This is a genomic window from Providencia sp. PROV130, from assembly GCF_028482225.1.
Taxonomy (GTDB): Bacteria; Pseudomonadota; Gammaproteobacteria; order Enterobacterales; family Enterobacteriaceae; genus Providencia; species Providencia rettgeri.
Genome location: NZ_JAMPQC010000020.1, coordinates 1 through 57,671, shown reverse-complemented (window position 1 = coordinate 57,671; position 57,671 = coordinate 1). Strand labels below are relative to the sequence as shown.

The window sequence follows — 57,671 nt, the reverse complement described above, 5'->3', positions numbered from 1 at the left end:
GAATTGCGTCGTTTAGCTCGCGCTATTCCTAATATCAAAATTTTAACGCTCTGCGGTGGTGTCCCTTTTAGCGTACAACGCGACTCCCTTGCTCATGCAGCACATATCATTGTTGCTACACCGGGGCGCTTACTTGATCATCTAAATCGTGAAACCGTTCAACTTGATGCCTTGCAAACATTGGTTTTAGACGAAGCAGACCGCATGCTCGATATGGGTTTTATGCCAGATATTGAAACCATCATTGACTACGCACCAATTAATAGGCAAACATTATTATTTTCAGCCACTTGGCCAGATGAAATTGCACGAATTAGCCAGCAAATTCAAAATAACCCACAAGCCATTGAAATCAATAGTGTTGATGAACTTCCTGCGGTTGAGCAGCAATTTTATGAAGTTGCTCGTCACGAAAAAATTACATTATTACAAAAGCTCTTGAGCCGTGAACAGCCCGCTTCTTGTGTCGTTTTCTGTAATACTAAAAAAGATTGCCAAGCGGTTTATGATGCCTTAACTGCAAGCAAACAAAGTGTCCTAGTGCTTCATGGTGATATGGAACAGCGTGAACGTGACCAAACCCTTGTGCGTTTTGCTAATGGAAGTAGCCGTGTATTAGTCGCTACAGATGTCGCATCCCGCGGGTTAGATATTAAAGCCCTCGAAATGGTAATTAACTATGAATTATCATGGGATCCTGAAGTGCACGTTCACCGCATCGGTCGAACTGCACGTGCCGGTGAAAGCGGTTTAGCAATTAGTTTATGTGCACCAGAAGAAGCCCAGCGGGCCAATGCTCTAGAAGAAATGTTAAACATGAAGCTTAATTGGCAAGCCGAACCGACAGGTTTACGAGTCACTCCATTAGAAGCGACGATGGTGACCTTATGCCTTGATGGCGGTAAAAAAGCCAAAATACGTCCCGGCGACATTTTAGGTGCCTTGACCGGAGAAGTTGGCCTCAATGGCGACGATATTGGCAAGATTGTGATCCACCCGACCCATGCCTATGTGGCGCTCAAACGCGAGGTTGCCGAACATGCTCGCAAGCATTTACAGCAAGGGAAAATTAAAGGGAAATCCGTTAAGGCTAGGTTATTAAAATAATATGTGTGATTCGTGTTTCCTTCTGCACAGCGTTAGTACGCAAGGAAACACGATAATTTTCTTATGATGTGGCGTTATTCTCTTGCGGCAAAGCAGATTTAGGCAATCCAAAAATCTTATCAAATGCCCAATTAAAAAAGAAAGTATAAATTGGGATAAAAATAATTAAGGCGAAGTCGAGTATTAACGCCTGTAAAAGACTAATTGATAACCACCATGCAATTAAAGGAATTAAAAAAATCACTAACGTTAATTGAAATAATATAGCGTGTACAAACCGGCGCCTAAAGGTTCTAATGCGTGATTTTTGTTTTGATTCCCAATACTCAAATGCGGTATTAAAAATAAAGTTCCAGCTCACTGCAATAGTTGTTATGACTAAAGCTAATGGACCTGTTGTTTCTGCTGAATTACCCGAAAGAAAAGCCAATGCTAAAGCTGAAATTAGCCAGCCAATAACCTCATAAGCCGTTACAAAAATAATTTTACGTTTAATCCCCTGCATTTTCCCACCTCCAAAAATATCATTATCAACAAGGTGGTAAAATAAATATAATTCAATGATAATAAAAGTCAGCTTCTATCAATTTTATTGACAGGTCAATGATGCCATTTAATAGCGATAACCTAACGATTTTTCTCACCGTGTTAGATAAAGGCTCATTTTCTGCGGCAGCTAGGGCATTAAAACGTGTGCCATCAGCGGTCAGTATGGCAGTCGCTAATCTAGAAGCTGAACTGGGATTTGAACTATTTGATAGGCACACTAGAGAGCCTAAACCCACTGAAAAAGCACTGTCATTAGCCCCCTATGCACGACATATTGTCGCTAATTTATCGCAGCTCAATACTTTTTCTCTGGAATTGACACAAGGCGTTGAAAGCACTCTGACTATTGGTATTGCGGCAGGTATTAATGCCAATTTACTCTTTGACGCTCTACATATTTTAAGCCAGCGTTACCCTTTACTGCATATTGAGCTGATTACCGCGCCTCAAGATGATCTTTTACCCTTATTACATGAACAACAAATTCATCTCGCAATCGTCTTTGGTGGTTTAAATGTTAATTCCCAAGAGCAATTTCATTACATTGGCGAAGAATCAATTATTGCCACCATTTCGGCTAAACATCCCTCTTTGCAAAATAAAACGTCGCTCTATATCGAAGACCTTGTTGAAAGCCGCCAAATAATTATTGCGAGTCGTCAGCGTGAATTGAGTGATATCCGTATTCTAGTTTCTAGTAATTATTGGAAAACAGACAGTTTTTCTTTGGCTCTCGGTTTAGTCGAGAGTGGTATGGGATGGGGAAATTTTCCTTTATCACTTATTAAAGATAAATTGCACGATGGCTCACTAAAGCCCCTTGAATTTAAAAATACCCCAAATGGCTTCAAGCTGCCTATTCACGCAGTATGTTTGCAAGGTCATGCGCTTAAACGTGGCGCACAAGAATGTATTGAGTTGCTGAAAAATAAGGTAATTTAGACCTTCAGTTATCTATTTTCCCTATTTTTAATTCCATAAATTAAATTATTTTTGAACACATTAATTCTTTTAAATTATCAACGAAAACGTTTGCTTTTTATTTTGATGGCTATAAAATGCGTCGGATTTTTTTGGCCTGAAAAAAATAACTGGAGACAATCGTGCCTGACGATAAAAATTATAGCCATGGCCCCGTGCCCATATCTGCGCGGAAAGGCGGACTAGCATTAACCTTTGTGATGCTAGGTTTAACGTTCTTTTCCGCCAGTATGTGGACCGGAGGCGCTCTCGGTACCGGTCTTGATTTTCATGATTTCTTCCTCGCAGTTCTTATCGGTAATCTTCTTCTTGGTATCTACACCGCATTTCTTGGTTTTATTGGTTCTAAAACAGGCTTAACTACCCACCTTCTTGCTCGTTATTCCTTTGGTATTAAAGGCTCATGGCTCCCCTCATTCCTATTAGGTGGCACACAAGTCGGCTGGTTTGGCGTCGGTGTTGCGATGTTTGCCATTCCCGTTGGCAAAGCCACGGGTTGGGATGTCAACTGGTTGATTGGTATTTCAGGGGTCTTAATGACCGTTACGGTCTTTTTTGGCATTTCTGCTCTGACTATACTGTCAATCGTTGCAGTTCCTGCCATTGCGATACTCGGCAGTTATTCCGTCTACCTTGCTATCACTGATATGGGTGGAATGAGTGCATTGCAGTCTGTCGTCCCCACAAAACCTATCGATTTTAACCTTGCCTTAGCCATGGTAGTGGGGTCTTTTGTGAGTGCAGGAACATTAACAGCTGATTTTGTGCGTTTCGGGCGAAAACCTAAGATTGCGGTGCTTGTCGCCATTATTGCTTTTTTCCTTGGTAATTCATTGATGTTTATCTTTGGAGCCGCTGGCGCGGCATCATTAGGTATGGCAGACATCTCTGATGTGATGATTGCCCAAGGTTTATTATTACCCGCAATTATCGTTTTAGGCTTAAACATTTGGACAACTAATGATAACGCCCTATATGCGTCAGGTTTAGGGTTTGCCAATATCACCGGGTTATCCAGCAAAACCTTATCCATTGTCAATGGACTGGTCGGAACACTATGTGCGCTGTGGTTATATAATAATTTTGTTGGCTGGCTAACTTTCTTATCCGCGGCGATTCCCCCAATTGGCGGAATTATTATCGCAGACTACCTCATGTACCGTCACCGCTATGAAACCTTTGACCGCAGTAAAATGCGTGATGTCAACATCAGTGCATTAATCGCCGTTGCCGCTGGGGTTATCGCAGGTAACTGGTTACCAGGCATTGTTCCTGTCAATGCCGTACTGGGTGGTGCATTATGTTACGCTATCCTTAACCCATTATTAAATCGCCGCCATACTACTGATTCGGAGATGACCCGTGCTTAACCAAACTATCAAACATATCCATAATGTCCGTTTACCTGAACGTGATGGCCTGTGGCGTATCGATATCGACAATCAAAAAATTCAAGCCATTCTTCCACAACCTCAAGGTGAAGTATTACCAGACAGCTTAGATGGTGAAGGTGGATTAGTTACGGCTCCCTTCGTTGAGCCACATATTCACTTGGATACCACTCAAACCGCAGGGCAACCAAGCTGGAACCAATCAGGAACACTCTTTGAAGGCATCGAACGTTGGGCAGAGCGTAAAGCGATGCTCACCCACGATGATGTTAAAAACCGAGCGTGGCAAACCCTTAAATGGCAAATTGCCAATGGTATTCAACATGTTCGTACCCATGTGGATGTGTCAGATCCGACATTAACCGCACTGAAAGCGATGTTAGAGGTAAAACAAGAAATCGCACCTTGGGTTGATGTGCAAATTGTAGCTTTCCCGCAAGAAGGTATTTTGTCTTATCCAAATGGCGAAGCCCTGTTAGAGGAAGCGTTACGCCTCGGAGCCGACGTCGTTGGTGCTATTCCACATTTTGAATTTACTCGTGAGTATGGCGTGGAATCACTCCATAAAACATTTGCTTTAGCACAAAAATATGACCGCTTGATTGATGTCCACTGTGATGAAATTGATGATGAGCAATCTCGTTTTGTTGAAACAGTCGCAGCGTTAGCACATGCACAAGGGATGGGATCTCGCGTCACCGCAAGCCATACCACCGCAATGCATTCATACAATGGCGCTTATACTTCCCGTTTATTTCGCCTACTAAAAATGTCTGGAATTAACTTTGTCGCTAACCCACTAGTAAATATTCACTTACAAGGCCGCTTTGATACTTATCCAAAACGCCGTGGAATTACGCGAGTGAAAGAGATGCTAGCCGCGGATATTAATGTGTGCTTTGGTCACGACGATGTATTTGACCCATGGTACCCATTAGGTACCGCCAATATGTTGCAAGTACTGCATATGGGGTTACATGTCTGCCAATTAATGGGTTACCAGCAAATCAATGATGGGCTGAAACTGATTAGTGAATACAGCGCACGTACATTGAACTTGCAAGATTATGGTGTGAGTGAAGGAAACCGAGCTAGCTTATTGATTTTACCCGCAGAAAATGGCTTCGATGCTGTGCGTCGTCAAGTTCCTGTGCGTTATTCTATTCGTGATGGCCAAGTGATCGCCAATACCCAACCTGCGGTAACACAAATTCATTTAGAACAAACAGAAACAATCCGTTATGGATATTCTCCAAAAATCTAATCATTGAATTTTTATTCTTAAATGGCTCTCCATAATCATAGGTGAGCCATTTGCCTACGCCCCATCATTAATTTCAATAAAACCAGCCCAAAAAACCAATCTTAATCAGATAAAAAGCAACAAATAACGTATTTTTTCACACAAATGTCATTTCTATATACTAGACTTACTCCAATACTCATTGAAGAGCTTGAAAAGCTTTGATAAGCAAATAATTGTCTTATAAGAACTCTTTTTTTTGGTTATAAGTGCCATTTCTAAGTATTAAGTGCAATTTCTATTGAAATTCAATGTGAACGTTTTATATTTTTTATAGAGTTATCTGAAACTGGATTTGAGCTTTATTTATAGCAACAATAACGCTAATACACTGACTGTCGTGCAGCGGTGGTCAATATTCCTGTTTTGCTGTACCACGAATACGTCACAAATAAAGTTCTCTGAATCCCACTTTGATAAAAATTGGAGATCAGATGAGTACTGAACAAGTCGTTAACCAAAAAACCACTATCGACTCTTGGCAACGCATTGCTACTGAATTATTGAGTGAAGCTGGCATTAAAATTAATGGCTCCCGCCCTTTCGATATCCAGGTACACAACCACCATTTCTTTAAACGAGTGCTACAACATGGCTCAATAGGATTAGGTGAAAGTTATATGGATGGTTGGTGGGATTGCGAGCGTTTAGATATATTTTTCCAATATGTCTTACGCCATAAACTCGATAAAAAAATACCTCATAATTTCAGTGATACATTGAAAATTGCTGTCGCACGTGTACGCAATTTGCAAACCCTAAAACGTGCTCGAATTGTTGGAGAAGAGCATTACGACCTCGGAAATGACTTATTTTCTCTGATGCTCGATCCTTATATGCAATATTCTTGTGGCTACTGGAAAGGTTTAGAAGCGGTTCCTGAAAACCTTCCTCTCGCGCAAGAACAAAAATTAAATTTAATCTGCGAAAAACTGCAATTAAAACCCGGTATGCGATTACTTGATATCGGCTGTGGATGGGGTGGGCTCGCTGCTTATGCAGCAAAAAATTTTGGGGTTTCTGTTACAGGAGTCACTATTTCCGCTGAACAACAAAAATATGCTCAAGCTCGCTGCGCAGGCTTAGATGTTGATATTAAATTAGAAGATTATCGGAATCTCAACGACCAATTTGACCGTATTGTTTCTGTCGGTATGTTTGAGCATGTCGGCCCTAAAAATTATGCGACTTACTTTGATGTTATTCAACGCAACCTAAAAGCTAACGGTTTGTTTTTACTTCACACCATTGGTTCTAATCAAAATAAAGTGAATGTTGACCCATGGACTAATAAATATATTTTTCCAAACGGCTGCCTACCTTCTGTGCAAAATATTGGTGAAGCCAGCGAAGGCAAACTGGTCATGGAGGATTGGCATAATTTTGGTGCTGATTATGACCATACACTCATGGCATGGTATTCCCGCTTTCAAGCCGCTTGGCCTGAGCTCGAACATAATTATACACCTCGTTTCAAACGCATGTTTTCTTATTATTTAAATGCTTGTGCTGGTGCATTTAGAGCTCGAGATATCCAATTATGGCAAATACTGTGGAGCCCACAAGGTGTGAGCGGTGGCCTGCGTGTTGCGCGCTAAATCTTAGCCCTGAACATGGTCTTCAACAGATAAAAAGCAGCTAAATGAACCTTACTGGCTATTTGAAAAATCAATGCGCTCTATTCAACCATTGCTCAATAGCCTGTAAGCCTTGCTGTATATCATTTTTCAGTTGAGTATCCGCCATTGGCTGCTGCTCTAATAATACACAGCTTTGTACTGCACTTTGCATTCCCAAACTAGCGCAACTACTTTTTAACTGGTGAGCCAGGCGTTTTATTTGTTCTGTGTTATTTTCTGCTCGTGCGATATCAATTTGGCCGATTAACGGTAAAGAATGTTGTTTAAAAATACTCACCCATTCACGAATTTTTGAGAGCCCCATTAATTCAGCATCACTAATAAGCTGTTGCAAATCTACAAATTTTTCCTGAACACTAGAATCGGACAACGGATACTCACCGCCTGAAATATATTTAACGATTAACTGGTTTAACCTATCTCTTGGTACTGGTTTTTGAATGATGCCGCGAAAAACTTGACTCGTCCGTTGGCGCAATGTTTCATCAATCACATGCGCACTAAAACCAATCAAAACCAATGTGGGATAGGCTTTCGCTATTTGTTTAGCCAACGTGATCCCATCGATATCAGGTAAACCAAAATCCACTAACGCCGCTGTAAATTGTTGCCCAGTTTGTAGGGCCGCTAATGCTTCGGCCGCAGAACCAACGGTGGTTACCTGTGCCCCACTGCGAGTTAACATTTCTCCACTGATTTTCTGAGTCAATGGGTTGTCTTCTATGAGTAATAAATGTACGCCCCGCATGTCTAATGGTAGATCTGCGGATTTACTAACTGGATGCGAGGCGATACATAACGGCAGTGTTAAACGAAAACAGCTCCCACTCCCTAGCTGGCTACTAACCGTCAATTCACCGCCCATAGCTTGTGCTAAACTTGCACTAATTGTCAGCCCAAGTCCTGTTCCACCCCGCTGGCTATCGACTTGCACAAATGGCTTAAAAATATCAGTAAATCGCGAGTTATCAATGCCACATCCGGTGTCTTCCACTTCAATAAACCAATATTTACCATAACGGCAACTACGTAAAGTAATTTGCCCCTGCTGAGTGAAACGCAATGCATTACTGAGTAAATTGGTGATAATTTGCCGGATCCGGAGTGGGTCCCCTTGTAAGGCAGTAGGTAAATCATCTGCAATATCAGCAACTAACTGAATAGCATGGTTTTTATTACTAGCATTCATTAGATACAAGGTACTTTCCAATAATGGCTTGGGCTCAAAAGGCTCCTCATTGATCGAAACATTTTGTCCCCCAGCTTCAATAGCAGAGTAATCTAAAATGTCATTCAAAATAGCCAATAAGGATTCACCTGAATCCGTAATTGCATATAAATCATCATGATATTGATTAAGCGTTTTATTTTCTAATAACAGTTGTGCTGTCCCCAAAATTCCATAAAGCGGTGTGCGAATTTCATGGCTCATTGCCGCCAAAAATGCCGATTTCGCCTGATTGGCTTTTTCTGCTTCAGCGCGAGCTTTGCGGTGCTCAACAACCATCACACGCAGTTCTGCCGTTCTCACTTTGACTTGGTCCGCTAGCTGTTCGCGTTGATTATTTAAGGCATGTACACTCGCACGAAATGCATCCATTAAACGGCCAATCGTATCTAGCTCTTTCACTCCTGCGGTTTCAGGAAATGCAGAGTCAATATCGCCCTCAAGCAAGCGTTGAAGCGCTTGGGTTTGCTGTGCCAGCGGCTTTGTTACTAAACGGTAAACCACTCGCCAAAGGATCAAAATCAATGAGAGTAATGAAACAATACTTAATGCTAACAACCAATTTTGCCCCCGTTCACTGGCTTGTTTAAGTTGCCCCAATGCGGTTTGGTTACGAAGTTCAATGATGTCAACTAATTGAGCTACTTCACTACTAAAACGTGCAAATTGGTCAATATTATTTTGCGATAAAATCTGTAAACGAGTTGTGATGTCGTTATCTTGGCGATACAACGTAATTAACTCGGTATAACGCTTAACGCTATTTAAGGCATTTTCTACCTGGCTTCTCACGGCAGGGTCTTCAATATATTTTTGCCGACGCTGTAAGATTTTGACTGCAGAATTCAGCTGATTTTCTAATTCTGCCATATTACGATTGGGTTGGTTTGAACCTAAATTAAGTACCATTTGCTGTACTCGCATAGCACTTAATCGCAACTCATTCATTTGGCTAGCATATTCAAGATCAATATCAATAAGTTGATCAAGGGCTTGTTGAGCTTGTTCCCCTTGTTTTCGCTCGATTAGGTCATAAATACTCACCTGCGTTGCACTGGCGGAGGTCGCTGCATTATTGGCTTGGCCATGCGCCTTTTGGGCGATATCACCCGCCGCAGCGATAATATGTTGCCTTAACTGTTGTTGCTCTGTGCGCAGTTTTAATCGCTGTCCAACTAATTCACCCTGTTGGCTTAATGATTGAGCGATTTCTTTTTCTTGTTGTTCTATATCTTGTGTGTTGAAGCCTTGTTCCCGTAATGTTTTCAGTAAATTAGTGATTTTAAGGCTTTGTGCCGTTAACATCCGCCCTTGCGCTAACCAAATACTTTCGCTATCTGCATTGGTGAGATTCTGCGCAGAAAATAGCTCCCAAGCACTCGCTTCACTCAGTTGCCTTGCCATATTCATGGTTGGAATCAGTGCCTCGGTATTGGCCTGTTCAACTTGGCTAACAAAACGTAAGTTGTACCACCCCACAAGGGTGCTGATAAAGGTCAATGCTGCCATCAGCGCATAGCCCATCCACAATCGTCTAGTTAGTGATAAATTCACGGTTTAGTTAGCCTAAAAATTAAAATGGTTGAGTTAACTGCAAGAAAGCATTTAGGATAAAGGTTTCTGGTTTGTGAGGCTATCATGCGTGTATTGATTTTACTACTGTTCACATTTCACTCATTACTGAGCCTAGCAATGGCGCAGAATAGTTCACTCATTCAGTGGCGTGATACACTACACTTTACCTCTCAACCACATAATCCTATTACCGCTACAAAAACATGGAAATTGTGTGCGCTTTATCCTAGCTTAAAAGATTCTTATTGGTTATCAATTAATTATGGTATGCAAAAAGCAGCCAAAAGCTATAGTATTGACCTAAATGTATTAGAAGCTGGCGGATATAACCAGCTAGCCACTCAGCAAAAGCAAATTACGCAATGCCAACAGTGGGGAGCAGATGCCATTTTACTGGGCAGTAGCACCACAGCCTTTCCAAACCTGAGCCAACTGGTAGGAAATACGCCTGTCATTGAAGTCATCAACGCGACACACGATAAAACAGTTAAAACCCGCGTGGGTGTACCTTGGTTTCAAATGGGCTATCAGCCGGGACGCTATTTAGTGCAATGGAGCCAAGGTAAGCCATTGAAAGTGTTACTTATGCCTGGGCCATTAAATGCTGGCGGTAGCCTTGAAATGGAACAAGGATTCAGAGAGGCTATTGCGGGTAGCCATGTACAAATTGTGGATGTTGCACAAGGGGATAACGACATTGAAGTTCAACGCAATTTATTACATGAAATGCTAGAGCGTAACCCAGATATTGATGTCGTCGTTGGCACAGCTATCGCCGCTGAAGCCGCAATGGGTGAAGGCCGTAACTTAACAAAACCATTGAATATTGTTTCTTTTTACTTATCACATCAAGTCTATCGCGGCTTAAAAAGAGGCCGAATAATTATGGCAGCTAGCGACCAAATGGTTTGGCAAGGTGAGCTAGTCATTGAACAAGCCATCAAAGTATTACAAAAGCAACCAGTTCCAAACAATATAAGCCCGCCAATTTTAGTGCTTACTCAACAAAATGCAGATAGTGAACACTTACGTAATTCATTATCTCCAGGAGGATTTAGGCCCGTATATCAGTATACATCGGCGGCTAAAAAATAACCTTCACCATGCTGAGTCACTAATAAATCAGCATTAATCTTGTGGCGTAAACGGCGAATAAGTACATCTACCGTGCGTAAATCAGGGTGATCAACTCGACGGGCTGATAACATACGTAAAAGACGTTCTCGGGTTAGAATCTCCCGTGGGTTTGTCACAAAAGCCACTAGCATTTCATATTCAGCACGAGTGAGTTTGATTGCTTGATGCTTAAATTCGAGCGTATGCATCGAAACATTTAGGCAATAGCCAGCGAACTGATAGCAATTATCTTGAGAAACAACCTGGGTTTGTGATGGTTTAGCAAGGTCAATTCGCCAAAGTAAATTTTTGACACGAACAACGAGCTCCCTGAGTTCCAAAGGTTTAGTAACGTAATCATCTGCTCCCATTTCTAAACCCACAATACGGTCAATTTGGTCACAACGGCCTGTGACTAAAATAATTCCTACTGTAAAACGCTCACGTAGCGCCCTTGTTAACATTAACCCATTTTCATCCGGTAAATTAATATCCAACAGAATCAAGTCAACTACTTGCTGATCCATAATTTCGCGTAAACCTGCACCATTCCCCGTCACAGAAACACGATATCCTTCTTGCTCAAAGTAAGCCTGTAAACGCGCCTGAGTAACGGGTTCGTCTTCAACAACCACAATATGATGTGATGTCATTGATATACTCTCTTCTGTTCATATCTGTTCATATTTACCCATATCTTGCCGTAAGCTGTTCATCCTGACTAGTACCGCTATTCATATTAACTCAATAAGATCGCCTGTATTAAACCATATAATTACAGGGGCTATTATGCGGAAACTCTGGAGAGCGTTGCGAAAACCAAGTGCTCGTTGGTCAATGCTTACGTTAATCGTTGTCGGGATTGCAGTGGGTGTTGCGTTAATCGTTGTACCCCATGTTGGGATGAAAGTGACTAGCACCACCGAGTTTTGTGTCAGTTGCCATAGCATGGAACCCGTTTACGAAGAATATAAGCAATCCGTGCATTTCCAAAATGCCTCTGGGGTACGTGCAGAATGCCATGACTGCCATATTCCCTCCGACCTTCCAGGCATGATTAAACGGAAACTCGAAGCAAGCAATGATATTTATCAAACATTTATTGCTCATTCGATAGATACCCCTGAAAAATTTGAAGCCAAACGCGCCGAACTTGCAGAACGTGAATGGGCTCGCATGAAAGAGAACAATTCGGCCACTTGCCGCTCTTGTCATGATTACGACTCGATGGACCACGCCAAGCAAAATCCAGAAGCGGCTCGCCAAATGCAAATCGCTGCGAAAGAGAATCAATCCTGCATTGACTGCCACAAAGGGATTGCCCACCAATTGCCTGATATGAGCAGTGGTTTTCGTAAACAATTCGATGAGTTGCGCGCGAAGGCAAATAGTGATTCCGATATTCTGTATTCACTTGATATTAAACCTATTTATGCAAATAAAGGGGATAAAGACCCTGCTGGCTCGTTACTTCCTGCCTCAGAGGTGAAAGTCCTAAAACGTGATGGCGATTGGCTACAAGTTGAAATCACTGGGTGGACAGAAACCGATGGTCGCCAACGAGTCCTATCCGAATTCCCTGGTAAACGAATTTTCGTGGCTTCAATACGCGGTGATGTTCAAGAAAATGTGAAAAATTTAGAAAGTACCGTTGTCGCTGCAACCGATACTTCATGGAGCAAATTGCAAGCGACCGCATGGATGCAGCAAGGCGATATGATCAATGATATCAAACCGATATGGGCTTATGCAGACTCTTTATATAACGGGTCTTGTAATCAATGCCATGGGGCTCCAGATATTGCCCACTTTGATGCTAACGGTTGGATAGGCACATTAAACGGTATGATTGGCTTTACCAGCTTAGATAAGCGAGAAGAGCGTACCTTACTGAAATACTTACAAATGAATGCATCTGATACCGCAGGATCTTCACACGGTGATAACGGAGTACAGAATGAAAAATAATCCAACTTTTCAAGCTTCTCGTCGGCGCTTTTTGTTCCAGCTTGGCGGGCTCACCGTTGCGGGAATGTTAGGCCCTTCCCTCTTAACACCACGTAAAGCTAGCGCTGCAACGGCTGGCGAACAAACTGCTGTGGTACAAGAAGGCATTCTGACTGGGTCGCACTGGGGCGCAATTCGCGCTACTGTGGTTGATGGCCGCTTTATCGAAGCCAAGCCCTTTGAACACGATAAATTTCCATCTAAAATGATTGCAGGGTTACCTGACCATGTTCATGGTACAGCCCGTATTCGTTATCCAATGGTACGTGTTGATTGGCTACGTAAACGCCATTTAAGTGATACCTCACAACGAGGTGATAACCGCTTCGTACGTGTTTCTTGGGATGAAGCCCTTGATTTGTTCTATCAAGAATTAGAACGTGTTCAAACAACCTATGGACCAAGTGGATTACTCACTGCAAATGGTTGGCAATCGACAGGGATGCTTCACAACGCTTCAGGTATGTTAGCTCGTGCCATTGCGCTGCACGGCAATAGTGTCAGTACTGGCGGAGATTACTCAACGGGGGCTGCACAAGTAATTTTACCTCGAGTTGTTGGGTCGATGGAGGTTTATGAACAACAAACTTCTTGGCCGTTAGTCCTCAAAAATAGTAAAACCATTGTGTTGTGGGGCTCTGACCTTCTCAAAAACCAACAAGCTAACTGGTGGTGCCCTGATCATGACGTTTATGAATATTATGAACAACTGAAAGAAAAAGCCGCTAATGGTGAGATAAAAGTCATCAGTATTGACCCTATAATCACCTCTACTCATGATTACCTTGGACGTGCCAATGTTCAACATATTGCGATTAACCCGCAAGCGGATGTGCCACTGCAATTAGCCATCGCTCACACCCTTTACAGTGAAGACTTACATGATAAAACCTTCTTAAAAGAATATTGTGTCGGTTTCGAGCAATTTGTTCCCTACTTAATGGGAAAAACGGATGGCCAACCGAAAGATGCACAATGGGCGTCTGAAATTTGTGGTATTGATGCCGACACGATCCAAGCTTTAGCCCGCCAAATGGCAGCAGATCGCACCCAAATCATTGCAGGTTGGTGTGTTCAGCGCATGCAACATGGTGAACAATGGTCGTGGATGGTTGTCGTTTTAGCTGCAATGTTAGGTCAAATTGGCTTACCGGGTGGCGGGTTTGGCTTCGGTTGGCACTATAATGGAGCAGGAACCCCAAGCCGTCAGGGGATTATTTTGAGTGGTTTTTCAGGCTCAACCAAAGTCCCCCCCATTCATGATAGCAATGACTACAAAGGCTATAGTAGCACCATTCCTATTGCTCGTTTTATTGATGCGATTTTAGAACCCGGAAAAACGATTAACTGGAATGGTAAAACGGTTAAATTGCCACCACTAAAAATGTGTGTATTTGCCGGAACCAACCCATTCCACCGCCACCAACAAATTAATCGTATTATTGAAGGCTGGCGCAAGCTTGAAACGGTTGTTTCTATCGATAACCAATGGACATCCACTTGCCGCTTTGCCGATATCGTATTACCGGCGACCACGCAATTTGAACGTAATGACCTTGACCAATACGGTAACCATTCAAATCGTGGCATTATTGCAATGAAACAACTCGTTGAACCGCAATTTGAGTCACGCAATGACTTCGATATTTTACGCGACCTATGCCGCCGTTTTGGTCGTGAAGAAGCCTTTACTGAAGGTTTGGACGAAATGGGCTGGCTAAAACGTATTTGGCAAGAAGGCAGCCAGCAGGGGAAAGGCCGTGGTATTCATCTACCCTCCTTCGATGTGTTCTGGGAAAAAGACGGTTATGTAGAATTTGAGCATCCACAAATGTTTGTTCGTCATCAAGCATTTAGAGAAGATCCCGACTTAGAACCATTAGGAACACCGAGTGGTTTAATTGAAATTTACTCAAAAACTATTGCCGACATGCAATATGATGATTGCCAAGGCCACCCAATGTGGTTCGAAAAAGCAGAACGCTCCCACGGCGGCCCAGGTTCAAAAAAATGGCCATTACATTTGCAATCTGCACATCCCGATTTTCGCTTACACTCACAACTGTGCGAGTCCCCTGTATTACGTCAATATTATTCCGTTAGTGGCAAAGAACCGGTCTTTATTAGTCCTCAAGATGCGAAAGCTAGGGGTATACAAAATGGTGATATCGTTCGCGTTTTCAACGACCGAGGGCAAGTGTTAGCGGGAGCCGTGGTTTCAGACCTATACACAAAAGGCGTTGCCCGTATCCATGAGGGAGCTTGGTATGACCCGACTAAGGGCGGAGAAATCAATGCGCTGTGCAAATACGGAAACCCAAACGTATTGACGCTTGATATTGGAACCTCTCAATTAGCGCAAGCCACCAGTGCACATACAACCTTAGTAGAGATAGAAAAATATACAGGACAAGTGGATAACGTGAATGCATTCGATGGGCCAATTGAAATGGTTGCTCAGTGTGAATATGTCCCTGCATCACAGGTGAATAAATGACAAAACAAAGTACTTTAGCACCAGAACAAATAGCATGTATTTATGCATGGCTAGCACAATTGTTCTCACGTGAACTAGATAGCGCAACATTAGCGCAACTTCAATCTAGCGAGATGATGGATTGGTTTACGACTGTCGAGCAGGAACCCGTTCTAACTGTGCCAATTCAAGTAGTTAAAACAAAAACCCAAGCGCTAGTAATGCGAAATGATGCACAACTCGAATTAGCCGCCGACTTCTGTAGCTTATTTTTAATGTCTGATAAGCAATCAGCTTTACCTTACGCCTCAGTTTATCCAAACTGTGAACAAGGTAATGAACAAATTAAGTACTTATTAGCCGAGGCTGGAATGGAAACTAGTGAGGCATTTAGAGAACCTTCTGACCATATTTCAATTTTTTTGGAGCTATTAAGTCACTTACATTTTTCATTAAATGAAGTCCATTTGGACCAAGAAAAAGTGAAACAATTGCGCCTAAAGACCTTGTCACTTTTACTACAATGGCTACCAGTATTTAGCCAAAATTGCCAACGGTATGATGAATACGGTTTTTACGGTGCGTTAAGCCAATTATTATCCGTACTGGTTCAATGGGATAAGCAAACCCAGTAGATGCCATTTAAATAATTTTTATATTATTCAACTATTATTAAATAAAGGGATATTGATAAACAATATCCCTTTTAACTTTCAGCCATAAAAACTGAGTTACTGTAAAGAAATAAGTTTTTCACGGCTCAACCCAGTGCTTTTCATAATTATCTCAATACTAATTCCTTGCTCCAAAAGATTCCGTGCAGTTGCTATATTTGCCTCTTCTTTGCTTTTTTAAATCCCTCTTGCAACCCTTCTTGCCGTCCTTTATATTGCAATCGTTGAGCAATATTCATGATTGTCTCCTTATGCTTTTCTGTTTGTTCACCTAGAACTTGAATAACTTGTTCAAAATTATGGGAGTCCAAGGCAATAAACAAATAATTGTCATAAATCCTTTAAAAGCCGCATCATGTATCGTTGATGTCATTTTTTTTCATTCAATAATCCTTATTGAAAAGAGCAACGACCACACAATAAAGCAAAAAACTCACTTTGCCTGTTCGGCATAACCATGTGATAAAAATCGAAATTTTTGAAAGAATCGATATTCATAACCTTAATATTACATTAATGAAAATAACGTTTGAGTAATACCACAAAATATATCGATGGCTTTATTAAAAAACACCAAAATAGCTTTTAGCACTAACGCATTCAAACCATCATAGTCAATTTTGATATGCTATATACTTTGCTCCTACAAGCTTAACGATTTTTTATTTCAGCCCTCTTTACAATTATTCCATGGTGCTAAATGACAATAGAATATAAAAACAAACACACCTCTCAACTTTCAACAGAGAATAGAGAGGCATTGTATTCCATGTTATATCAAAGCTTTGAGCAAGATTTTACCTATGATGATTTTGAACATGCTTTGGGGGGAATGCACATCTTGGCCTATGACCAACAACAGATTATTGGCCACGTTGCTATTATTCAACGTCATATGGCAATCGGTAATACGCCAATAACAGTTGGCTATGTTGAAGCGATGGCGGTATTGGAAAACTACCGTCGCCAAGGGATCGGCAAACAGCTTATGCTGGCTACCAACCAAATTATTGCCGATTGTTATCAACTGGGTCTGCTTTCTGCATCAGATCAGGGCTTCCCTGTATATCAATCTGTCGGCTGGCAAGTATGGAACGGGCCATTGTATGAGCTCAATCAAGGCCATTATATCCACTCTGTCAATGAAGAAGGTGGCGTCATGGGGTGGTCAAAAAACAATTTAATTGATTTTTCACAACCCCTATATTGTGACTTTCGCAGTGGAGACCAATGGTAGCCCTATTTGTAATAAAAAACAGGTAAGCTACACAAAAAACCTCGTTTTTATTAAGCGGGTACCAACCCCGGCTGTACCACGCTATAAATTTGTTTTTTCAATTCACCTTGCTTAGCCAACTGGTAAACATGTGCAGCAACATCCGCACGCATCACTAAGCCATGAACTTCAACCTCTTGTTGAAGAACTGCTTTTCCTGTTGGCTCACCATGTAATAACCCTCCAGGGCGAACAATCACATAATCTAATGAGCTAGTTTGTAGCCATGACTCCGCAAGGGATTTTTCCCTCACCGCCTGACCAAATGCAGCGCGTGACCGGGCAGACAAATAAGGCCATGAATCCCCACAACCTAATGATGTGACTAACACCATACGAGATATCCCAACATGTTCTGCACAATCAATCACCGTACGATGAGCTAAATAATCTTGAGTCCCCCCCATGGTTGAAATAACCGTGGCAGTTGTTCCTGCGGACTGACAAGCAGCCTTAACCACTTCACTATCACAAGCATCACCAATGAAGACTTGCGCACCTACCGCCTCCAATGCCTCTGCAGACTGCTTATTACGTACAACAACGATGACAGAGCGTTTCTCTGCAATTGCCAACTGAGCAATTTGATGACCAACACCTTTTCCACCCGCGCCAAAAATTAACCATGGAGCCATATCTTTATTCCCTTATATTTTGAGTGATTATAAACCTAACTGTGTACTGTAAAGACAAAATTACCACAACAGTAATGATAATGCGCATTGTTTGCATTTATTATTTTGCTTTATTTAACCCTCCATTGACTACCATCGATGATGAAGCAATAAACAACATTAACTTTAATGTTGTTTATGTAATCCATTCAATCAAACGCATAAAAATGTGACTAATTTAACTTTTTTATCAAAAAATAATTACCATTAAAATTGATAACCCAACAAATTAACTACAAAAATAAATCGTAATATCAACAACTAACAACAAGAGCAATATCACTATCTCATTGATACCCATAATTATTTTAATGTTAATGCGAAGAATTATCATTTGCATTTATATTATTATTTGGTTTAATACCAATCGTCATATATATGCGAAATAATAATTTCTTAATCAATAGTATCGTTAATATCTTTAATAAAAATGGAGTATTTCGATGAAAAAGTTAAATATTATCGCTCTAGCACTCGCAACCTGCACAGTGGCTTTTGGTGCTTCTGCGGCAATCGGTTCTGGCCAAAGCCAACCTTTCGATACTAATCAGCCTTCCGTTCGTGTTGGTGCGACAGAAGGAACCGGTGGTGGTCATGGTGGTGCTGCGGGTGACCCAGGTATTGGTGTGCAATCAGTTTATGGTGGAAAAACCATTTCATTCTCAGGTTTAACTCGAATGGCACCAATACAAGCAGGAAATGAAGCACATGTTATTTCCATGCCTAATGGACCTGGTTCACATGACAAAATGGGCGTTTTTAACTTTGCCAAAATTGCAGATGCAGAAGTCTATTTCGGCGAATGGTCATCGACAGGACAAGTTAGTGACACCACTCATACCGCTTACTATTCTGGCAAGGATGTCACCACCAATATGCCTACAGCTGGCACAGCGGAATACTCCGTTAAAGGAATCAGCCAATATAATGGAGGCGCACTAACCGCAGGGACGCTGACAGCCAACTTTGGGACTAAATCCTTAGCAGGGAATATTGGTGCAACCAATATTGATGCCACCATTAAAAATAATGCCACGTTCGCCGGAGCGGCCACCCTTAATGGTGAATCCGGCTCAACAAATGGGCATTTCTTTGGCGACCAAGCTAAGCATATTGCTGGTGTCACTCAATTTGAAGATCACAGCAAAGATATGGCCTTTGGTGGAAGCCGTGGGAATATTTCCCAGTAACCCGTAAATCAACCTTGGTGGCCAACCATAAAGCGTGACAGGCAGTTGGCCACTGCCTTTTATTACCGAAGCTAATCTTATGCGATATCTGTTATTAACTTCTGCCATCATAATGCTTATGGTCACATCCTTTGCATTTCCAGCCAGCTTGGACACTGACCGAGAACAGCTGTTATGGCAAAAAGACAAACAAAACTATCGTGATAAAAGTGCTGTAGTCCCCAATAAAGACCAATTGCTTCTCCCTGATGACCTATCAATTAATTTGAATGGGGAAAATTATTCTCTTAAGAATAATGCCCAAGACCTAGGGCAGGCTATTTATCTGGCAATTAACCACAAGCAATTTGAAGACGTACAGCGCTTATTACCCCGCTACCAACAGCTCGCTGATGCAGATCCATTGCTTATTTTATTTGCAAAAGCAGAAATCGCTAAAGCGCAAAATCATTACCCAGAAGCAATTGCCCATTACCAACAAATATTGGTACTGTCACCAAAGTTTCTTCGCATAAAATTAGAACTTGCACGTACCTATTTTGAAGATAATCAAAATAAAGAGTCTTTGGCTTTATTTCAAAGTTTAATTAACGATGAAACACTCGCATTACCTATTAGTGTAAAGCAAACCATTCAACAATTTATTAGTGTTATCGAAAACCGCACAGCTTGGACAGGCAGTCTCTCCTTTGGCTATAAATACAACAGTAATATCAACCAAGTTCCAGATAAAAATAAAGTTTGGGAAACGCCAGGGGGGACCTGGAAAATGGCTAATCCCAAATCATCACCGGGGCTCACCTATGATGCGAGTCTGAGCAAAATTATTCCTATCTCGGGCAACCATTCCCTGCAAATCAAGGGAACCTCTTATGGTGACCGCTATCCGCACTATGCTGAATTCAGTGAGAACACTACCTCTTTAGCAACTTTATATCGTTTTAATGATGCGAACACCACTGCCGCATTCGGCCCATTAGTTGAGTTAAAAACGGTCAATGAAAAGCGTCGTTATTTAGGTATAGGGGGCAAAATTGAAGCTGACTACCAATTTTCACCTCGTGTGCTCCTTAGTACCTCCGCCGACTACCAACAACTTCATTACCAAAAACCGTATGACAGTGCCGATGGTAATCGAAGTAGCCTACATCTAACCGGTGTCTATGGTATTACCCCAGATACCTCCCTCTTTTTGGGGGCTGATGCGACTCGTCTCACCACAGAAGTTCGTAGCGATGATTATGACCAATTGGGTATCCGAGGCGGTTTTTATCACGTGCTAACACCCGATATTCATTTACTGGCACTTGCAACTTACCGAGAAAGCCAATTCAAGGCCTTCAACCAAATGTTGAATGTTAAACGCCATGATAGAGAAGCGATGTATTTTGCGCGTCTTAGTTTTCCAAATTATTCATTGCTCACTTTTACGCCTTATACCAGTTACCGCTTTCGTGATAACCGCAGTTCTGCTGATGGAATTTACTCCTACCACCAGCACGAAATTTCTATTGGGTTAGAAACCCGTTTTTAAGCGTTATGGCATAGAGAAAAACACAATGTATAAATACAAATTAACACCTATTACTACTGCAATTATTACTGCTCTTTTTATTCCAACAACCGCTTTAGGGGAAAAAGAAGAACACATCGGCACCATTACTGTTCAAGATTCAGCAAAAACTATCAAAGAGCGGGATCAACAAGGTTACGATGAGCAATATGATGCTAAAGGTTCTAAAATCTATTTAGGAAAAGACCTTGTTGAACGCTATAAAGGCACCAGTACCGCGGATGTGCTTAATAGTGCAGTTGGTGTCTATAGTGGTGATGCAAGAAACAGTGGCGCGTTAGACCCGAATATTCGAGGCATTCAAGGGCAAGAACGAGTTCCTGTCACGGTTGACGGCACAGAGCAATCATTAACCGTTTATCGGGGTTACAATGGGGCAAACAACCGTAACTATGTGGACCCAAACCTCATTAGTAGCATTGAGATTGAAAAAAGTGGTTCTCTTGCTGGTGATATAAAAACCTCTGTTGGTGGTGGGATAGCCATCAGAACCATAGGAATAGATGACGTTGTTGCACCGGGTGAAAAATTTGGTGTCAGTTTAAAACTGGAAACCAGCAGCAATTCTACTCGTGAGCGTGTTCCCCACTTTGGTTATGGCGAAGATTACCGAGATCACCCTGAGATTTATAAAAATAATAACTATGTTTTCTCTGATCCAGTCGTCAACATCACACCGAAATCCCGAGGAAGCGCTCAATTCTTTAATTTTAAAGATAATGGCGGAAGAATAGCGGTTGGGACTCGACAAGAAAAGTTTGATTTAATGGCCGCCTATGCTTATCGCCGGCAAGGTAACTATTTTGCGGGGAAAAATGGCGCTCACCGTTATAAAGAATCGGTTCAATTAAATGAACAACAAACAGTCCAGCAACAGCTTGGTCCAGACCCTTACTTACCTTTTGCTGCTAATGTATTTCGCCCCGGAAAAGAAGTGACGAATACCTCCAATGAGTTGGAATCCTATTTAGTTAAAACTAATTTATATCTCACTGAAAACCAAACATTACATCTTGGTTTTCGCCGAAGTGAAAGCACCTATGGTGAAATCATGCCGTCACGTTTAGGATTTGCTGAGCTTGAAGGAAAACACGTATTACCTCAGTGGCCATTAGCTCACTTTACAGTCAATGCCTATAATGCCGAATATAAATGGAAACCTGAAGATAATCAATGGATTGACCTAAACGCAAATGTGTGGATGACCCATTCCGTAGGGGATACCAACACCTCAGGTGGCTACCCACGAGAGCCCAAAGAACGCGATTGGGGATTCGAATATGGTTATGGTGATGGAAAAGACCCTAACATTGATGGTTCTTTAATTAATACCGCAGCAACTAACTCCGAAAACGACCGTATTGGCTTTAATTTACGCAATACCATGGCGCTCACGCCCGATCTTGATTTAACGATCCGCGGTTCAATGCTCAAAGAAAAATTAGATTCTAACGACGTACCGCCATCTCAAACCGCCAGCCCTTTTATTGCTCTTCCTCGTAAAGGTCATCGCCAAGAAACCAGTATTGCCTTTAACTTTAACTATCGCCCAACGAGCTGGTTGGAACTGGATGCGGGAGCGAAATATATTGATGGCTGGACAGAAGATGATTATTTAAAAGAGCAAATGCGCAACCGTACCAAGGGCTTTCAAAACCCTGACGAGCGCCTTGCTAAACAGATAAATTATAACCGAATTTTAACCCAAGAAGAGTATGATAGCGCTGTTAAAAACGGCTACCAAGCGTTTAATGGTGGTTATAAAAACAGCCAAATATTACTTAAAACATTAGGGTTGGAAGATACCGACTATACCGTTTTTATTACTAAAAGAAACAACGCTCAGCGCCCAGAAGAAAATGGTGTTTTAGACGTTAACTTCCGCGCCGAATGGAAATCAGATAAAGATGGTCGCTATACCACAAAAACAAACCCTTTCCATAATGGTACTTTCGATTCTCAAGCTCGTGCTGTTGACCCTGTAACTGGCAAGGAAGTTTATGTCTATGGCTCAAGTTATTCACACCCAGCTGATGACATTAAGCGCGAACTCACTGAAGAAGAAAAATGGAAATTCTCAGGCAAACAAAAAAGCCATGGCTGGGCTCCCGCTTTTGGTGCCAATATTTGGTTATCTGATAACGACCGGGTTTATGCACGCTATATAGAGACGGTTCGCTTACCAAGTATTTTTGAAAATAGCATTGGGTTTGCAGGGGAAAGTGAAGCCCGTAAAGAGAAAATGTTATTTAAACCCGAACGTGCAAAAACCTTTGAATTTGGTTATTCACGTAACTTACAAGGTTTACTCGGTGCTGAACGCCATGCTGATGTGAAAATAGGCTATTACCATACTGTCATTGAAAATGCATTTGACCGTGATGGGCGGCTTAATTTTGTTCAAGTAAAAGAACATAAAACAGCAGGAATTGAAGCTTTGGCGCGCTATGATAATGGTGGTGTATTTATGGATATTGGTGTCGATTACCGCCTCAAAAATGAAGTGTGTGATGACTCGGCGCCAGCCAATCTTGACCCAGCTAATCGCTATAATATCTCCCAATGCACAACAGCTGGTTTCCCTGGCGGTTTTTTACGTACACAATTGCAGCCTAAATATGCCATAAATTCCAACCTAGGCATGCGCTTTATGGATGAAGCCCTTGAAGTGGGAACACGCTTACGTTATACCAGTAGTGTACAAAATAAAGATGAACGCAAACTGATGCAGCAGTTCCCGGGGAGTTATTCGATGGCGAATAATAGCCCAATGCACTGGACTCCGACCTTTACTGCAGATGCCTACGCAAGTTACCAAATTGACAAAAATATTAATGTCGAATTCTTAGTGACCAACTTAACTGACCGTTATTATATCGACCCACTGACGCGCAGTATGATGCCAGCCCCCGGGCGCACACTACGCTTAGGATTAAATGCGCAATTTTAGATAAATACTATAGGTTTACCGCTCTACAAATATCCGCTGCTAACTTTAAGTTGGAGCGGATATTCGTCATTTCAGTACTAAAAAACGAGCCGCATAATGGTTTCATCAAATTCATCTTGGTCAACAACGGAAAAACCAAACTGTTCAAAAAAAGGTTTCATCATGTCATTACCCTCGATATAACAAATTGATACTGATTGATATTTACCTAAACTTTTTATTTCATCGAGAACAAGTGGAATAGCCAGAGAACCAAAGCCTTTTCTTTGGTGTTTAATATCAATCATCAATTGGCCAATAAAAACCTCTTCGGGCCTGCCATTTTCATGATTTGAATAATATTGAATAAAGCCAACGGGCTCATTATCAACATAGATACCACGATTAATATAGTAATCAAAAAATTTTGAGGCTGCGATTGACTCTGAGTTAAGAGCCACAAAGTCTTCCTGCTCTTTGGTTATTTCAAGACAGATAATATCCACCCAATTATCTTTGGTGATATCTTTTAACGTAATAGTCATAAGCACCTTTCTTTAGGTTTGCCGTTCACAATGCCGCTGTGATAAAAAGACGACTTAGTGTAAATTAACAACAAACACTTTTTTGTTCGCGCAATTCGTGCCTTTATATTTTTCGATATTCAATAAACAAATAACAGGTAAACATGTTACGGATAACATGAATTTCAGCAAATAGACTAAAATAAAATTTCGACTCATTTATTGCTTTCAAATTAAGAAATATTCAGAATTGAGATCCATGTCAAATATCACAGCCAAATACAATATTATTGTAAAATATCAAATTTTTTTGAAGAAAATTCGCAAAAACACATCAGTACATTAAACTGATAATTAAACTAAGGATAGGCTAAAATAAAAATAAAAACCCAAAAGAACCACAATAATATCCAATTAAAATTCAATTTTTATCATTATATAAATTCAATAAAAATAAAACCTTGCTATAAAAAAATAAATAAAACCTGAACAACCTCACATTTACTGGGTATTTGATAATTCCTCGCATTAACACACCAAAAAATCAAAATTACTTATGAAACGGTATGTTAAAAAATTAATAATACTTTGTATCATCCTGAATAATAAAAATATTTTTAATATTAAAATGCAAAAATATTTCAATAACTGCATCTTTATTAACAAATATTAATTTATTGATTTTAACCATGCCTTTTCGGCATGGCTAAGAGACTTTCGGAATATTGTCAGGAAAATAGTTTCATGGATAGTATGAATACGAAAATGATGCATTTTTATTATAAATATATACGAAAAACTCTTAAAAACATTTCCAATGAAAGGTAACACTATGGGTATATTAAAAGATAGTAAGTTGCTTTTGGTTAGCTTACTTATCATTCTTCTTTCGGAAGCTATAGGGCAAATTAAAATCAGTTTAGTCATGGTTTTTCCAATGCTTTATTCCATGTTGATGGGTGGTATTATCAGTTTTCCAAAATTCAAAATCCTCAGCGAAAAAAATATGGCACACGCTAGCTCGATAATGAGTGTCGCGTTAGTTATCTTAATTGCAAAATTAAGCACCTCCGTTGGTGCATCTTGGGAAAAAATTATTCAAGCCGGTGGCGCATTAATCTTGCAAGAAGTCGGTCATTTTATCGGTACCATATTGCTCGGTTTACCACTTGCTATCATGTTAGGCATGGGCCGTGAGGCCGTTGGTGCCACCTACTCTATCGGTCGTGAACCCAATATTGCCATTATCGAAGCCAAATATGGTTTAAGTTCACCAGAAGGCCGCGGCGTTATGGCAATGTATATTTGCGGGACGTTATACGGTGCGGTTTGGATGGGTATTATCGCCAGTGTTATCGCAGGACTCGATATTTTGAGCCCACTTGCTTTAGCCATGGGTGCTGGTGTGGGTAGTGGTTCGATGTTAGCGGCATCTGTTGCCCCATTATTGGAACTTTATCCTGAACACGCAGCAGATATTCAAGCATTCTCATCCTCTGCAAACTTGATGTCTTCGGTATTAGGTCTGTACATCTACATCTTCTTCTCCTTACCGTTTGCCTCTTTCTTGTACAACAAATTGAAAAGAAAACGTGCAACCGCATCAGCAGATACAGAATAAGGATATAAGATCATGAAAAAGATGGCAGAAATTGCAATAATCATCGTGTTAGTCATCATCTTCACTTCACTGGGTGATGCACTCGGCGGTTCAATTTATGGCCGTGGTAGCTTTGGCGCAGTCTTTAGTGACTCACTTATCGCCATGGCATTATTAGGGGGTATGTCATTTGTGGCATACTTAATTGCACAAATCCCACCATTAGGTAAGTTACCCGTGATTTTCTGGGTATCTTTAATTGCGGCGGGTCTGTGTTCACCGTTATTCCCTTACGATAAAGAAATGATCGCAATGACAGGTAAAATCTCACTTGCCGTCATCAGTACGACAGTACTTGCCTTTGCTGGTCTTTCACTCGGTAAAGATATCGACAAATTTAAAGCCATTTCATGGCGGATCATCCCAGTTTCACTGGCGGTCTTTACGGGAACATTCTTATTCGCTGCACTTATTGGTCAAGTGACACTTTCATGGAGCGGCGTTATCTAACAATAGGAAATATTTACCATGACAATGACCAAAGACCAATTGAAAGCCATCGTCTGCGAGACAATTGCATCCCATAAAGGGGATATCAAAAAATTGGCTGAAGATATTTGGGCAGAACCTGAGCTCGGCTATAAAGAAGTCAAAACAGCAAAAAAAGTGGAAGCTGCATTTTCTGCCTTAGGCGTTAATTACCGTAACCAACTGGCATTGACGGGGATTAAGGCTCGCCTTAAAGGTGGAAAAGGGAGTAAACATAGTATTGCTGTGATTGGTGAGCTCGATGCGATTATTTGTGCGGAGCACCCAGAGGCTGATGATTTAACGGGTGCTGCTCATTGCTGCGGGCACAATGCACAAATAGCTAACATGATGGCAGTCACTATTGGTCTGGTTAAGTCAGGTGCTATGCAATACCTCGCGGGAGACGTCGTTCCTTTCGCCGTTCCCGCAGAGGAATATGTTGAACTGGCTTATCGTAATAAACTGATTGAGCAAGGAAAAATCAGTTATATCGGCGGTAAACCTGAGCTGATATCTCTTGGTGAATTTGATGATATCGATATGGCGATGCAAATTCATTTAACCAGTGTCAAACCTGAACGTGAGACTGGTTTTATTGAAATGTCGACTACCACCAATGGGTTTATTGGCAAGCTGATTAACTACAAAGGCAAAGCATCTCATGCGGCGGCGGCTCCTCATCTGGGTGTTAATGCACTCAATGCAGCAATGATGGGGATCATGGGGGTCAATGCGATTCGCGAAACCTTCCAAGAAAAAGATTATATTCGTTTCCATCCGATCATCACACAAGGCGGCGATTTAGTGAATGTCACCCCAAGCGATGTCCGTATGGAAAGTTATGTCCGAGCGTCAAATGTTCCTGCGATGATTGATGCGAATGAGCGTATTACTCGTGCATTGATTGCTGGTGCAATGTCAGTCGGTGCAGAGGTAGAAGTCAAAGATTTACCGGGTTACCTGCCGCTGTATAACAACGATACATTAAACGACTTATTGCAACACAATGCCCACGATTTGATTGGCGAAGAAAATGTTTGGGTTGCTGGCCATATGACTGGAAGCACAGATACAGGCGACTTATCACATATCATGCCAGTGAGTCACCCGTGGATTGGCGCAATTCGCGGTGGTTTGCACGGTAAAGATTACGTTGTTTTTGATGATGATATGGCCTACATCCGCCCTGCGCAAATGATGGCAATGGCAATTATTGACCTATTATTTGATGATGCATCCCAAGCTGACGAAATGTTAGCTGATTACACCCCATTGATGAGCAAAGAGGAATATCTCTCATTTATTGGGTCTTTTAAGAACTAATTATAAAAACATGTCCCTTATTAATGCGTTAATCGCAATAAGGGACATATGATTTTTCTAGCTTTAATCCTATCTCTAAAATTTCTCTTCTCATTAATTCGATATATTTCTATATTCGCCATTTCATTTAAGATAATATACAAAACTATCCTACTAATCGCCCTATTCCAAACAATAGAATTTAACTTAATCTCAATTAAACACAAAAATCTTTAATATAAAAACAAAAACATAACACATTGATAATAGAGAAATTTAATTGAAAATACATTTCCTAATGATTATTTTATTAAATTACCATCCTTATTATTCATGAGCCATGCAATACTGATATGATATAAATACGATCTCCATCACGCTCACTTTTTTAATATCCACGTTAAAATTCACTCTATGAATTGTTAGATAAAATAACAGCTAGCAGAAATGACTTATTTCTGAATCTAACGCTTAAAATATACATAAATTAAATGAGTACGCTGTTTTTTATTCATGCTCACACCAGGGGCCCCTTAACAGCATTAAAACGCTTTTTGTATACGGGATAAAACGTAATGACCAATAAATACAATATCAATGAAAAGCTCTTTGCTTTAGAAACGTTTAGCAAAAAAACACGTCAGGATTTACATAAGATCCCTGAATTGTCTGGGCAAGAATTCAAAACCTCACAATATTGCCGTGAATTGATGGAAAGCTTTGGCTATAACATCCGTTTATTTGAAGGCTACACCGGTTTTACCGCTGAATTGATTATCGACCCAGCAAAGCGCTTGATTGCCTACCGTACCGATATTGACGGCCTTGAAATGCCTGATTTGACATGCAATGAGCACAGCTCTGTCCATGAAGGTTGCGCTCATAACTGTGGCCATGATACCCACATGACCATCGCCTTAACGGCAGCAAAATACCTTAGCGAAAACCGTTCTGAACTCACTCATAACGTCCGTTTTATCTTCCAAATGGCAGAAGAAGACATGCGAGTACCGGGCGCTAACAAAATGGTAGAAATGGGCTGTATGGAAGGTGTTGATGAGGTTTACGGCTTACATAACGATGCCGCTTTTGAAACAGGTTATATTAAATTCAATTCCGGGGTTATGTCCTCTTATGGATCAGCATGGACGCTAGATGTTCACGGCGTTTCTGCCCACGGTTCAACTCCTCATAAAGGGTTAGATGCTATCCGCGAAGCAACACGTATCATTGATTATATGGACTACATTGTTGCCAAAAAAACCGATCCTTTCAGCCCTGCCGTATTTGGTTGTGGCATGATTAACGGTGGAACTATTCCAAATGCGTTGGCTGATCATGTTCAGGCACGCGGTACCATCCGTTCAATGGATGAAGAAACCGACAAAATTTTAAAAGCCAGCTTCAATGAAATTGTGGCTCGTAGTGAAGCCGGTGGGTTTAAAACCACATTAGAAGCAAGCGGTTATCCCGCTGTCGTCAATCACCCGCAGGCTGCTAAAGTGATTTATGATGCTGCTGCGGCCTTCTTACCTGCTGAACAGATTGATGCGAATGGTAAGCCAATGACGGGCAGTGAAGACTTCAGTTATATGATCAATGCCACTAAAGATAAACTCGGTGCCATGTACTTTTTAGGAAGTGGTAATCAAGCAAAAGGGATTAATAATTATTTACACGCTAACCCTTATTTTGTTGATGACGATTGTTTGCTGATTGGCGCTCAAATTTTTATTAATATTGCCACTCGTTAGAATAAAAATAACACACACACAGTAATTTCAAAGCCGAGTAAATTATATTACTCGGCTTTTTTCTTATAACTCAGGTAGTTCACTATACAGTTTATCTCGCTCACCTTGTTCGGTTGGTACCCATTGATTCGGCTGATGAATATAGTTCAAATCAAGGTGAGGTGCATAATTAGAGATAAAATCATACATATAATCTTTTAAATGCATATGCCGGTTAATGCATACATGGGTATAACTTGGCTTCACTAAATGGCTGATATCAATGCAGCGTAATGCCTCGCTATCTTCCTCTGGATCAAAAGCGACCGTTGAAATAATACCTACCCCAGCACCACGTTTTACATAGTATTTAATAATTTCGGTATCTACCGCAGTTAAAACAACATTTGGCGTTAATTTATGTTGATAAAATACTTGGTCAAGCTTTGAATGCCCGGTAAAACCAAATACATAGGTAATTAATGGGTAACCAGCAAGGTCTTCAATAGAGAGCTGTTCGCATTGAGCAAGTGGGTGGTCATGGGGCACAATAATACTGCGAGACCATTGGTAGCAAGGCATCACCAATAAGTCATCATAAAGGTGCATAGACTCAGTCGCAATGGCAAAATCCACATCACCATTATTCACCATCTCTGCTATCTGAGCTGGTGCACCTTGGTGAAAATGCAAAGAAATATTGGGATAACGTGCATTAAAGCGCTCAATCACTTGAGGTAATTTATAGCGGATCTGTGTGTGAGTTGTTGCAATGTGTAGATTTTGTTTTATCGTGGTATCTTCATGTGAAACGATACTTTTAATTTTATCGAACTGCGCAAGAATATCACATGCGACATGATGAACTTTTTCGCCAATCGGGCTCAAAGAGAGTAAGTTATTATTTTTTCGATTGAATAATGAAACGTTCAGTTCATCTTCCAATATTTTAAGTTGCTTACTGACAGTCGGCTGAGAGGTATATAATTTTTCAGCCGCGTTGGTGATATTGAAATCACTTCTAACCACTTCAACAAAACTTTTAAGCTGACTAATATTCATTGCTGGTTTATCCAATGCAAAATGGATTAAAAATAGAGATATAAATCCAGAGTAAGATGCGACACCTTGGTTGTTATGTACAGTAATTATACCATAAAGAACGGGCCAGCAAGAAGCTAGTAATTACTCACCTCTGAGTAAAAATAGCCTTCTTATATAGCATAGTCCATAGTGTTTCAGCCTCCCTTAAGTACTCTTAAGAAGATGACTAAAACAGTAACTTAGACAATAAAATTTAACTTATTATTTAAAAAAGAGAATGACTTACAACAATGCGAGAACATGCCAAACCAAAAAACTTAATTAATCTCTTAATTAAGGAAAAAGAAATACTAAAACCAATAAACACATTCAATCATAGCGTTTTAAATTTATTTTGTATTTTATTTATTTTGCATTCTCACATGGCAAAACGATAATGGTAAAACTATATAACTGCATATCAATATAAAAAGTAAACCACCAGAAATTAATCAAACTATCAAAATAACCAATTGAAAAACAATATGACTAGAAATAGTACAACATTAGAAATAGATACCGGAAATTTCATTAAGAAATGCCGTATAAGCAAATCAATGACAGGCCAACAGTTAGGTGAAATATTAAATGTCAGCCAGCAGCAAATATCCCGATATGAGTGCGGAATAACCAGCATAAACATCCATACATTACAAGAGATATTAATTGCACTAGATAAAAATTGGTATGATTTTTTCTCCTCTATTTTACATAAGCACTCAACTAAAAAGTTCGATATAAAAGATGAAGAATTAAAATTATTAATACTAAACCAACAAAATTTAAACATTAATTCAAATTTAATCTTATTAAATGATGATTAATTTATATTCAATTTATTCACATTTTCACTACGAAAATTTTAATCCATTAAAATCTAAGGAAATTTAGATGAACAAAAAAACACTATTTATCTTATTACTGTCAATTTCATCGGCATCATTAGCAGCAACTAACAACCCTGCATGTGAAAGAAAGGCAAAAAATATTGAGGACCAAATCCAGTACGCTCAAAAACATGGTAATGACCATCGCGTAAAAGGGTTGGAGATCGCACTCAGTGAGCTAAACATGCACTGCACCGATAAAAATTTACTTTCTGAAGCACAAGATAAACTTGAAAAAAAACAAAAAAAGGTCAATGAGCGTATAGAAGAACTTAATGAAGCAAAACAAACAGGTAATTCAGATAAAATAGCAAAGAAAGAACAGAAATTACAATATGCTCAAAATGAGCTAAAAGAAGCGAAAGCTGATTTGCAATCCATTATGGAATAAAACCAACAAAGAGCATGGATTACTTTAGTAGTAACCGCCATTGAAGTATTACTAAAGTAATTTTCCACCTAAAAACGTCCCTGTGCGCCCTCTTACCATAATCTCTTCCCATCTATAATCATCTAAGTACCACAAGCTTTAATATACGATTTTGTACATTAATATTAAAAGCAACCTAATTAGGATTGTTAAAAATCTATAAACGTAGCAGAGAATTTATGATAGTGAGAAATTTAATATAGTAAATAGTAACCTATCACTCGAACTCGGATTATTTGCAGTAAAAAGAATACATATCATTGGTAAAAAAGATAAATCCACCATTTTTTTGCGGATAAAGAAAAATATCCATATCTAAACCAGGGTTAATATACACTTGAGTTAAATATTTCCCTAATTCAGAGTTATCCGTATTATCATTATGCAATGTTATGTTTTTCTTAGAGGTTATCTTCATACTATTACCAATTTTAAGAAAATCGATATAAACTTTTCTTGCTACCGTACTTTCCACTCCTTTTTTATTTAATGTCCCTTTTAAGTTAACCCACCCTTCATAACTGCCAAAAGTATATGAGATATCTAATGATAGCTTCACATTATCTGTAATAGATATTGTTCTAAATGATGAGCGACAAACAATATCATCTGAGTCATTAACCTTAAACATAACGATGGAAGAAAGAACAATAACTGATGTATAAATAATCGCTTTCAAAATACTTTTTTTCATTTCATACTACTCGGACCAATCAGTAACATAATACGAGATACATTCATTTTGCTTCAATGAAAATGAACCTAACTCTCTAGCACAATAAATAATCGACAATTTATCCGAGAAATTTTTCCTCATGATATACATATATTTATAATCATTAAATGTATCAGCAATAATTTCTTCAGCGATAAATTTCAAAAGTGAAGAATTTAAATCTTTCTGCTTATTACAAAATATTATTTTATTGTCAATTTCACCACATTTCTCATAACTCGTTAAACTACTACTATTTCTTTGGTCATTAACATAATTAGAAATAAATACAGTTATCAATGCCATTAAAGCTATCGTAATAATAATTTTCTTAATTTCATTTCTTGATAAATTAAAAAAGCTCTTATTTTTTGGAGGGTAAACCAGAGAATGACTTTTCGGTATTTTAAGGTTTTTCCTATCTATTACTTCCTTAGCTTTAGGGATGTGTATTTTTTCTATATTAATATTATTTAAATTATCCTTATCTTTATCTTTTTTTGAAAAATCAACAATAGATATACTGTCAGATAATTTATACCCTATTTTAGGAATATTCTTTATTATTTCAAAGTCAGCCTCGAGCTCACTAAAGGCTTTTCTTAATAAAAGGATATTTTGATAAAATGTATTAATAGTAACAAATTTCTTTTTTTCGCCCCAACCCGCGGTGAATAGTTCATCTTGAGAAACAATCGCATTGTCATTCTCGAATTTGTTTTTGATTAAAAAGCGTAAGATGTTAGCCGCTGGCGTTAGAACTTTTCTTTTTTCTCCACTCGCGCTGTATGTTACCTCCTTATTAATATAGTCAAATTCAAATTTTTCATTAATTATATATTTCACACTCAATTTCATAATTCAATTCTTTAACATTTTATTAATATAGCAAAATAGCTCTCCACTATACTACCTATACGTGTGAAGAAAGAATTGAAATAAATCATAAAAAACTAAAATAAATTTCATTATTTCACAAACCAAAAAATCACAAAGTAAAACTCAAACAATTGTTTTTAAACGAAAAATAAGCCACAAAAAACTAAAATCGCCTAAATTAAATACTTTTTTGGTTTACCTGAAAACCCGTATGCATATCATTCATCAGGTTCTTGCAATCGAACACAAGAATGATAACGATTCTTTTCCCTTGATTATATCTACAGAATTTATCTTTGATTATATCTAAAAAAGAAATGTTGGCTCGACCTTATGCCACACACGAAAGGTTTAGAGCATTCTCTATATGATACTTTTTTATCATACCGGTAGTTTATTTATATTTTAATAATTAAGGCTTTAATATGAAAATGAAATTAGTCAGTACAGCACTATTAGCATCTTTAATGTCTGTTGGTGCTTATGCCGCATCAACTGGAACCATTACATTTAAAGGTGAATTAACTGACACCACTTGTGAAGTTGGTATTAATGGCCAAGGCAGCGATGCGACAGTGACATTACCAACCGAAGGCGTAGAAAACTTAACCGCAGCTGGTCAGGTCTCAGGAAGAACCTCATTTAATATGAATTTAATTAACTGTGTTATTGGCAGCGATAACGCTACAAATAAAGTGTCTACGTTCTTCCAAGCAGGCAGTACTGTTGACCTATCTACAGGCCGCTTAATCAACCAGTCTACAACTGGAGCTACAAATGTAGAACTGCGACTGTTAGACCCATCTAATAACTATGCCGTTATTAATGTAGGTAATACTGATCAAATTGCTAACAATACTTATGTTGACATTGATGCCACCAATGGTACCGCACTTCTTCATTATGCCGTTGAATACTATGCAATCGGACAAACAACACCAGGTGCGGTCAGCAGTTCTGTTATTTATAACCTAATGTACAACTAATCCTATTTTTTTAGTCCTAAGGGGGGGGTCCCCCTCCTTTTATTTGAGATCCCGCAATGCAATACAAACATGGCTTTATTTATAAATTCTTTTTTTTATTTATTTTCCTTTTTTCATTTTCTAGCCAAGCAAGTGTGGTCATTAATGGAACTCGTGTTATTTATCCTGGTAACGAAAAGGAAGTTACCGTTAAATTATCAAATAAGGGTAATCAGCCCGTTTTAGTTCAAAGCTGGATTGATGATGGTGACCAAAACGCCCTTCCAGAAAACATTAATGTCCCCTTTTTCTTAACCCCACCCATTAACCGTATTGAACCGAATAAATCGCAGACATTACGCATTTCTTATGCTGGGAATAAAGAAAAAGCCAAAAGTGAAGAATCTGTTTATTGGCTCAATGTATTAGAAATTCCTCCTGCACCTAAAGCCGATGATAATAAAGTCTCTAATAGCTTACAGGTAGCATTTCGTACCAGAATTAAACTTTTTTATCGTCCTGAAGCTATTAATAACAAATTCGACGCTGCAAAATCTGCCGAGGAATTAATTTGGTCAATAGAAAATGGGAAATTAACCGCGCATAACCAATCCCCTTACTTTGTCTCGCTCATTTCTATTACTTTAGGAACGGAAAATCAGCAAGAGATTGTTGATGGTGAAATGATAGCGCCTAATCAATCTAAACAATTTGAATTTAAAAACCGTAACCTCGTTAATTCTGGAAATACTGTTTCCTATGAATATATCAATGATTGGGGTGCCGTTAATACAGTCAATTATTCACTATAAAAATACAGTATCGCTAAGATAAGGAATCTCATATTGTGAATAAAATGAATACTCACTCTCTGGTGAAACGGCTCTCTATTTACTCAATTGCGGTTATCCCTTTCTTTAGTATTTCTGCTAGAGGTACAGGGGTAGAACAAGACAGTAATAGTGCGATTTATTTTAACCCAGTCTTTCTCGGCTCCAAAAATATTGACCTCTCTCGTTTCGAGCTCGGTGGTTCAGCCACACCTGGGATTTGGCCCACTGCGGTCTATGTAAATAATGAGCGACTCCCTTATAGCTCAATCTTGTTTGTCGAACAACAAGATAAAAAAGTGACTCCCTGTATCTCTCTTGAGCTTATCAAACAGATTAACTTTAACTATTCTGAACTGCCGTTAGAATTTAAAGATGCATTGAATCAAGAAGTGCAATGCTACCCATTAGAGCAACTCATTCCGCATTCATTTATGGTTTATGACTCAAATGAAGAGCGCTTGGATATTAGTATTCCACAATCCATGTTAACCAAAACAGCAAGGGGATATACTGACCCAAGCCTGTGGAGTCACGGTATTCCCGCTTTATCAGTTGGCTATAATCTGAACCATTATATTTCTCAGGTGCGAGGCAAGACGACACGCTCTCTTTATGCAGGGCTAGATGTCGGACTCAATATTGGTGCTTGGTATTTTCGCCACAATGGTAACTACAATTGGCAAGAGCACATAGGTAAGAATTATCAATCCATTAGTAACTATATCCAACGTGATATTCCCAAGATACAAGGACGTATCCGAATAGGCGAAACAGCAACCCAAGGTCTTTTATTTAATACATTACCTTTTCGCGGTATTGAGTTAGTCAGCGATGACCGTATGCTTCCAATATCTCGTCGTGGCTATGCCCCTGAAATTCGCGGCGTTGCACGCACTAACGCCCGCGTCACAGTCTCCCAAAATGGCAGATTTATTTATGAAACCACAGTCTCGCCTGGTGCCTTTACAATTAACGACCTTCATGCCACAGGTTATGGTGGTAATTTAGACGTATTGGTGACGGAAGCTGACGGTAGTGAACAATCCTTTGTCGTTCCTTACGCTTCGGTAGCTCAATTACTTCGTAAAGGCGCTCATCAATACAATTTTGTTGCGGGTAGATTAAACGACCTATCCATTTCTCATCGCTTTAATTTATACCAAGCGACCTACTTGCGCGGTTTAACCAACTACATTACTGGATTTGGGGGCATTCAAAGTAGTGGTCGGGACTATTCAGCATTTCAATTGGGGGCATCGGTCAGTTCTCGATTGGGTGCTATTTCATTTAATGCCACTCATGCACAACCCCACTTTAGATATAGCGACATTGCCCGCCATGGTGGGCAGAGCTACCAAGTTAGTTATAGTAAGTATCTACAAAGTACCAACAGCAACTTGACTATTGCGGCTTACCGTTACTCGACATCGGGGTACTTTGATTACATAACGGCCATGAGAGCATTAGATGCAGAAAACCATCGAAGCCCGCTGGAAAACATTTGGCGTCCGAAGAACCGTTTTAATATTACAATGAACCAAGGGCTGCCGGGTAATTGGGGGCAAATCTATATTACCGGTTATAGCCAAGACTACTGGAATAATGGTAATTCAGACCTTCAATATCAAGTGGGTTACAGTAACCAGCTTGGGTCGATGAGCTACAGTATCAATGCAGGCCGAGCCAGAAATGGACGTGGAAAAATGGAAAACAATATTTATCTCAATGTTGCCATGCCTCTGACAAATTATCTAAATAAGCATGTTCCAGTGCTCAACGCCAGCTTTAACCGTAATAGTAGCGGTAGAACGGGTGAGCAAATCGGTCTCTCAGGAAGTACAGGGAATGATTCTCAATATAACTATGGTGTTACAGCAGCAAACTACAACCAAGGAGGCGGTAGCAGCCTTGCAATGAATGCAGGTTGGCGTTCACCGATTAGCCACTTAACAGGAAGTTATAGCACCGGGAAGAATTACCACAACGTATCTTTAGGCGCCAGTGGGACAGTGATTGGTTGGTCTGAAGGCGCAGTTATGACGCCGTATACCGGAAATACCTTTGCCATTGTTGAAGCTAAAAATGCCAAAGGGGCAAAAATTGGCGGTTACCCGGGGATCCGTATCGACCCTTGGGGGCATGCAGCCGTCCCTTACCTCAACCCGTATGAGCTGAACGATATCAGCATTGACCCGAAAGGGCTGCCTCATGATGTTGAGTTGCTCAACACCACGGAAAAAGTTGCCCCTTATTCAGGTGCAATTACCAAAGTGGAATTTAAAACGCAACGCGGAATTCCGTTACTAATAAAGTCCGTACAAACCAATAACCAAGCGATCCCTTTTGGTGCTGAAGTTCTCGATGAGAGCGGACGTAATGTCGGTAATGTCGGGCAAAATGGCCAAGTATTCGCGCGTGTTGACAAAAATGTAGGCCAGTTAACGGTTAAATGGGGCACTAAAAACACGCAAAATTGCCTGTTAACCTATGATGTGACCGCAAATACAACAGATGCATTTAATCAGCTCAGCTCTGTTTGTCGATAACCTAAAAGGGACAGAACAAATTTCCCAAAATCTGTACTAGTGAGGAACTATGAAATTTTTTACTATAAGCTTGTTTATGTTATTGATGAGCCCACATTTAAGTCTAGCCACTGAAATTGCAACATGTGCACCACATCATAGTTATACAGGTGAAGATGCCATCGTCAGCGTTGATGGAAGTGTGATTTCTGTTGGGGATGACGCTCCTATAGGTACTGTCATTTTTAAAGGAAATTATCAAAATAATATACAAATGGGTGTTAGGTGTATTTTAGATGAAAATGAGTACTGGAGTTCTGGTTATATCCATATACCTATAAAAGCTGAAATAGCTTCAAATACATTGCCCCTTATCCCTGGTATTACAAGCCCTTACCAATCTGAGGTTTATGAAACCAATATTCCAGGTATTGGTGTATCCTTCTATAGTTCTGAATTCAATACTCCTTTACCTACCATTAAGGATTATAAATTAGTACCTAGTTATAGTGGCGGAGTTACGATTAGAGAATCTAATGTTTTTGCCTTTATGTTAATCAAGACAGGTAATTTTTCTGCAGGGGTAGTGGATGCCAATTTATTTCCTAAACTACAAGTTAGTTTTCTAGCACCAACTATGCCTCCCAATGTAGATGCAGAAATTCACGGTGACTTCCCTTTTATTATGAATACACTAACCTATACAGGGCAACTACAAGTTCTTAAAAGCACTTGTAATATTAGCGCACCTAATTTTGTTGTTCCTTTAGGCTTGTATTCGGTAGGTGATTTCCAAGGGGTGGATAGTTACACTCGGTGGCAAAATGCCTCTATCACCCTAGAAGGGTGTAGTGCATTCTCACCAGGTTACTTTAGTCTTTATGCTTATGGGCCAGCAATTACAGGTAGTGGGACATTACCGACAAATAGACCGAATCCAAACCAAAAAAACCAAGTGACTATAACCATTTCTTCTGCTCATGGCAGTATCTCTGATTTAGACGGCATTATCGACTTAGAGCCAGGAGACAATACCGCAGAAGGCATTGGTATCCAACTGGGTTTAGAAAAAAGAGGCGTTATTTCACCTATTTCTTTATTAACAAAGCACAATACTGGTATTCTTCCTAATGCAACAACCAATAGTTTAATCGTGCCATTATTTGCTCGCTATATTCAAACCGATAATACCATGAAAGGTGGAATGGCTAATGGTGCAATTACCTACACCATTAATTACCTTTAAACGTTCTAACTTACCCTATTTATAATACAAAGTATTATTTAACAATGGGACGATAGTTTAAAAACTTAAATTATCTTCCCATCCCTTTTTTCCTCTATCAATCTTAGCTCTATAAAACTGACTTAAAAGACTTAATATAACAAGTCTGAATACACTCATGATAGAAAAATAAAAACTTAATTAAGGAGGGAAACCCAAAAATAAACAAAAAATACCTTTACAATCAATCAGAAACGTCATTCATTATTTTAGATTTATTTTAGTTTACACATCGATGCTAAAAAGTAAAAATACAGCAATAGAAAAATCGACAGATTAACAAATTAAAATAACTCATAGAGATCACCTTAAACAAGTATATTTAATTGGTTTTAATATGCATAGAAATAAAGAATCCTTACAAAGGGATATTGGTAATTATATTAGAAGGTCGCGAAAAAATAATGCATTGACAGGCGCTGAGCTCGGCAAAAAGTTACATATCAGCCAACAACAAATATCCCGATATGAACGTGGTGAAACCAGTATTAATATCGAAACGCTAGGAAAAATATTATCTATCTTAGATAAAGATTGGTCAGACTTTTTTCTTTCCGTATTAGCCGTCCCCACAAACCGGTAGAGGCTAGCTGAAAATTACAAAATATAGGCCTGTAAAGGTTGTAATACTAAGGCTGTCAGGTAAAGACCAAGGCCAAATACGCTATGAGATAATAAACTCATTAGCCGTGCCTTATTTGGGTTAGGTGTTCTACTGGCAGCAATACCGGCTCCCATCGCTGGTTGCATAATAAAGTAAGGAGCCGCGACCGTTATTACACCAAAAAATAATGCAGTCCATAATATCGGTGATGTAAACCATGTTTCACCAAATAAAAAAATAAATATAAAGGCAAAAACAATACCGGTTGCGTAGTGAACTCCCCAACCTAATGCATTTTCGGCTGGAATTCTGGCTTTTGGAGCAATTGATGGGCGGTGGATAAACTGCCCATTAATCATATACCCAGCCCAACGCCCTACCAGCGAAAAATTTAACGTCGGTTGGCCACATAATTTAAGTATCAGCGCCCATATATCCATCACAATAGTCGCCCCCACCCCAAGTAAAAATGTTAAAAATACTATCGAGAAAGTCATCATTGATTTCCTTTTTATTTTGGGATTACCCGTTCATTACCGCTGAACAAGGTCACCCATATTAGCTAATATGGAATATATCGCAGGCAAAATAATGCTTTCTCCTTCCCTCCCAAAATTAAAAATCGAGATTGACTTAAAGTCGGCTTGAAGATGTAACATTAATGTTCTGATTTAACCAATAGCATCAATAACCTTTTGAGAAAATATGAGTTGTAGTACAACTAAGCGTAGCGACCAGCTAACTTTATGCGTTAAATCCAAGTTTTTTAGTCAATAAATTTTGAGGCAGGGAAAAGTGAATACTTTCACAAATAGAAAGAACGTAAGGGTTAATAATACGTCACAACAACTTTTAGCGTGGGAACAACAATTTAACACCGAAGGGCCAGGCTTTAGTTACATGGCAAAATTTGATCAAGGCGAATATTATTCAGGTAACCTTGGGTTTGCCGATCTTGAACAAAAAAAGCCATTAACAACTGATACTATTTTTAATTTAGCCTCAGTATCAAAGCAATTCACTGCCTTTGCTATTTTGCTGTTAGAACAAAATGGCCAACTTGCTTTACATTACCCCATTACCAAATATATTCCTGAGTTACCTGAATACGCGAATGAGATCACCATTCAAGATTTAATTTATCATATCAGTGGCATGGTGGATTATATCGAATTAGCCTTGAATAAAGGCGTTGATTATGCGGACTCATTAGGGCCGGAAGAAAGTTTAGCGGATTTAATTGCTTACCCCAGCCCCCTTTCCCCTGTTGGAAAACAGTTTGATTATTGTAATACGGGTTATTTTTTATTATCAATTATTATTGAACGTGTTAGTGGCCAAAGTTATAACCAATTTGCCCGGCAACATATTTTTAAGCCATTACAAATGGATAACACTTTTATCGTGGAATCGTACCCTGTTCACACTACAATTGCTCGAGGGTACCGTGAAAACAGTGAATTTGGTTATCAATTAAGTGAAAGTTTGTGGACTCAAACCGGCGATGGTGCCGTTCATTCAAATGTTTTAGATTTAATGAAATGGGGTGAAAACTATACTAGTGGTAAAGTCGGTGGCAAAGCACTAGTCGAGAAAATGCTTCAGGCATTGCCACTTGAAAATAGGATGGGTAAAGCGATTGAACACCACCAGCAATATGCCTATGGCGTTATTATTTCACAACACTTTGGTTTAATGCATTTCGAACATTCAGGGGGTTGGGCTGGCTGCGCTACCTATTTTTTACGTCTACCTGATTTAGGCTTAACAGTTGCTGTGTTAGGAAATATTGAGGATTTAGATACACAAAAGCTGGCTTATGAGATTACCGATATCATTTTAACCCAATATAAGGAATTCCATGACGATCGTGATTAATGATGATATCTCTGCATATTGGCTGAAAGAAAAAACTGCCGGTGAATGTTGTTTAGATCAAAGTGATTTAGCGGTGTATATCAACCCTCATATTGACGAGAATTATTTAGCCGTGGCGATTCAAGACCAAAACAAATATTGGCTATCATTACACCCGCAGCTCTGCGTTAAATTATCTGTTACTGCCGAGTTAACGAGAAAAGCGGCTGAATCATTACGTAGCGACCTCGCCGACCAATGGCATGGGGCAAACCAATTTTTTTATTTTAGCCAAGCGGCATTATCTAAACTACAACAACAAAAAATACCGAGTGATATTCGCGCATTAACAAGTGCTGATGCCGCCGCATTTCAAGCTTTCTGTGAAGCATCTAGTGAAGATGATTTAGACGGTGCTTCTGTAGAACTTGACCACTGGTTAGTTTATGGTTTGTTTTTTGATGAAAAGTTAGTCGCCGCTGCGAGTATGTACCCTTGGGATGATAAAAATTTGGCTATCGCTGATTTAGGGGTTTTAACCTTATCGGAACACCGTGGAAAAGGTTATGCACGCAAACTCGTCTCTGCGATTTGTCAAATAGCGTTAGATAAAGGATATCAGCCACAATATCGATGCCAGCTAGACAACCAAGCATCCTTAGCACTCGCAAATTCGTTAAATTTAATTCCATACATTAAATGGGATGTCATTGTGCAGCCGAATGCAGTAATAGAAACATAGAGTAATTATATGGTTACCATAAAGAATATTGACCAAGACAATTTGTTTGATGTCTGTGAATTAACCTCTAATTCAGATGGGATCGCCACTGTCTTAGAGGATTTTATCTGTTGTAATGCGACATCAATTGCAGAAGCGAGCTATTTCCCAAACTTTTACCCAAAAGCCTTATATTTTCAAAATAATATAATTGGTTTTTTTATGTATAAGATAAGTAGCACTAATTTAAACGAAGTGATGCTTTGCCGATATATGCTTGATTATAAATTCATTGGCAAAGGGCTAGGCCGTAAGTCATTTAAAGCAATATTGGATTTTCTCTATTCAGAAGGCATCCAGCGCATCACTCTCGGGCTAAATGAAGACAATATTGTGGCAAAGAACCTCTATCAATCCTTTGATTTTGAATTTACAGGAAATATTGTTGATGGGGAGCATATTTATTATTTAAATCTATAATGTAATAGGTATTAATCACCTTGATAATATAATGAATTCACTGATATTTTTCTTATTTGTAAGATGATGAGTCTCTATCACTAATTAAATTCATTATTTGACCTAAATTTCTAGCTGAATATTCCCCATAGGAATATAACTTATTGATTTTAAATACCCTACAGGGTTCAACATAAAATCATACAGAGTGTTAAAGTTGCCAGCAACACTCAATCCTATCCATTTGCATTTTTATATCGTGTACTACCAATTACTATTTGACCATCTTCCTTGATAAATTCACTTTGTTGGGGATTAGGTAATATCTCTAACACTACCTCAGAAGGCCGACACAACTTTACACCTAGCGGAGTGACGACGATTGGCCTATTAATCAGTATCGGGTACTGCAACATAAAATCAATCAATTGCTCATCGGAATAAAGGTTATTTTCTAAATTTAATTGCTCATACGGCTCAACATTTTTTCGTAATAGCTCCCTCGCTGTGATTTTCATATCAGCAATAAGTTGCACTAACACATCCTTAGTCGGAGGTGTTTCTAGGTAATAAATAATCGTCGGCTCAATACCATTATTGCGGATCATGGCAAGGGTATTACGTGAAGTGCCACAATTGGGGTTATGGTAGATAGAGATCTCATTCATTGAATGCCCCTTAATTAGACAGCGAAAGTCGAAGCACTAAAGCAACAAGTGTGACAATAAGCACAGGGATAGTCATGATAATCCCGGTTTTGAAATAATATCCCCATGTAATGGTCATGTTCTTTTGTGATAAAACATGCAACCATAACAATGTTGCCAAGCTGCCAATTGGTGTAATTTTTGGCCCTAAATCGGCACCAATCACATTGGCATAAACCATCGCCTGTTGGATTAACTCTGTCGCATCACTCCCTTCAATAGATAGCGCACCAATTAATACCGTTGGCATGTTATTCATTATGGATGATAAAAATGCGGTAATAAATCCAGTGCCTAGAGTAGCTGCCCATAACCCTTTATCGGCAAGGTAATTGAGCGTTTCAGAAAGATAATCGGTTAACCCTGCATTTCTTAAACCATAAACAACCAAGTACATACCTAAAGAGAAAATGACGATTTGCCACGGTGCACCGCGTAAGACTTTTTTGGTATTAATCGTATGGCCTCTGGCTGCAATCACCCAAAGAAGCAGAGCACCAATAGCGGCAATCGCACTAACCGGAATCCCCAAAGGCTCCAAAACAAAAAAACCAACCAGTAATAACACCAGTACTAACCAACCAGCTTTAAACGTTGTCATGTCCTTAATGGCTAAAGTCGGTTCACTCAGTTTGGTAACATCATATTGTTTAGGAATATCTTTGCGGAAAAACAAATGCAGCATCGCTAATGTTGCAATAATTGCAGCAATATCCACTGGCACCATAATCGATGCATATTCTGTAAAACCAATATTAAAGAAGTCCGCAGAAACGATATTCACGAGGTTCGAAACAATCAGCGGCAAGCTCGCCGTATCTGCAATAAATCCAGCAGCCATGACAAATGCTAATGTCGTGCCTTTGTTAAAACCAAGTGCCAATAACATCGCAATCACAATGGGCGTTAATATCAATGCTGCGCCATCATTGGCAAACAAGGCCGCAACCGTTGCACCAAGTAACACGATATAACTGAATAACAGTTTTCCTTTACCCCCACCCCATTTGGCAACATGTAATGCAGCCCATTCAAAGAAACCACTTTCATCTAACAGCAGGCTAATAATAATGACTGCAACAAATGTCGCCGTTGCATTCCACACAATATTCCAAACTATAGGAATATCTTGAAAACTAATGACACCAAAAATAAGGGCTAAAACGGCCCCTGCTGTTGCACTCCAACCAATACCCAGTCCTTTGGGCTGCCAAATAACAAAGGTGATCGTTAAAATAAAAATTAAAGCGGCAATAAACATAACAACCTCATGAAAAGGAACAGGAAGATACTTTTTTGCTCATCCTGAAATAAATTGGCTAATTAATCGGCCTTATTAAATTCCCCACTCGAATATAAATATATGATTTTTCATATACGTTAATTTAAAAAATTTTATAGCGAACAACGACTCACAGGTTCTTTTGTCTCTAAGCTTTTGAGTAAATCTGCAACTTTATTTTTCTCTGTGGCATAGGTGACATCAATGATACTTTTCACCCACGGTAGTAATGCTGGAGATAATCGATAATGAACCCATTTACCATGTTTTGAATCGAGCAAAAGACCTGATTCTCTTAGCATTGCTAGGTGTCGAGAAGTCTTTGGTTGCGATAAATTCAAGGCCGTATAGATATCACAGACACATAGCTCACCAGATGCTTTCAAAAGCAACACGATATCCAGCCTTGTTTGGTCACCTAAAATTTTAAACAGTTGTAATGGTTCCATGTAAATCCCAGACTAACAATTTATTCAAATAAACACTCATACATATACACCAAAACATATATATCAATCAATATGAACACATAAATAATTTGATATAAGTTAGCTTATGTATACTAATACTGGCTCGAATTATTAAACTCACAAGGATAGAAATGAACTCAATTTTTGGATTGTATTTTATTCAACTCATACTGATCATTTCAGTATTTTTATGCTTTTGGAGGATAGGCAAATCTAATTCATTCTGGGCATTCATTAGAGTCATTCTCTCTTTATGTATTATTTCAGCAATAGCATTCCTTGCATTTATAATATCGTATGTCTCAAATTAACCTCACACATTCATAGCTTAAACCTCTTTGAAAGTATAAAACTAAAATCTATGCTGCTGTATACAAAATAGAGAATAGGAAAATTAGGAAGCAGAGATAATCGGTTGATGTGGTGAGAAAATATGCTTATTTATTGCCTAATCATTTAACTGAATACGCAAAGAAAATAGACACTATTTTTGGCACTTAGCCCCAAATACGTCCCAATTAGAAAGAGCGAAGAATTTTAAATGATGGTAAGTGATTGAAAATTAATGGTACGCCCTACAGGATTCGAACCTGTGACCTACGGCTTAGAAGGCCGTTGCTCTATCCAACTGAGCTAAGGGCGCATTGATAATGCGGGCAGCCTATCTGGCTGATGGCGTTGAATTATACGGTTGCTGCGCGCTGAGTCAATGGCTTTTCGCTACTAAAATAACTATATGCTCATTTTATGTAATAGTTTGAACTGACAATGACGTTAACTTCTGACAAAATAGAGACATTACCGTGTCTCATATATGGATTAAGTTACAGATGTTAGCAAAAATTATTGATGGGAAAACGATTGCGCAGACAATTAGGCAAGAAGTTGCCCAAAAAGTACAATTACGTTTAGAACAAGGAAAACGCGCTCCTGGGCTTGCTGTGATTTTAGTCGGCGCTAACCCCGCGTCACAAATCTATGTCGGCAGCAAACGCCGCGCTTGTGAAGAAGTCGGCTTTATTTCACGTTCTTATGATTTACCAGATACAACAACAGAAGCTGAATTACTCAAATTAATTGATGATTTAAATCAAGATACTGAAATTGATGGAATTTTAGTTCAACTACCATTACCTGCGGGAATTGATAACGTCAAAGTCATTGAGCGTATTCATCCAGACAAAGATGTTGATGGTTTTCATCCGTATAATGTCGGCCGCTTGTGCCAACGTGCGCCACGCCTTCGCCCATGCACCCCTAAAGGAATTGTTACTTTACTTGAGCGCTGCGGTATCAACACTTATGGTTTAAACGCTGTAATTATTGGCGCATCCAATATTGTTGGTCGTCCAATGAGCTTAGAGCTTTTGCTGGCAGGTTGCACTACAACAGTAACGCATCGCTTTACCAAAGATTTAGAACACCACGTTCGCCATGCTGATTTAGTTGTTGTCGCAGTGGGGAAACCCAATTTTATTCCTGGTGAATGGATTAAACCTGGCGCGATTGTGGTCGATGTCGGTATCAACCGCTTAGATAGCGGTAAAGTCACAGGAGATGTCGATTTTGACGAAGCCGCGAAAAATGCCGCTTGGATCACCCCTGTGCCTGGTGGTGTTGGCCCAATGACTGTTGCGACTTTAATTCAAAACACCCTTCAGGCATGTGAAGAGTACCACGATATTTAATGTAATTTTGGAGTAATCATGGATATATTCAATTTAAATGGGCACCCACACGTCGAACTGTGTGATTTGCTAAAAATTGAAGGCTGGGCGGAAAGCGGTGCAATGGCAAAAGCCATGATTGCAGATGGCTTAGTTGAAGTTGATGGTGTGGTCGAAACACGCAAACGCTGTAAAATTGTAGCGGGTAAAATCGTTTCAATGGGCAGCCAAAAAATCAAAGTTGTAGAATAATACATTTAGGTAAGCTGAAAAATTTCAGCTTACCTCCCTTTGCATAATAAATAACCACCTCCCTATCCCCCTTTGTTCAAAATAACCCGATTTATTGTAAGACGATCAAAGCTATTTTGACGTTTTAGAAGATTTTTCTTTAGCCATATTTAGTGTATTAAGCATTCAAATAATCAAACATATTGATAACTTAATTTATTGTTTTACATATATAAAAAACTTCAGCAATTACTTCAGCTTTGCCATAAAGCAGATAAAACACACTCAGTTTCCTTCCTTAAAAAATTTAACTTAGCTCTCATTTTTTGTATTTCGTACCTTAGCGACATAGACAAGACTAAACGATTCAGCTAACCTTGTTAACGATAACATGATTAACAAACAATCAGATCCGCTTGCAAGTCTTCTGGCTGATCCGGCAATAAATAATAATCAGGAGAAATTATGTTTAACTTACCAATAAGCGATATCCACCTTGCAGCTGCTGCATCTGATAAAAAAAATGCAATAGAACAAGTCGCTAAGGCTCTCGAAAATGCAGGTTATGCAAAAAGCGGTTACGCACAAGGAATGCTTAACCGAGAAACCCAAGCTCCTACCTTTTTAGGAAATGGCATCGCTATCCCACACGGGACAACGCAGACACGAGACCAAGTGTTGAAAACAGGTTTTGCGGTTTTCCAATTCCCTAATGGTATTGACTGGGGTGATAACCAAACTGCTTATATTGTTATTGGCATTGCGGCTCAATCCAATGAACATCTCGAATTACTTCGCCAGTTAACCCACATTATCAGTGATGAGCACACAGCTGACGCGATGGCCAAAGCTGACACCCCTGAAGCCTTAAAGCAACTTCTAATGGGTGAACGTCAAACTCAACCAGTGAAACTTGATGACTCAATGGTCACTGTTAGTGCTCAAGTTGATAATATAAACACGTTAAAAATACAGAATATTATTAACTTACAAAACGCCCAAGCTGTTAGTACCGACTTTATTACCCAAGTTCTCACCCAAACACCTTCGTATTTAGGTCAAGGTATTTGGTTAAGTGATAGCCTTATTGGAAATATTCAGAATGCGGTTGCGATAACGACCGTAAAAAAAACATTTCGCTTTCAAGGTAACCCAGTCAACGCCCTAATCACTCTCTCTTACGCTAATTATCAGATAGAAACTTTTTTACTTAAAATAAATAATGTATTGAAAAATAAAGAATTAAATCTAATTGACAAAGATGGTAACGTTAACAGTTTAGTTAATTTATTGCGTAGTGAAGATTCACACACGGAAAGTGAATCATCAAGTACATCCGGAATCACTCAGGACTTCACCGTTCTTAATCCACATGGGCTACATACGCGCCCGAGCACCCAGTTAGTCACCACCATTAAGCAGTTCGAAAGCACTATTACTGTGAGTAATCTTGATGGTACTGCGACTCCCGTAAATGGTCGCAGCTTAATGAAAATCGTCAGTTTAGGCGCTAAATGTGGGCACCGTTTACGAATTCACGCAGAAGGTACAGATGCACAAGAAGCTATCGTTACCATTGGCGAGGCAATTAACTCAGGACTTGGAGAAGAAATCGCATGAGCAGAAGAGTCGCAACCATCACGTTAAACCCCGCCTATGATTTGGTTGGGCTTTTACCTGATATTCATCGAGGTGATGTGAATTTAGTCAAAACTGCTGGGCTTCATGCCGCTGGAAAAGGCATAAATGTGGCCAAAGTGCTTAAAAATTTAGGGATTGATGTCACTGTTGGTGGTTTTTTAGGCAAAGAAAACCAAGATGGTTTCCAAAAAGCGTTCAGCGAAACAGGAATTGCTAACCGCTTTCAGGTTGTCGAAGGCCGCACCCGTATCAATGTAAAACTGACAGAGCACACCGGTGCAGTTACCGATTTTAACTTTTCAGGCTTCAGTGTCACTAAAGCGGATTGGCAACGTTTCGTCACCGACTCACTCAGCTGGGCGGGTCAGTTTGATATGATTTGCGTCAGTGGAAGCTTACCTCAAGGCGTTGATTTAAAAGATTTTACTCAATGGATGTTACGCCTTAGAGAACAATGCATGTGTGTCATTTTTGATAGTAGCCGTGAAGCTTTTGTTGCTGGACTCAAAGCTTCTCCTTGGTTAGTAAAACCTAATCATCGTGAGCTTGAAATTTGGGCAGGAAAATCTCTTCCGACTCATCAAGATATTGTTGATGCCGCAAATCAACTTCGCCAACAAGGTATTGCCCATGTGGTGGTTTCTTTAGGCGAAAAAGGTGCCATGTGGGTCAATTCATCAGGCGCTTGGTTTGCTAAACCACCTGAATGTGACGTTATCAGCACCGTTGGCGCAGGGGACTCAATGGTAGGAGGGTTAATTTACGGGCTAATGATGAGGCAGACAAGTGAGCACACACTACGCTTAGCTACTGCCATTTCTGCACTTGCAGTCTCCCAACCCAATGTCGGTATCACAGACCGAGCGCAACTTGCACATATGATGACAAAGGTTGACTTACAACCGTTTACGGCTCAATGAGGATGAAAAACATGAAAATATTAATCGCTCCAAGCCACCAGCAAGGCCCTGCTATTTGCTGGCTAGCCATCGATGCCTTAAAGAATGTATCTGCCTTACAAAATATCACCTTCACTGAACAGCTTACTGATGCTGACATTGTGATTTGTTTTGACACTCAGTTGCCTGAAGATTTCAATTGTGCAGACAAAAAAATCTATTTCGGCCACCCCGATGTCGCTGTTAGGCAACCTGCTGAATTCTTGACATCAGCAATTAATGAAGCCACGCTTTGTGAACAACAAATTGCCGAACCGCAGCACACAAAAACTGTCTCTATATTAGCGGTTACAGCTTGCCCTACAGGGGTTGCTCACACTTATATGTCCGCAGAAGCACTTGAAGCTGAAGCAAAAAAACGAGGCTGGAATATCAAAGTAGAAACCCGTGGTTCTGTAGGGGTTGGAAATGAAATTACACCAGAAGAAATTGCACAAGCTGATTTAGTCATTGTCGCTGCTGATATCGAAGTCAATGTGGATAAATTTGCGGGAAAGCCAATGTACCGCACCTCTACCAGTGCAGCATTGAAGAAAACAGCACAGGAATTAGATAGAGCGATAAAGGAGGCGAGTACATTTTCGCCACAAAATGGCAAAAACTCATCACAATCAAGCCAATCCAGCGAAAAGCGCGGAGTCTATAAGCACTTACTCACAGGTGTGTCTTATATGCTCCCGATGGTTGTCGCAGGCGGATTGTGTACTGCACTTTCATTTGCTTTTGGTTTAGATGCATCCAATGTAGAAGGCTCTCTGGCCTGGGCGCTTAGCCTAATTGGTGGGCAAACAGCCCTTGCGTTAATGGTGCCTGTACTATCAGGTTATATCGCTTATTCTATTGCTGACAGAACGGGGCTAACCCCAGGTTTAGTCGGTGGGGTACTTGCGACCACTTTAGGTGCGGGTTTTTTAGGCGGGATCATTTCTGGTTTCCTTGCGGGCTACAGTGCTCACTTTATTAGCACTCGATTAAAATTACCGCAAACAATGGAAGCGTTAAAACCGATTTTAATCGTGCCATTGATTTCGACTTTATTTACCGGTTTAGCCATGATCTATGTGATTGGTCACCCTGTAGCTTGGTTGATGGACTGGTTAACCAACTGGCTAAATACCATGGGAACCACCAATGCAGTGATCTTAGGCGCAATACTAGGTGCCATGATGTGTACGGATATGGGAGGCCCGGTCAACAAAGCTGCTTACGCCTTTGGTGTCGGCCTATTAAGTTCACAAACCTACGCACCAATGGCAGCAATTATGGCTGCAGGTATGGTGCCGCCACTGGCAATGGGGATTGCCACATTAATAGCGAGACATAAATTTGTTCCCGCTGAACGCGAAGCAGGTAAAGCCTCTTTTGTTCTCGGTTTATGTTTTATTTCAGAAGGCGCAATTCCGTTTGCCGCCAAAGACCCTATACGTGTTCTTCCTGTTTGTATCATTGGTGGTGCAATAACTGGGGCGCTATCCATGTACTTTGGTATTCAGTTGATGGCACCTCACGGTGGTTTATTTGTGCTGTTAATACCCGGAGCGATTAATCATGTATTGATGTATTTATTCGCGATAGTAGCTGGTACGGTAGTTTCTGGTGTGCTTTATGCCATTGTCAAAAAAGCAACGCCCAAAGAAGCTCAACAAGAAATGGCAAGTACCGCTTAAGCACTCAGATTTAAGTTCCATTCCTAGTCCCTGTTGGTAGTCTTATTCCCCCCTTAACAGGGGGGCTTTTATTTCACACTAAAAATAAAAAACGGTTAGATATCAATATCTAACCGTTTAAATATGCAGGATTTTTTAAGTCCATCAGTACTCGAAAGGATAACTTGGGGAGCATACAAAAGTATGTGACCCAAGCAGCCAAGTGATGGCAACACCACCACAGTATGAATATGACTCTTATTAATACGCTAAATAGTTCGTGTTGTGGCTAGGCGCCGAACGCGGATAACTTGGGGAGCATACAAAAGTATGTGACCCAAGTAGCCAAGTGATGGCAACACCGCCACAGCACGAAATATGACGCGTATTATTTGCGACGCCACGTAGTACCAGTAGCCCCGTCTTCAAGCACAATCCCCATAGCTGTCAGCTCATCACGAGCCGCATCTGCTTGCGCCCAATCTTTATTTTGGCGTGCATCTAGGCGTTGTTGAATTAATGCCTCGATTTTTGCCACTTCCGCATCATCTTCAGTTTGTGCGCCGCCTTTTAAGAAACTTTCTGGGTCTTGTTCTAACAAACCAAGAACGCCAGCCAGTTCACGAAGTTGTGCCGCCATCGCATTGGCTGCAGGCATATCTTCTGATTTCAGACGGTTAACTTCACGTACCATGTCAAACAACACGGAATAAGCTTCTGGTGTGTTAAAGTCGTCATTCATCGCTTCAATGAAACGTGCTTTAAATTCATCACCACCAGCAGGAACTGCCGACTTATCAGTACCGCGTAATGCCGTATACATGCGCTCAAGTGCGGTGCGTGCTTGTTTTAAGTTTTCTTCTGTATAGTTAAGTTGACTACGGTAATGGCCTGATAACAGAAAATAACGCACTGTTTCTGCATCGTAATACTCAAGTACGTCACGAATAGTGAAGAAATTATTGAGAGACTTAGACATTTTCTCTCTATCAACCATGACCATACCGGAGTGCATCCAGTAATTCACATAAGGGCCATCATGAGCACAGGTAGATTGTGCAATTTCATTTTCATGGTGTGGAAACATTAAATCTGAGCCGCCACCGTGAATATCAAAATGGTTGCCTAACGTTTTACTGTTCATTGCCGAACATTCAATATGCCAACCTGGGCGGCCTAAGCCCCATGGGGATTCCCAGCTTGGTTCGCCTTCTTTAGACATTTTCCACAAGACGAAGTCCATTGGGTTGCGCTTTACATCAGCCACTTCGACACGAGCACCTGCTTGCAACTGCTCTAAATCTTGGCGGGATAACAGGCCATAATTTGGGTCGGTTTTCACCTCAAACATGACATCGCCATTCGCAGCGACATAAGCATGACCACGCTCAATCAAGCTTTGGGTTAATTCAATAATTTCACCAATATGACGGGTTGCTCGTGGTTCGCTATCAGGGCGTAAAATATTCAATGCATCGAAATCTTTATGCATTTCAGCCAGCATACGCGTTGTTAGCTCTTCAACACTTTCATTATTTTCTGCTGCACGTTTAATGATTTTATCGTCAATATCGGTGACGTTGCGCACATAATTTAAGTCGTAACCCAAATAACGCAAATAGCGGCTAATTGCATCAAATGCCACAAATGTACGGCCGTGGCCGATATGACACAAGTCGTAGATAGTGATGCCACACACATACATCCCAATCTTCCCTGCGTGGATGGGCTTAAACTCTTCTTTTTGACGACTTAGTGTATTAAAAATTTGTAGCATCTGAACTTTTCCATTTATTTGAAAAATGATTATCGATTTCTACCGATAAAATATCATGTTATTGAACCCCGATCACCTTAAGAATGCAAGGGTTTACCCCGCTTCCTTTTCAGTTTATTCATTAGGTTTAATACACACCTATTATGCTATAAACTACCCACTAAGCTTCCTTCCGCTTCAAGTCAGGTTTTATCTGTGATATAAACGTGCTGATCTCAACGCTTTCGCAAGTTAGCGCACAAAAAACAATTATTCAGGATAGCTATTATGGTTACATTTCATACCAATCACGGTGACATTGTTATCAAAACGTTTGACGATAAAGCACCCGTTACAGTCGAAAACTTTTTAACTTACTGCCGTGAAGGTTTTTACAATAATACCATTTTCCATCGTGTTATTAATGGTTTCATGATCCAAGGCGGTGGTTTTGAGCCAGGCATGGAACAAAAAGACACTAAAGCACCTATCAAAAACGAAGCTAACAACGGTTTAAAAAACAGCCGCGGTACCTTAGCAATGGCGCGTACTAACGACCCTCATTCAGCAACAGCACAGTTCTTTATCAACGTTGCTGACAACGACTTCTTAAACTTCCGTTCAGAGCGTCCAGATGGCTGGGGCTACTGCGTATTTGCTGAAGTGGTTGAAGGCATGGACGTTGTTGACAAAATCAAAGGCGTCTCAACTGGCCGTAGCGGTTTCCACCAAGACGTTCCACGTGAAGACGTTATCATTGAAAAAGTGACTGTCAGCGAGTAAACCTGACGCATGTCCACTTATATCATTGCAGATTTGCATTTAAGTGAAGATGAACCGGCGATCACCGCCGGTTTTATCAACTTTATTCAACAGCAAGCCATCCATGCCGAAAGCCTGTACATTCTCGGTGATTTTTTCAATTATTGGGTGGGCGATGATGATGACAATCCACTTCATCAGCTTGTGGCAAACGAACTAAAACAACTCACCAATCTTGGTATTCCCTGTTATTTCATCCATGGCAATCGCGATTTTTTGATTGGCAAACGCTATGCTAAACAGTGTGGCATGACCATTTTACCGCAAGAAACATTGCTAAAGCTGAATAACAAACGCATTCTCATCATGCACGGTGATACCTTATGTACAGATGATGCCGCCTATCAAAATTATCGCAAAAAAGTTCATACCCCATGGATCCAACGGGTATTCCTTTTGCTGCCGCTGTTTATTCGCCGTAGAATAGCGCAAAAGATGCGCAAGAACAGCCAATATGCTAGCAGCATGAAAACTGAATCCATCATGGATGTGAATCCCCAAGCGGTAAGTAACGTGATGAAAAAACACCAAGCTCAATGGCTTATCCATGGTCACACCCACCGCCCTGCAATTCACGAAATAAATATCAATGGTAAGTTGCATTATCGTGGCGTACTAGGGGCATGGCACCATGAAGGTTCAGCCTTTGTCATTAATGAACAAGGCGTTGAGCTAATTTTCTTTCCCTTCGAATAACTCCGTAAAAGTTCTTGGTCGCAAACTCGACCGTTTGCTTACTTATTAACCACGCAAACGTTTTCCTTGCTGCATTACCATGATATGATCACCGCAATTCAATTTCCCCCATCTTCGGGTCATGTTTTTTTCACTACAGGAAAGCACTAAATGACTGTTCAATCTGCGGCAAAAATCGCCATTGTTATGGGTTCAAAAAGTGACTGGGCAACCATGCAGCATGCCGCTGATGTGTTGACTGAACTGCAACTCCCTTTCCATGTCGAAATAGTCTCTGCACACCGTACCCCTGATAAGTTATTTTCCTTTGCTGAAAATGCAAAAAAGAATGGGTTTGATGTGATTATTGCGGGTGCAGGTGGCGCAGCGCATTTACCAGGTATGCTAGCTGCGAAAACCTTAGTGCCTGTCTTTGGTGTACCAGTACAAAGCGCTGCTCTCAGTGGTGTCGACAGCCTATACTCCATCGTTCAAATGCCTAAAGGCATCCCTGTCGGCACGCTAGCAATCGGTAAAGCAGGTGCAGCAAACGCAGCGCTGTTAGCCGCTCAGGTATTAGCGATAAGTGATACTGCTATTTTCAACCGCCTTGCCGCATGGCGTGAAGCTCAAACCAATGATGTGCTGAACAACCCTGACCCGAGGGAAGCATAATGAAACCCGTTTGTGTGCTTGGTAATGGCCAACTAGGCCGCATGCTGCGTCAAGCGGGTGAGCCATTAGGTATCGCCGTTTTTCCTGTTGGGCTTGATGCAGAGCCGGAAGCGGTTCCTTATCAGCAAAGCGTTATCACCGCTGAAATTGAACGCTGGCCAGAAACACCTCTGACAAAAGAATTAGCTCGCCATAATGCCTTTATTAACCGTGATATTTTTCCACGTTTAGCGGATAGGTTCCCACAAAAAAGCTTATTTGATAGCTTGCAACTTTCCACTGCACCTTGGGCATTATTAGAATCTCCTGAACAATGGCCTGAATTATTTGCAACTTTAGGTGATTTCCTCATTGTAAAACGCAGAACTGGCGGCTATGACGGGCGTGGTCAATGGCGTGTTCGCCCTGGTGATGAAAAAGATTTGCCCGCTGAAATTTACGGCGAGTGCATCGTTGAACAAGGCATCCCTTTTGACGCGGAAGTGTCTGTCATTGGTGCCCGAAATGCAGAAGGGAAATCCGTTTTTTACCCGATTACCCATAATTTACACCAAGAAGGTATTTTGCGGACAAGTGTAGCCTTCCCTAAGTCAACTAACCCGCAGCAGGAACAAGCTCAAGCCATGCTCAGCGCAGTCATGGATGAGTTAGGTTATATTGGTGTGATGGCAATGGAATGTTTTGTCGTGGGCGATAACCTACTGATTAACGAAATTGCGCCTCGCGTCCATAATAGCGGTCATTGGACACAAAATGGCGCATCCATTAGCCAATTTGAGTTACATCTACGTGCCATTTTAAACCTGCCAATGCCATCTCCTGAAGTGTATAGCCCTGCTGTTATGGTCAATTTAATTGGTACGGATGTAAATATAAACTGGTTAAATTTACCCCTAGTTCACCTTCACTGGTATGAAAAAGAGGTGCGCCCTGCTCGTAAAGTGGGTCATTTAAACCTTTCTCATCGCGACTGCAATCAATTATCTGCAACACTTACTGCTTTAGTTCCACTTTTACCAAATGAGTACAAAAGTGGCATTGAGTGGGCAAATGCAAAATTAGACTGGTACTCTCATCAATAAATAGGGAAAATAGCCCTATTCGATGCCCGAACCTATTTTCGGGCATTATGCTATTTTCGCCGTCATCCAGAAAACAAATATCCTGATTTAAGGTGTGCGGCATTACTGGAGTCAATATGTCCTCGCAGCCTTTTAGTCCGTTTTATCAGTGGTGCATTCTTGTTCTATTAGGGCTGGTTTATTTTTTAGCCACTGCAACCACCTTTACATCTCTTGGTGTGGTTTTGCCTGAGATGATAAGTGAGCTCAAATGGAGTTGGAGTGAGGCTGGATTTGGTTTTACGCTACTGGGCTTAACTTGCGGGCTTGCGAGTTTTCTCCCTTCTCTACTGATCCGTAAAGTCGGTGTACGGGCCACTTTATTGCTAGGTACCAGTGTCTTTGTTGCGGGCTTTTATAGTCTTTATTCCACACAAGCCATCAGCACCTATTTTTTAGGCACCGCATTAATTGGTATTGGTTTCACCTTACTCGCCACAGTTCCTGGGACTTACGTTCTTTCGCGGCTATTTGAAAAACAATCCCTTGCCTTTGGGTTATATTTCACCATAGGGGGCTTGGGAGGGGTTGCAGGCCCTTGGATTTACTTTTACGCCTCAAACCAATTAGGCTCTTGGCGTATGCATTGGGTTCTATGTGCCGTTTATCTTAGCATTGTCACGTTAATCACTATTTTTATGCTGCGTGAAGGAAAACAAGAACAAGAACACGCAAAAAAAGTGATGCAAAAACAAGTGAGTGATGCGAGTAAACCTATTTATCGTACTGCAGAGGTTTGGACAGTCGGTAGAGCACTGCGCACATGGCAGTTTTACTTAATTGCTGCAACCTATACCTCATTTTTATGGTGTGGTATTACCGTTAATAGCTTTGCTGTTGCCCATATTGAAGAGCGTGGTTTTGGCATGACTGTGGCGGTTTCATTGTTAAGCACAATGGCATTTGTTAATGCATTCTCAAGGCTTATTGGTGGGGCTGCTGGGGAATGGCTAGAACCAAAGAGACTATTAATTGGTAGCCTAATTACCATGGTATTAGGTGTTATTTTCCTCAGTATTGCCACATCATGGCTATGGCTAATCTTGTTTGTGTTATGCGTTGGTATTGGCTATGGCATGACTTTTTTGGCATCAAGTGTTTTGCTTTCAAATTATTTTGGTCGAGGCCCATACCTAGAACTTTTCTCTGTGGTGAATTTAATTTCAACCGTTGCATGTTTAGCACCTTTTATTGCTGGTGCAATAAAAGATTTCACAGGGAGTTTCACCCCTGCATTTTTGATTATTGCCGCGCCTGTGGTCGTGATTTTAGGTCTTACCTTGATGATGAAGCCCCCTGCTCTCAATCACAAATAAAAAATCCCGAGTGCTTAGCTCGGGAAAAATTAAAACCAAAGGGAAAACAAGTTTAAGACCAGATATTGGATCAAAACATAT

Annotated in this window: 50 protein-coding genes and 1 tRNA gene (1 of these 51 running past the window's edge); 37 read left to right on the top strand and 14 right to left on the bottom strand. The window is 40.2% G+C overall.

Translation table 11 applies throughout. From position 1 onward, the window contains the following. A protein-coding gene (gene dbpA / locus PSF28_RS14235; protein ID WP_210837787.1) for an ATP-dependent RNA helicase DbpA crosses the window boundary here: on the top strand, positions 1–1,107 show its 3' portion. Its footprint begins 267 nt before the window's first position; the window shows 1,107 of its 1,374 coding nt (coding positions 268–1,374); its start codon lies beyond the left edge, outside the window; it ends in the stop codon at positions 1,105–1,107. A 61-nt stretch (positions 1,108–1,168) separates the two neighbouring features. On the opposite strand, the gene PSF28_RS14230 is transcribed toward dbpA, so the two are convergent. Next, positions 1,169–1,612: a PACE efflux transporter gene (locus PSF28_RS14230; protein WP_210837788.1), complete on the bottom strand. Its 444-nt coding sequence runs from the start codon at positions 1,610–1,612 to the stop codon at positions 1,169–1,171. Between the two features lie 101 nt (positions 1,613–1,713). Between PSF28_RS14230 and PSF28_RS14225 the strand changes: the two genes are divergently transcribed. From PSF28_RS14225 to cfa, 4 genes are all read left to right on the top strand, one after another. Continuing rightward, positions 1,714–2,598 (top strand): LysR family transcriptional regulator, encoded by an 885-nt coding sequence (locus PSF28_RS14225; RefSeq protein ID WP_210837818.1) that lies wholly within the window; start codon positions 1,714–1,716, stop codon positions 2,596–2,598. Between the two features lie 161 nt (positions 2,599–2,759). Further along, entirely contained in the window at positions 2,760–4,007 is a 1,248-nt protein-coding gene (gene codB / locus PSF28_RS14220; RefSeq protein WP_272685240.1) for a cytosine permease, read from the top strand. Beyond that, a complete protein-coding gene (locus PSF28_RS14215; protein ID WP_210837792.1) occupies positions 4,000–5,292 on the top strand; it encodes a cytosine deaminase in 1,293 nt (430 codons plus the stop codon). Before codB ends, PSF28_RS14215 begins: the two co-directional genes overlap by 8 nt. A 473-nt stretch (positions 5,293–5,765) precedes the next feature. Further along, complete coding sequence (cfa, locus tag PSF28_RS14210) at positions 5,766–6,929, top strand: cyclopropane fatty acyl phospholipid synthase (protein ID WP_210837794.1); 1,164 nt, start codon at positions 5,766–5,768, stop codon at positions 6,927–6,929. A 70-nt stretch (positions 6,930–6,999) separates the two neighbouring features. Here cfa and torS read toward each other — a convergent pair whose 3' ends face one another. Further along, complete coding sequence (gene torS / locus PSF28_RS14205; RefSeq protein ID WP_272685239.1) at positions 7,000–9,753, bottom strand: TMAO reductase system sensor histidine kinase/response regulator TorS; 2,754 nt, start codon at positions 9,751–9,753, stop codon at positions 7,000–7,002. A gap of 84 nt (positions 9,754–9,837) precedes the next feature. On the opposite strand from torS, the gene torT reads away from it, so the two are divergent. Continuing rightward, the gene (gene torT, locus PSF28_RS14200) at positions 9,838–10,869 is read left to right on the top strand and encodes a TMAO reductase system periplasmic protein TorT (protein WP_210837798.1); all 1,032 of its coding nucleotides are present in this window, start codon (positions 9,838–9,840) and stop codon (positions 10,867–10,869) included. On the opposite strand, the gene torR is transcribed toward torT, so the two are convergent. After that, positions 10,842–11,543 carry a two-component system response regulator TorR gene (gene torR, locus PSF28_RS14195; RefSeq protein WP_004913440.1) on the bottom strand — a complete coding sequence of 234 codons (702 nt, stop codon included), beginning with the start codon at positions 11,541–11,543 and terminating at the stop codon, positions 10,842–10,844. The genes torT and torR overlap by 28 nt on opposite strands. 136 nt (positions 11,544–11,679) lie before the next feature. Between torR and torC the strand changes: the two genes are divergently transcribed. From torC to PSF28_RS14175, 4 genes are all read left to right on the top strand, one after another. After that, the gene (torC, locus tag PSF28_RS14190) at positions 11,680–12,858 is read left to right on the top strand and encodes a pentaheme c-type cytochrome TorC (protein WP_272685238.1); all 1,179 of its coding nucleotides are present in this window, start codon (positions 11,680–11,682) and stop codon (positions 12,856–12,858) included. After that, entirely contained in the window at positions 12,848–15,394 is a 2,547-nt protein-coding gene (gene torA, locus PSF28_RS14185) for a trimethylamine-N-oxide reductase TorA (protein ID WP_210837800.1), read from the top strand. Before torC ends, torA begins: the two co-directional genes overlap by 11 nt. Continuing rightward, positions 15,391–16,008 carry a molecular chaperone TorD gene (gene torD / locus PSF28_RS14180; RefSeq protein WP_272685237.1) on the top strand — a complete coding sequence of 206 codons (618 nt, stop codon included), beginning with the start codon at positions 15,391–15,393 and terminating at the stop codon, positions 16,006–16,008. Before torA ends, torD begins: the two co-directional genes overlap by 4 nt. Positions 16,009–16,747: 739 nt before the next feature. Then, on the top strand, positions 16,748–17,284 hold the full coding sequence (locus PSF28_RS14175) for a GNAT family N-acetyltransferase (protein WP_272685236.1): 537 nt from the start codon (positions 16,748–16,750) through the stop codon (positions 17,282–17,284). 50 nt (positions 17,285–17,334) lie between these two features. Here PSF28_RS14175 and PSF28_RS14170 read toward each other — a convergent pair whose 3' ends face one another. Further along, complete coding sequence (locus PSF28_RS14170; protein WP_210837806.1) at positions 17,335–17,958, bottom strand: SDR family oxidoreductase; 624 nt, start codon at positions 17,956–17,958, stop codon at positions 17,335–17,337. 482 nt (positions 17,959–18,440) lie between these two features. Here PSF28_RS14170 and PSF28_RS14165 point away from each other — a divergent pair, with 482 nt between their 5' ends. The 3 genes from PSF28_RS14165 (at position 18,441) to PSF28_RS14155 (ending at position 23,710) form a co-directional block, all read left to right on the top strand. Further along, entirely contained in the window at positions 18,441–19,187 is a 747-nt protein-coding gene (locus PSF28_RS14165) for a Slam-dependent surface lipoprotein (protein ID WP_210837808.1), read from the top strand. Positions 19,188–19,266: 79 nt separating this feature from the next. After that, on the top strand, positions 19,267–20,721 hold the full coding sequence (locus PSF28_RS14160) for a porin family protein (RefSeq protein WP_272685235.1): 1,455 nt from the start codon (positions 19,267–19,269) through the stop codon (positions 20,719–20,721). Between the two features lie 25 nt (positions 20,722–20,746). Further along, positions 20,747–23,710 (top strand): TonB-dependent receptor domain-containing protein, encoded by a 2,964-nt coding sequence (locus PSF28_RS14155; protein ID WP_210837813.1) that lies wholly within the window; start codon positions 20,747–20,749, stop codon positions 23,708–23,710. 77 nt (positions 23,711–23,787) lie between these two features. On the opposite strand, the gene PSF28_RS14150 is transcribed toward PSF28_RS14155, so the two are convergent. After that, the gene (locus PSF28_RS14150; protein WP_210837815.1) at positions 23,788–24,234 is read right to left on the bottom strand and encodes a GNAT family N-acetyltransferase; all 447 of its coding nucleotides are present in this window, start codon (positions 24,232–24,234) and stop codon (positions 23,788–23,790) included. A gap of 811 nt (positions 24,235–25,045) precedes the next feature. Here PSF28_RS14150 and PSF28_RS14145 point away from each other — a divergent pair. From PSF28_RS14145 to PSF28_RS14130, 4 genes are all read left to right on the top strand, one after another. After that, complete coding sequence (locus PSF28_RS14145; RefSeq protein ID WP_210840452.1) at positions 25,046–25,834, top strand: DUF3100 domain-containing protein; 789 nt, start codon at positions 25,046–25,048, stop codon at positions 25,832–25,834. 12 nt (positions 25,835–25,846) lie between these two features. Next, complete coding sequence (locus PSF28_RS14140; protein WP_004262394.1) at positions 25,847–26,323, top strand: hypothetical protein; 477 nt, start codon at positions 25,847–25,849, stop codon at positions 26,321–26,323. Positions 26,324–26,341: 18 nt separating this feature from the next. After that, entirely contained in the window at positions 26,342–27,667 is a 1,326-nt protein-coding gene (locus PSF28_RS14135; RefSeq protein WP_210840451.1) for an amidohydrolase, read from the top strand. Positions 27,668–28,221: 554 nt separating this feature from the next. Next, positions 28,222–29,400, top strand: a complete 1,179-nt coding sequence (locus tag PSF28_RS14130; protein ID WP_272665742.1) for a M20 metallopeptidase family protein — start codon at positions 28,222–28,224, stop codon at positions 29,398–29,400. Between the two features lie 63 nt (positions 29,401–29,463). Here PSF28_RS14130 and PSF28_RS14125 read toward each other — a convergent pair whose 3' ends face one another. Beyond that, positions 29,464–30,441: a LysR substrate-binding domain-containing protein gene (locus PSF28_RS14125; protein ID WP_272685234.1), complete on the bottom strand. Its 978-nt coding sequence runs from the start codon at positions 30,439–30,441 to the stop codon at positions 29,464–29,466. 506 nt (positions 30,442–30,947) lie between these two features. On the opposite strand from PSF28_RS14125, the gene PSF28_RS14120 reads away from it, so the two are divergent. Continuing rightward, positions 30,948–31,286: a helix-turn-helix domain-containing protein gene (locus PSF28_RS14120; protein ID WP_272685233.1), complete on the top strand. Its 339-nt coding sequence runs from the start codon at positions 30,948–30,950 to the stop codon at positions 31,284–31,286. Positions 31,287–31,353: 67 nt separating this feature from the next. Continuing rightward, positions 31,354–31,740 (top strand): DUF1090 domain-containing protein, encoded by a 387-nt coding sequence (locus PSF28_RS14115; RefSeq protein ID WP_272685232.1) that lies wholly within the window; start codon positions 31,354–31,356, stop codon positions 31,738–31,740. Between the two features lie 271 nt (positions 31,741–32,011). Here the strand turns inward: PSF28_RS14115 and PSF28_RS14110 are convergent, their stop codons facing one another. Then, a complete protein-coding gene (locus tag PSF28_RS14110) occupies positions 32,012–32,473 on the bottom strand; it encodes a hypothetical protein (protein WP_272685231.1) in 462 nt (153 codons plus the stop codon). A gap of 6 nt (positions 32,474–32,479) precedes the next feature. Continuing rightward, entirely contained in the window at positions 32,480–33,352 is an 873-nt protein-coding gene (locus tag PSF28_RS14105; protein WP_272685230.1) for a winged helix-turn-helix domain-containing protein, read from the bottom strand. A 446-nt stretch (positions 33,353–33,798) separates the two neighbouring features. On the opposite strand from PSF28_RS14105, the gene PSF28_RS14100 reads away from it, so the two are divergent. From PSF28_RS14100 to PSF28_RS14080, 5 genes are all read left to right on the top strand, one after another. Beyond that, entirely contained in the window at positions 33,799–34,359 is a 561-nt protein-coding gene (locus tag PSF28_RS14100; RefSeq protein ID WP_272685229.1) for a fimbrial protein, read from the top strand. 56 nt (positions 34,360–34,415) lie between these two features. Next, complete coding sequence (locus PSF28_RS14095; RefSeq protein WP_272685228.1) at positions 34,416–35,150, top strand: fimbrial biogenesis chaperone; 735 nt, start codon at positions 34,416–34,418, stop codon at positions 35,148–35,150. A 44-nt stretch (positions 35,151–35,194) separates the two neighbouring features. After that, positions 35,195–37,717 (top strand): fimbria/pilus outer membrane usher protein, encoded by a 2,523-nt coding sequence (locus PSF28_RS14090; RefSeq protein WP_272685262.1) that lies wholly within the window; start codon positions 35,195–35,197, stop codon positions 37,715–37,717. A gap of 49 nt (positions 37,718–37,766) precedes the next feature. Beyond that, a complete protein-coding gene (locus PSF28_RS14085; protein WP_272685227.1) occupies positions 37,767–38,942 on the top strand; it encodes a fimbrial protein in 1,176 nt (391 codons plus the stop codon). Positions 38,943–39,318: 376 nt separating this feature from the next. Next, a complete protein-coding gene (locus tag PSF28_RS14080) occupies positions 39,319–39,564 on the top strand; it encodes a helix-turn-helix domain-containing protein (protein ID WP_272685226.1) in 246 nt (81 codons plus the stop codon). A gap of 14 nt (positions 39,565–39,578) precedes the next feature. On the opposite strand, the gene PSF28_RS14075 is transcribed toward PSF28_RS14080, so the two are convergent. Then, on the bottom strand, positions 39,579–40,082 hold the full coding sequence (locus PSF28_RS14075; protein WP_272685225.1) for a DUF2938 domain-containing protein: 504 nt from the start codon (positions 40,080–40,082) through the stop codon (positions 39,579–39,581). A 298-nt stretch (positions 40,083–40,380) separates the two neighbouring features. Here PSF28_RS14075 and PSF28_RS14070 point away from each other — a divergent pair, with 298 nt between their 5' ends. Genes PSF28_RS14070 through PSF28_RS14060 form a run of 3 tightly spaced genes read left to right on the top strand, consistent with a single transcriptional unit; the run spans position 40,381 to position 42,643 of the window. Further along, entirely contained in the window at positions 40,381–41,463 is a 1,083-nt protein-coding gene (locus tag PSF28_RS14070; RefSeq protein WP_272685224.1) for a serine hydrolase domain-containing protein, read from the top strand. After that, positions 41,447–42,184 carry a GNAT family N-acetyltransferase gene (locus tag PSF28_RS14065; RefSeq protein ID WP_272685223.1) on the top strand — a complete coding sequence of 246 codons (738 nt, stop codon included), beginning with the start codon at positions 41,447–41,449 and terminating at the stop codon, positions 42,182–42,184. Before PSF28_RS14070 ends, PSF28_RS14065 begins: the two co-directional genes overlap by 17 nt. 9 nt (positions 42,185–42,193) lie before the next feature. Continuing rightward, a complete protein-coding gene (locus PSF28_RS14060) occupies positions 42,194–42,643 on the top strand; it encodes a GNAT family N-acetyltransferase (protein ID WP_272685222.1) in 450 nt (149 codons plus the stop codon). Between the two features lie 215 nt (positions 42,644–42,858). On the opposite strand, the gene arsC is transcribed toward PSF28_RS14060, so the two are convergent. From arsC to PSF28_RS14040, 4 genes are all read right to left on the bottom strand, one after another. Beyond that, positions 42,859–43,290: an arsenate reductase (glutaredoxin) gene (gene arsC / locus PSF28_RS14055; RefSeq protein ID WP_210840304.1), complete on the bottom strand. Its 432-nt coding sequence runs from the start codon at positions 43,288–43,290 to the stop codon at positions 42,859–42,861. A gap of 10 nt (positions 43,291–43,300) precedes the next feature. After that, a complete protein-coding gene (locus PSF28_RS14050; protein WP_210840305.1) occupies positions 43,301–44,590 on the bottom strand; it encodes an arsenic transporter in 1,290 nt (429 codons plus the stop codon). Between the two features lie 134 nt (positions 44,591–44,724). Next, positions 44,725–45,060, bottom strand: coding sequence for a metalloregulator ArsR/SmtB family transcription factor (locus PSF28_RS14045; RefSeq protein ID WP_210840306.1), 336 nt, complete (start codon positions 45,058–45,060; stop codon positions 44,725–44,727). 587 nt (positions 45,061–45,647) lie between these two features. Then, a tRNA-Arg gene (locus PSF28_RS14040) sits at positions 45,648–45,724 on the bottom strand. Between the two features lie 187 nt (positions 45,725–45,911). Between PSF28_RS14040 and folD the strand changes: the two genes are divergently transcribed. The 5 genes from folD (at position 45,912) to fruA (ending at position 51,246) form a co-directional block, all read left to right on the top strand. Beyond that, the gene (folD, locus tag PSF28_RS14035; protein ID WP_004913518.1) at positions 45,912–46,769 is read left to right on the top strand and encodes a bifunctional methylenetetrahydrofolate dehydrogenase/methenyltetrahydrofolate cyclohydrolase FolD; all 858 of its coding nucleotides are present in this window, start codon (positions 45,912–45,914) and stop codon (positions 46,767–46,769) included. A gap of 18 nt (positions 46,770–46,787) precedes the next feature. Beyond that, positions 46,788–47,000, top strand: a complete 213-nt coding sequence (ybcJ, locus tag PSF28_RS14030; protein WP_004913522.1) for a ribosome-associated protein YbcJ — start codon at positions 46,788–46,790, stop codon at positions 46,998–47,000. 444 nt (positions 47,001–47,444) lie between these two features. Beyond that, entirely contained in the window at positions 47,445–48,599 is a 1,155-nt protein-coding gene (fruB, locus tag PSF28_RS14025; RefSeq protein ID WP_272685221.1) for a fused PTS fructose transporter subunit IIA/HPr protein, read from the top strand. Then, positions 48,596–49,540: a 1-phosphofructokinase gene (fruK, locus tag PSF28_RS14020; protein WP_110732200.1), complete on the top strand. Its 945-nt coding sequence runs from the start codon at positions 48,596–48,598 to the stop codon at positions 49,538–49,540. Before fruB ends, fruK begins: the two co-directional genes overlap by 4 nt. A gap of 11 nt (positions 49,541–49,551) precedes the next feature. After that, positions 49,552–51,246: a PTS fructose transporter subunit IIBC gene (fruA, locus tag PSF28_RS14015; protein WP_272685220.1), complete on the top strand. Its 1,695-nt coding sequence runs from the start codon at positions 49,552–49,554 to the stop codon at positions 51,244–51,246. A gap of 367 nt (positions 51,247–51,613) precedes the next feature. Here the strand turns inward: fruA and cysS are convergent, their stop codons facing one another. After that, a complete protein-coding gene (cysS, locus tag PSF28_RS14010) occupies positions 51,614–53,002 on the bottom strand; it encodes a cysteine--tRNA ligase (RefSeq protein WP_210837290.1) in 1,389 nt (462 codons plus the stop codon). 267 nt (positions 53,003–53,269) lie between these two features. Between cysS and ppiB the strand changes: the two genes are divergently transcribed. The 5 genes from ppiB (at position 53,270) to PSF28_RS13985 (ending at position 57,590) form a co-directional block, all read left to right on the top strand. Next, positions 53,270–53,764 carry a peptidylprolyl isomerase B gene (gene ppiB, locus PSF28_RS14005; RefSeq protein ID WP_210837292.1) on the top strand — a complete coding sequence of 165 codons (495 nt, stop codon included), beginning with the start codon at positions 53,270–53,272 and terminating at the stop codon, positions 53,762–53,764. Positions 53,765–53,773: 9 nt separating this feature from the next. After that, positions 53,774–54,499, top strand: coding sequence for a UDP-2,3-diacylglucosamine diphosphatase (locus PSF28_RS14000; protein WP_210837294.1), 726 nt, complete (start codon positions 53,774–53,776; stop codon positions 54,497–54,499). A gap of 150 nt (positions 54,500–54,649) precedes the next feature. Next, positions 54,650–55,153, top strand: coding sequence for a 5-(carboxyamino)imidazole ribonucleotide mutase (purE, locus tag PSF28_RS13995; protein ID WP_210837296.1), 504 nt, complete (start codon positions 54,650–54,652; stop codon positions 55,151–55,153). Next, on the top strand, positions 55,153–56,235 hold the full coding sequence (gene purK, locus PSF28_RS13990; RefSeq protein WP_210837298.1) for a 5-(carboxyamino)imidazole ribonucleotide synthase: 1,083 nt from the start codon (positions 55,153–55,155) through the stop codon (positions 56,233–56,235). Before purE ends, purK begins: the two co-directional genes overlap by 1 nt. Positions 56,236–56,351: 116 nt before the next feature. Then, positions 56,352–57,590 (top strand): MFS transporter, encoded by a 1,239-nt coding sequence (locus tag PSF28_RS13985; protein WP_272685219.1) that lies wholly within the window; start codon positions 56,352–56,354, stop codon positions 57,588–57,590. The last annotated feature ends 81 nt before the right edge of the window (positions 57,591–57,671 follow it).

Bases quoted from the DNA above. Each gene is read 5' to 3' on its own strand.
- PSF28_RS14115 (WP_272685232.1), top strand. From the start codon at position 31,354: ATGAACAAAAAAACACTATTTATCTTATTACTGTCAATTTCATCGGCA.
- folD (WP_004913518.1), top strand. From the start codon at position 45,912: ATGTTAGCAAAAATTATTGATGGGAAAACGATTGCGCAGACAATTAGG.
- cysS (WP_210837290.1), bottom strand. From the start codon at position 53,002: ATGCTACAAATTTTTAATACACTAAGTCGTCAAAAAGAAGAGTTTAAG.
- PSF28_RS14085 (WP_272685227.1), top strand. From the start codon at position 37,767: ATGAAATTTTTTACTATAAGCTTGTTTATGTTATTGATGAGCCCACAT.
- PSF28_RS13985 (WP_272685219.1), top strand. From the start codon at position 56,352: ATGTCCTCGCAGCCTTTTAGTCCGTTTTATCAGTGGTGCATTCTTGTT.
- PSF28_RS14120 (WP_272685233.1), top strand. From the start codon at position 30,948: ATGACTAGAAATAGTACAACATTAGAAATAGATACCGGAAATTTCATT.
- PSF28_RS14175 (WP_272685236.1), top strand. From the start codon at position 16,748: ATGACAATAGAATATAAAAACAAACACACCTCTCAACTTTCAACAGAG.
- PSF28_RS14080 (WP_272685226.1), top strand. From the start codon at position 39,319: ATGCATAGAAATAAAGAATCCTTACAAAGGGATATTGGTAATTATATT.
- arsC (WP_210840304.1), bottom strand. From the start codon at position 43,290: ATGAATGAGATCTCTATCTACCATAACCCCAATTGTGGCACTTCACGT.
- PSF28_RS14140 (WP_004262394.1), top strand. From the start codon at position 25,847: ATGAAAAAGATGGCAGAAATTGCAATAATCATCGTGTTAGTCATCATC.
- torA (WP_210837800.1), top strand. From the start codon at position 12,848: ATGAAAAATAATCCAACTTTTCAAGCTTCTCGTCGGCGCTTTTTGTTC.
- torT (WP_210837798.1), top strand. From the start codon at position 9,838: ATGCGTGTATTGATTTTACTACTGTTCACATTTCACTCATTACTGAGC.
- cfa (WP_210837794.1), top strand. From the start codon at position 5,766: ATGAGTACTGAACAAGTCGTTAACCAAAAAACCACTATCGACTCTTGG.
- ppiB (WP_210837292.1), top strand. From the start codon at position 53,270: ATGGTTACATTTCATACCAATCACGGTGACATTGTTATCAAAACGTTT.
- PSF28_RS14130 (WP_272665742.1), top strand. From the start codon at position 28,222: ATGACCAATAAATACAATATCAATGAAAAGCTCTTTGCTTTAGAAACG.
- PSF28_RS14105 (WP_272685230.1), bottom strand. From the start codon at position 33,352: ATGAAATTGAGTGTGAAATATATAATTAATGAAAAATTTGAATTTGAC.
- PSF28_RS14045 (WP_210840306.1), bottom strand. From the start codon at position 45,060: ATGGAACCATTACAACTGTTTAAAATTTTAGGTGACCAAACAAGGCTG.
- PSF28_RS14150 (WP_210837815.1), bottom strand. From the start codon at position 24,234: ATGACTATTACGTTAAAAGATATCACCAAAGATAATTGGGTGGATATT.
- PSF28_RS14160 (WP_272685235.1), top strand. From the start codon at position 19,267: ATGCGATATCTGTTATTAACTTCTGCCATCATAATGCTTATGGTCACA.
- PSF28_RS14050 (WP_210840305.1), bottom strand. From the start codon at position 44,590: ATGTTTATTGCCGCTTTAATTTTTATTTTAACGATCACCTTTGTTATT.
- fruA (WP_272685220.1), top strand. From the start codon at position 49,552: ATGAAAATATTAATCGCTCCAAGCCACCAGCAAGGCCCTGCTATTTGC.
- PSF28_RS14125 (WP_272685234.1), bottom strand. From the start codon at position 30,441: ATGAATATTAGTCAGCTTAAAAGTTTTGTTGAAGTGGTTAGAAGTGAT.
- PSF28_RS14000 (WP_210837294.1), top strand. From the start codon at position 53,774: ATGTCCACTTATATCATTGCAGATTTGCATTTAAGTGAAGATGAACCG.
- PSF28_RS14170 (WP_210837806.1), bottom strand. From the start codon at position 17,958: ATGGCTCCATGGTTAATTTTTGGCGCGGGTGGAAAAGGTGTTGGTCAT.
- PSF28_RS14090 (WP_272685262.1), top strand. From the start codon at position 35,195: ATGAATACTCACTCTCTGGTGAAACGGCTCTCTATTTACTCAATTGCG.
- fruB (WP_272685221.1), top strand. From the start codon at position 47,445: ATGTTTAACTTACCAATAAGCGATATCCACCTTGCAGCTGCTGCATCT.
- ybcJ (WP_004913522.1), top strand. From the start codon at position 46,788: ATGGATATATTCAATTTAAATGGGCACCCACACGTCGAACTGTGTGAT.
- purK (WP_210837298.1), top strand. From the start codon at position 55,153: ATGAAACCCGTTTGTGTGCTTGGTAATGGCCAACTAGGCCGCATGCTG.
- PSF28_RS14225 (WP_210837818.1), top strand. From the start codon at position 1,714: ATGCCATTTAATAGCGATAACCTAACGATTTTTCTCACCGTGTTAGAT.
- PSF28_RS14145 (WP_210840452.1), top strand. From the start codon at position 25,046: ATGGGTATATTAAAAGATAGTAAGTTGCTTTTGGTTAGCTTACTTATC.
- PSF28_RS14135 (WP_210840451.1), top strand. From the start codon at position 26,342: ATGACAATGACCAAAGACCAATTGAAAGCCATCGTCTGCGAGACAATT.
- PSF28_RS14065 (WP_272685223.1), top strand. From the start codon at position 41,447: ATGACGATCGTGATTAATGATGATATCTCTGCATATTGGCTGAAAGAA.
- torC (WP_272685238.1), top strand. From the start codon at position 11,680: ATGCGGAAACTCTGGAGAGCGTTGCGAAAACCAAGTGCTCGTTGGTCA.
- torR (WP_004913440.1), bottom strand. From the start codon at position 11,543: ATGACATCACATCATATTGTGGTTGTTGAAGACGAACCCGTTACTCAG.
- torD (WP_272685237.1), top strand. From the start codon at position 15,391: ATGACAAAACAAAGTACTTTAGCACCAGAACAAATAGCATGTATTTAT.
- PSF28_RS14100 (WP_272685229.1), top strand. From the start codon at position 33,799: ATGAAAATGAAATTAGTCAGTACAGCACTATTAGCATCTTTAATGTCT.
- PSF28_RS14230 (WP_210837788.1), bottom strand. From the start codon at position 1,612: ATGCAGGGGATTAAACGTAAAATTATTTTTGTAACGGCTTATGAGGTT.
- PSF28_RS14155 (WP_210837813.1), top strand. From the start codon at position 20,747: ATGTATAAATACAAATTAACACCTATTACTACTGCAATTATTACTGCT.
- PSF28_RS14165 (WP_210837808.1), top strand. From the start codon at position 18,441: ATGAAAAAGTTAAATATTATCGCTCTAGCACTCGCAACCTGCACAGTG.
- fruK (WP_110732200.1), top strand. From the start codon at position 48,596: ATGAGCAGAAGAGTCGCAACCATCACGTTAAACCCCGCCTATGATTTG.
- PSF28_RS14060 (WP_272685222.1), top strand. From the start codon at position 42,194: ATGGTTACCATAAAGAATATTGACCAAGACAATTTGTTTGATGTCTGT.
- PSF28_RS14075 (WP_272685225.1), bottom strand. From the start codon at position 40,082: ATGACTTTCTCGATAGTATTTTTAACATTTTTACTTGGGGTGGGGGCG.
- PSF28_RS14110 (WP_272685231.1), bottom strand. From the start codon at position 32,473: ATGAAAAAAAGTATTTTGAAAGCGATTATTTATACATCAGTTATTGTT.
- PSF28_RS14095 (WP_272685228.1), top strand. From the start codon at position 34,416: ATGCAATACAAACATGGCTTTATTTATAAATTCTTTTTTTTATTTATT.
- purE (WP_210837296.1), top strand. From the start codon at position 54,650: ATGACTGTTCAATCTGCGGCAAAAATCGCCATTGTTATGGGTTCAAAA.